At 35.8% G+C, this 56,825-nt stretch carries 66 protein-coding genes (1 of these 66 running past the window's edge); 57 read left to right on the top strand and 9 right to left on the bottom strand.

The genetic code is table 11. From position 1 onward, the window contains the following. Positions 1–3 precede the first annotated feature (3 nt). Positions 4–927: a LacI family DNA-binding transcriptional regulator gene (locus LDP15_RS10000; protein WP_225513486.1), complete on the bottom strand. Its 924-nt coding sequence runs from the start codon at positions 925–927 to the stop codon at positions 4–6. Beyond that, positions 927–1,736: a Cof-type HAD-IIB family hydrolase gene (locus tag LDP15_RS10005; protein ID WP_042230649.1), complete on the bottom strand. Its 810-nt coding sequence runs from the start codon at positions 1,734–1,736 to the stop codon at positions 927–929. Before LDP15_RS10005 ends, LDP15_RS10000 begins: the two co-directional genes overlap by 1 nt. 238 nt (positions 1,737–1,974) lie before the next feature. Here LDP15_RS10005 and polA point away from each other — a divergent pair, with 238 nt between their 5' ends. Together polA and LDP15_RS10015 are read left to right on the top strand one after the other, a co-directional pair. After that, positions 1,975–4,608: a DNA polymerase I gene (polA, locus tag LDP15_RS10010; RefSeq protein ID WP_042230647.1), complete on the top strand. Its 2,634-nt coding sequence runs from the start codon at positions 1,975–1,977 to the stop codon at positions 4,606–4,608. A 355-nt stretch (positions 4,609–4,963) separates the two neighbouring features. Further along, a complete protein-coding gene (locus tag LDP15_RS10015; RefSeq protein WP_225513487.1) occupies positions 4,964–5,716 on the top strand; it encodes a tRNA1(Val) (adenine(37)-N6)-methyltransferase in 753 nt (250 codons plus the stop codon). A gap of 40 nt (positions 5,717–5,756) precedes the next feature. Here the strand turns inward: LDP15_RS10015 and LDP15_RS10020 are convergent, their stop codons facing one another. The 5 genes from LDP15_RS10020 to LDP15_RS10040 all read right to left on the bottom strand — a co-directional run bounded on the left by LDP15_RS10020 (position 5,757) and on the right by LDP15_RS10040 (position 11,050). Beyond that, positions 5,757–6,761: a hypothetical protein gene (locus tag LDP15_RS10020; protein ID WP_015427178.1), complete on the bottom strand. Its 1,005-nt coding sequence runs from the start codon at positions 6,759–6,761 to the stop codon at positions 5,757–5,759. Positions 6,762–6,901: 140 nt separating this feature from the next. Then, positions 6,902–7,126, bottom strand: a complete 225-nt coding sequence (locus LDP15_RS10025) for a YkuJ family protein (protein WP_003130579.1) — start codon at positions 7,124–7,126, stop codon at positions 6,902–6,904. Between the two features lie 107 nt (positions 7,127–7,233). Then, positions 7,234–8,574, bottom strand: coding sequence for a glycosyltransferase family 4 protein (locus tag LDP15_RS10030; protein ID WP_012898632.1), 1,341 nt, complete (start codon positions 8,572–8,574; stop codon positions 7,234–7,236). Positions 8,575–8,699: 125 nt separating this feature from the next. Beyond that, positions 8,700–9,698 (bottom strand): glycosyltransferase family 4 protein, encoded by a 999-nt coding sequence (locus LDP15_RS10035; protein WP_015427177.1) that lies wholly within the window; start codon positions 9,696–9,698, stop codon positions 8,700–8,702. A 125-nt stretch (positions 9,699–9,823) separates the two neighbouring features. After that, positions 9,824–11,050: a S1C family serine protease gene (locus tag LDP15_RS10040; RefSeq protein ID WP_225513488.1), complete on the bottom strand. Its 1,227-nt coding sequence runs from the start codon at positions 11,048–11,050 to the stop codon at positions 9,824–9,826. Positions 11,051–11,425: 375 nt separating this feature from the next. Between LDP15_RS10040 and rlmH the strand changes: the two genes are divergently transcribed. From rlmH to LDP15_RS10150, 22 genes are all read left to right on the top strand, one after another. Beyond that, entirely contained in the window at positions 11,426–11,905 is a 480-nt protein-coding gene (rlmH, locus tag LDP15_RS10045; protein WP_015427176.1) for a 23S rRNA (pseudouridine(1915)-N(3))-methyltransferase RlmH, read from the top strand. Between the two features lie 18 nt (positions 11,906–11,923). Then, positions 11,924–12,622, top strand: a complete 699-nt coding sequence (locus tag LDP15_RS10050) for a DNA alkylation repair protein (RefSeq protein ID WP_015427175.1) — start codon at positions 11,924–11,926, stop codon at positions 12,620–12,622. Between the two features lie 94 nt (positions 12,623–12,716). Then, positions 12,717–13,049, top strand: a complete 333-nt coding sequence (gene yajC / locus LDP15_RS10055) for a preprotein translocase subunit YajC (protein WP_003130588.1) — start codon at positions 12,717–12,719, stop codon at positions 13,047–13,049. 372 nt (positions 13,050–13,421) lie between these two features. Next, positions 13,422–14,156, top strand: a complete 735-nt coding sequence (locus LDP15_RS10060) for an isoprenyl transferase (protein ID WP_015427174.1) — start codon at positions 13,422–13,424, stop codon at positions 14,154–14,156. Then, on the top strand, positions 14,156–14,959 hold the full coding sequence (locus LDP15_RS10065) for a phosphatidate cytidylyltransferase (RefSeq protein WP_003130590.1): 804 nt from the start codon (positions 14,156–14,158) through the stop codon (positions 14,957–14,959). The genes LDP15_RS10060 and LDP15_RS10065 overlap by 1 nt, the downstream gene beginning before the upstream one ends. 18 nt (positions 14,960–14,977) lie before the next feature. Then, positions 14,978–16,264, top strand: coding sequence for an RIP metalloprotease RseP (rseP, locus tag LDP15_RS10070; RefSeq protein ID WP_033900700.1), 1,287 nt, complete (start codon positions 14,978–14,980; stop codon positions 16,262–16,264). A 69-nt stretch (positions 16,265–16,333) separates the two neighbouring features. Beyond that, positions 16,334–18,184 (top strand): proline--tRNA ligase, encoded by a 1,851-nt coding sequence (locus LDP15_RS10075; protein WP_015427172.1) that lies wholly within the window; start codon positions 16,334–16,336, stop codon positions 18,182–18,184. Positions 18,185–18,199: 15 nt separating this feature from the next. Then, entirely contained in the window at positions 18,200–19,531 is a 1,332-nt protein-coding gene (locus LDP15_RS10080) for an FAD/NAD(P)-binding oxidoreductase (RefSeq protein ID WP_225513489.1), read from the top strand. 5 nt (positions 19,532–19,536) lie between these two features. Then, positions 19,537–20,073, top strand: coding sequence for a hypothetical protein (locus LDP15_RS10085; RefSeq protein WP_015427170.1), 537 nt, complete (start codon positions 19,537–19,539; stop codon positions 20,071–20,073). 171 nt (positions 20,074–20,244) lie between these two features. After that, positions 20,245–25,161 (top strand): PolC-type DNA polymerase III, encoded by a 4,917-nt coding sequence (locus LDP15_RS10090; protein WP_015427169.1) that lies wholly within the window; start codon positions 20,245–20,247, stop codon positions 25,159–25,161. 460 nt (positions 25,162–25,621) lie between these two features. Then, complete coding sequence (locus tag LDP15_RS10095) at positions 25,622–26,383, top strand: hypothetical protein (protein ID WP_373442488.1); 762 nt, start codon at positions 25,622–25,624, stop codon at positions 26,381–26,383. Between the two features lie 269 nt (positions 26,384–26,652). Beyond that, positions 26,653–27,591 carry a competence type IV pilus ATPase ComGA gene (comGA, locus tag LDP15_RS10100; RefSeq protein WP_015427168.1) on the top strand — a complete coding sequence of 313 codons (939 nt, stop codon included), beginning with the start codon at positions 26,653–26,655 and terminating at the stop codon, positions 27,589–27,591. Then, entirely contained in the window at positions 27,485–28,558 is a 1,074-nt protein-coding gene (gene comGB, locus LDP15_RS10105; protein ID WP_080619357.1) for a competence type IV pilus assembly protein ComGB, read from the top strand. The genes comGA and comGB overlap by 107 nt, the downstream gene beginning before the upstream one ends. A 13-nt stretch (positions 28,559–28,571) precedes the next feature. Beyond that, on the top strand, positions 28,572–28,955 hold the full coding sequence (gene comGC, locus LDP15_RS10110) for a competence type IV pilus major pilin ComGC (RefSeq protein ID WP_015427166.1): 384 nt from the start codon (positions 28,572–28,574) through the stop codon (positions 28,953–28,955). Continuing rightward, positions 28,915–29,346, top strand: coding sequence for a competence type IV pilus minor pilin ComGD (comGD, locus tag LDP15_RS10115; protein ID WP_015427165.1), 432 nt, complete (start codon positions 28,915–28,917; stop codon positions 29,344–29,346). The genes comGC and comGD overlap by 41 nt, the downstream gene beginning before the upstream one ends. Next, positions 29,318–29,614, top strand: coding sequence for a competence type IV pilus minor pilin ComGE (gene comGE / locus LDP15_RS10120; RefSeq protein ID WP_015427164.1), 297 nt, complete (start codon positions 29,318–29,320; stop codon positions 29,612–29,614). Before comGD ends, comGE begins: the two co-directional genes overlap by 29 nt. Beyond that, positions 29,577–30,023: a competence type IV pilus minor pilin ComGF gene (comGF, locus tag LDP15_RS10125; protein WP_042230641.1), complete on the top strand. Its 447-nt coding sequence runs from the start codon at positions 29,577–29,579 to the stop codon at positions 30,021–30,023. Before comGE ends, comGF begins: the two co-directional genes overlap by 38 nt. Positions 30,024–30,061: 38 nt before the next feature. Continuing rightward, a complete protein-coding gene (gene comGG, locus LDP15_RS10130; RefSeq protein ID WP_015427162.1) occupies positions 30,062–30,346 on the top strand; it encodes a competence type IV pilus minor pilin ComGG in 285 nt (94 codons plus the stop codon). A gap of 81 nt (positions 30,347–30,427) precedes the next feature. Then, the gene (locus tag LDP15_RS10135; RefSeq protein WP_136122555.1) at positions 30,428–30,865 is read left to right on the top strand and encodes a zinc-dependent MarR family transcriptional regulator; all 438 of its coding nucleotides are present in this window, start codon (positions 30,428–30,430) and stop codon (positions 30,863–30,865) included. Further along, positions 30,862–31,704, top strand: coding sequence for a metal ABC transporter substrate-binding protein (locus LDP15_RS10140; RefSeq protein ID WP_015427160.1), 843 nt, complete (start codon positions 30,862–30,864; stop codon positions 31,702–31,704). The genes LDP15_RS10135 and LDP15_RS10140 overlap by 4 nt, the downstream gene beginning before the upstream one ends. Before the next feature lie 176 nt (positions 31,705–31,880). Then, positions 31,881–32,618, top strand: a complete 738-nt coding sequence (locus tag LDP15_RS10145; protein ID WP_225513491.1) for a metal ABC transporter ATP-binding protein — start codon at positions 31,881–31,883, stop codon at positions 32,616–32,618. Next, positions 32,611–33,420 (top strand): metal ABC transporter permease, encoded by an 810-nt coding sequence (locus tag LDP15_RS10150; RefSeq protein WP_015427158.1) that lies wholly within the window; start codon positions 32,611–32,613, stop codon positions 33,418–33,420. Before LDP15_RS10145 ends, LDP15_RS10150 begins: the two co-directional genes overlap by 8 nt. A 37-nt stretch (positions 33,421–33,457) precedes the next feature. Here LDP15_RS10150 and LDP15_RS10155 read toward each other — a convergent pair whose 3' ends face one another. Continuing rightward, positions 33,458–34,324, bottom strand: coding sequence for an RluA family pseudouridine synthase (locus tag LDP15_RS10155; RefSeq protein WP_042230639.1), 867 nt, complete (start codon positions 34,322–34,324; stop codon positions 33,458–33,460). Between the two features lie 204 nt (positions 34,325–34,528). On the opposite strand from LDP15_RS10155, the gene LDP15_RS10160 reads away from it, so the two are divergent. The 10 genes from LDP15_RS10160 (at position 34,529) to LDP15_RS10205 (ending at position 44,691) form a co-directional block, all read left to right on the top strand. Next, positions 34,529–34,906, top strand: coding sequence for a pyridoxamine 5'-phosphate oxidase family protein (locus LDP15_RS10160; protein WP_003129983.1), 378 nt, complete (start codon positions 34,529–34,531; stop codon positions 34,904–34,906). Between the two features lie 113 nt (positions 34,907–35,019). Then, positions 35,020–35,451: a DUF3290 domain-containing protein gene (locus LDP15_RS10165; protein WP_010906308.1), complete on the top strand. Its 432-nt coding sequence runs from the start codon at positions 35,020–35,022 to the stop codon at positions 35,449–35,451. 16 nt (positions 35,452–35,467) lie between these two features. Beyond that, positions 35,468–36,103, top strand: a complete 636-nt coding sequence (locus LDP15_RS10170; RefSeq protein WP_012898614.1) for a DUF421 domain-containing protein — start codon at positions 35,468–35,470, stop codon at positions 36,101–36,103. 308 nt (positions 36,104–36,411) lie between these two features. Further along, on the top strand, positions 36,412–38,643 hold the full coding sequence (locus LDP15_RS10175; RefSeq protein ID WP_015427156.1) for a PBP1A family penicillin-binding protein: 2,232 nt from the start codon (positions 36,412–36,414) through the stop codon (positions 38,641–38,643). A 101-nt stretch (positions 38,644–38,744) separates the two neighbouring features. Further along, entirely contained in the window at positions 38,745–40,562 is a 1,818-nt protein-coding gene (locus LDP15_RS10180) for an acyltransferase family protein (protein ID WP_015427155.1), read from the top strand. A 40-nt stretch (positions 40,563–40,602) separates the two neighbouring features. Continuing rightward, positions 40,603–40,752 (top strand): 50S ribosomal protein L33, encoded by a 150-nt coding sequence (rpmG, locus tag LDP15_RS10185; protein ID WP_010906305.1) that lies wholly within the window; start codon positions 40,603–40,605, stop codon positions 40,750–40,752. A 110-nt stretch (positions 40,753–40,862) separates the two neighbouring features. Further along, positions 40,863–41,057 (top strand): preprotein translocase subunit SecE, encoded by a 195-nt coding sequence (secE, locus tag LDP15_RS10190; protein ID WP_015427154.1) that lies wholly within the window; start codon positions 40,863–40,865, stop codon positions 41,055–41,057. A gap of 198 nt (positions 41,058–41,255) precedes the next feature. Beyond that, positions 41,256–41,813, top strand: coding sequence for a transcription termination/antitermination protein NusG (gene nusG, locus LDP15_RS10195; protein WP_003129977.1), 558 nt, complete (start codon positions 41,256–41,258; stop codon positions 41,811–41,813). 101 nt (positions 41,814–41,914) lie between these two features. Continuing rightward, complete coding sequence (thrC, locus tag LDP15_RS10200) at positions 41,915–43,405, top strand: threonine synthase (protein WP_225513492.1); 1,491 nt, start codon at positions 41,915–41,917, stop codon at positions 43,403–43,405. Next, the gene (locus LDP15_RS10205; protein WP_042230637.1) at positions 43,402–44,691 is read left to right on the top strand and encodes an MATE family efflux transporter; all 1,290 of its coding nucleotides are present in this window, start codon (positions 43,402–43,404) and stop codon (positions 44,689–44,691) included. Before thrC ends, LDP15_RS10205 begins: the two co-directional genes overlap by 4 nt. 39 nt (positions 44,692–44,730) lie before the next feature. Here LDP15_RS10205 and mscL read toward each other — a convergent pair whose 3' ends face one another. Continuing rightward, the gene (mscL, locus tag LDP15_RS10210; protein WP_010906303.1) at positions 44,731–45,099 is read right to left on the bottom strand and encodes a large-conductance mechanosensitive channel protein MscL; all 369 of its coding nucleotides are present in this window, start codon (positions 45,097–45,099) and stop codon (positions 44,731–44,733) included. A 313-nt stretch (positions 45,100–45,412) separates the two neighbouring features. Between mscL and rpsJ the strand changes: the two genes are divergently transcribed. The 23 genes from rpsJ to secY all read left to right on the top strand — a co-directional run. Next, the gene (rpsJ, locus tag LDP15_RS10215) at positions 45,413–45,721 is read left to right on the top strand and encodes a 30S ribosomal protein S10 (RefSeq protein WP_003129973.1); all 309 of its coding nucleotides are present in this window, start codon (positions 45,413–45,415) and stop codon (positions 45,719–45,721) included. Positions 45,722–45,739: 18 nt separating this feature from the next. Beyond that, a complete protein-coding gene (gene rplC, locus LDP15_RS10220) occupies positions 45,740–46,363 on the top strand; it encodes a 50S ribosomal protein L3 (protein ID WP_003129970.1) in 624 nt (207 codons plus the stop codon). Between the two features lie 25 nt (positions 46,364–46,388). Beyond that, positions 46,389–47,015: a 50S ribosomal protein L4 gene (gene rplD / locus LDP15_RS10225; protein ID WP_003129968.1), complete on the top strand. Its 627-nt coding sequence runs from the start codon at positions 46,389–46,391 to the stop codon at positions 47,013–47,015. Continuing rightward, positions 47,015–47,308, top strand: coding sequence for a 50S ribosomal protein L23 (locus tag LDP15_RS10230; RefSeq protein ID WP_003129966.1), 294 nt, complete (start codon positions 47,015–47,017; stop codon positions 47,306–47,308). The genes rplD and LDP15_RS10230 overlap by 1 nt, the downstream gene beginning before the upstream one ends. Before the next feature lie 15 nt (positions 47,309–47,323). Then, entirely contained in the window at positions 47,324–48,154 is an 831-nt protein-coding gene (gene rplB / locus LDP15_RS10235; protein WP_003129965.1) for a 50S ribosomal protein L2, read from the top strand. A gap of 159 nt (positions 48,155–48,313) precedes the next feature. Further along, a complete protein-coding gene (rpsS, locus tag LDP15_RS10240) occupies positions 48,314–48,592 on the top strand; it encodes a 30S ribosomal protein S19 (protein ID WP_003129963.1) in 279 nt (92 codons plus the stop codon). Between the two features lie 15 nt (positions 48,593–48,607). Then, complete coding sequence (rplV, locus tag LDP15_RS10245) at positions 48,608–48,955, top strand: 50S ribosomal protein L22 (RefSeq protein ID WP_010906302.1); 348 nt, start codon at positions 48,608–48,610, stop codon at positions 48,953–48,955. Positions 48,956–48,967: 12 nt separating this feature from the next. Continuing rightward, complete coding sequence (gene rpsC / locus LDP15_RS10250) at positions 48,968–49,621, top strand: 30S ribosomal protein S3 (protein ID WP_003129960.1); 654 nt, start codon at positions 48,968–48,970, stop codon at positions 49,619–49,621. Positions 49,622–49,624: 3 nt separating this feature from the next. Next, positions 49,625–50,038 carry a 50S ribosomal protein L16 gene (gene rplP / locus LDP15_RS10255; RefSeq protein WP_003129958.1) on the top strand — a complete coding sequence of 138 codons (414 nt, stop codon included), beginning with the start codon at positions 49,625–49,627 and terminating at the stop codon, positions 50,036–50,038. Continuing rightward, a complete protein-coding gene (gene rpmC, locus LDP15_RS10260; RefSeq protein ID WP_003129957.1) occupies positions 50,038–50,247 on the top strand; it encodes a 50S ribosomal protein L29 in 210 nt (69 codons plus the stop codon). Before rplP ends, rpmC begins: the two co-directional genes overlap by 1 nt. A gap of 20 nt (positions 50,248–50,267) precedes the next feature. Then, the gene (gene rpsQ, locus LDP15_RS10265) at positions 50,268–50,528 is read left to right on the top strand and encodes a 30S ribosomal protein S17 (protein WP_003129955.1); all 261 of its coding nucleotides are present in this window, start codon (positions 50,268–50,270) and stop codon (positions 50,526–50,528) included. A 22-nt stretch (positions 50,529–50,550) separates the two neighbouring features. Continuing rightward, positions 50,551–50,919 (top strand): 50S ribosomal protein L14, encoded by a 369-nt coding sequence (gene rplN / locus LDP15_RS10270; protein WP_003129953.1) that lies wholly within the window; start codon positions 50,551–50,553, stop codon positions 50,917–50,919. A 133-nt stretch (positions 50,920–51,052) separates the two neighbouring features. Then, positions 51,053–51,358, top strand: coding sequence for a 50S ribosomal protein L24 (gene rplX / locus LDP15_RS10275; RefSeq protein WP_003129951.1), 306 nt, complete (start codon positions 51,053–51,055; stop codon positions 51,356–51,358). 19 nt (positions 51,359–51,377) lie between these two features. Further along, the gene (gene rplE / locus LDP15_RS10280; protein ID WP_003129948.1) at positions 51,378–51,920 is read left to right on the top strand and encodes a 50S ribosomal protein L5; all 543 of its coding nucleotides are present in this window, start codon (positions 51,378–51,380) and stop codon (positions 51,918–51,920) included. Between the two features lie 18 nt (positions 51,921–51,938). Continuing rightward, positions 51,939–52,124, top strand: a complete 186-nt coding sequence (locus LDP15_RS10285; RefSeq protein ID WP_003129946.1) for a type Z 30S ribosomal protein S14 — start codon at positions 51,939–51,941, stop codon at positions 52,122–52,124. A 154-nt stretch (positions 52,125–52,278) separates the two neighbouring features. After that, a complete protein-coding gene (locus LDP15_RS10290; RefSeq protein WP_012898609.1) occupies positions 52,279–52,902 on the top strand; it encodes a DUF6287 domain-containing protein in 624 nt (207 codons plus the stop codon). Between the two features lie 208 nt (positions 52,903–53,110). Then, positions 53,111–53,509, top strand: coding sequence for a 30S ribosomal protein S8 (rpsH, locus tag LDP15_RS10295; protein WP_003129932.1), 399 nt, complete (start codon positions 53,111–53,113; stop codon positions 53,507–53,509). Between the two features lie 217 nt (positions 53,510–53,726). After that, entirely contained in the window at positions 53,727–54,263 is a 537-nt protein-coding gene (gene rplF / locus LDP15_RS10300; protein WP_003129925.1) for a 50S ribosomal protein L6, read from the top strand. Between the two features lie 215 nt (positions 54,264–54,478). Beyond that, positions 54,479–54,826, top strand: coding sequence for a 50S ribosomal protein L18 (rplR, locus tag LDP15_RS10305; protein WP_003129924.1), 348 nt, complete (start codon positions 54,479–54,481; stop codon positions 54,824–54,826). A gap of 18 nt (positions 54,827–54,844) precedes the next feature. Continuing rightward, a complete protein-coding gene (rpsE, locus tag LDP15_RS10310) occupies positions 54,845–55,351 on the top strand; it encodes a 30S ribosomal protein S5 (RefSeq protein WP_003129922.1) in 507 nt (168 codons plus the stop codon). Between the two features lie 10 nt (positions 55,352–55,361). Beyond that, positions 55,362–55,541, top strand: a complete 180-nt coding sequence (gene rpmD, locus LDP15_RS10315) for a 50S ribosomal protein L30 (protein ID WP_003129921.1) — start codon at positions 55,362–55,364, stop codon at positions 55,539–55,541. Between the two features lie 274 nt (positions 55,542–55,815). Then, positions 55,816–56,259, top strand: coding sequence for a 50S ribosomal protein L15 (gene rplO / locus LDP15_RS10320; RefSeq protein WP_003129920.1), 444 nt, complete (start codon positions 55,816–55,818; stop codon positions 56,257–56,259). A gap of 77 nt (positions 56,260–56,336) precedes the next feature. Then, on the top strand, positions 56,337–56,825 hold the start of the coding sequence (gene secY / locus LDP15_RS10325) for a preprotein translocase subunit SecY (RefSeq protein ID WP_003129919.1). Its footprint extends 831 nt past the window's final position; 489 of the gene's 1,320 nt are visible here — the first part of the coding sequence; its start codon is at positions 56,337–56,339; its stop codon lies beyond the right edge, outside the window.

Here is a 56,825-nt window from a genome sequence, read left to right on the forward strand (position 1 = left end):
TATTTAACGATTTAGAATAAACTCTGATTTAATTGCTAGTTGCTGAATTTCTTTAGAAATAGCCAATTCAAATGCGCAACGTCCTACTTGTTGAAAGTGATTATTTACGGTTGGAATACTGAGAATCTGACCAGATATTAATGATTCTTGGCCAATAATAACAGGTTTAGGTATTTTTTGTTGTTCAAACCAACGCCAAACATTAGCAGCAATATCATCAGAATTTGCAAATATTGCATCAAATTGTGTAAGTTGGGGCCCCAATTTGTAACCGTCTGCTGAAGATACTGCACCCGTTTTTATTTGTTCATCTCTTACTTTTTCTTCGTATATTTCTTTATAGGTTTGGAGAGTAACAGATGTAGTTGGACTTTTATAACGTGCAAAGAGAAACCCAATATTATTACAATTTTGTTCTTGAAGCCATTCTAGAGCTTTTCGATATCCAATTTTTCTTTCTGCATAACTGGCGGCTATTTTTTTACTTTTAGGTTTATGGCATAAAATAATTGGACCATATTTTTGGTATTTATGAACGGTTTGTTCAGAAACTTCCCTTGAGGTAAAAATTAATGCTTCAAATGCTTTTTTTCGGAGTTGTTCTAAGTATTGAATTTCTAGATTTTGGTCATAATTTGAAGGGAGGATGACGATTTTATAACCGGTTTCAAAACTTTTATCCAGAATTCCTTCTAATATTTGCCCAAAAAACGGATGCTTGACGTAGGGGAGGACAACTCCGATATTTTTTGTTGTACCAGCCGATAAATCCTGTGCGATTGCATTGGGAGTATAGTCAAGTTCTTTAGCTAAGTCCAAAATAATTTTACGTGTTTCTTTTGAAACATAGCCATTCCCAGAAAGGGCACGAGAGATGGTAGCTTTTGAATAGCCGCTAAGTTTCGATAAATCGGATAAAGAGGTCATTATATCACCTGTTCGTTAATGGTATTAATAGCTGATATTGCTTCAGCAACACCATGTTCAGTATTTTTTGCTACAACCATTTTAACATGTTTTTTGACCTCGGAGTTAGCATTATCTACGGCGATAGATAGTCCAGCTGATTGGAGAAGTGGAATATCATTATGACCATCACCAATAGCGGCAATTTCCTGAAAGTCTAAATTTTTATTATCAAGTATTGATTGTACAGCGTCGGCTTTTGTTTTATTATTAGATGTAATTTCTAAATACCATTGTCCGCTTTGTTGAACTGAAATATTGGGGATGTTTAGATTATTTAGTTGAGCTTGAAGTTGTAAGAGTTCTTGAGAATCAAAGACAATCATCATTATTTTATATATTTCTGATTGACCATCAAAGGCTTTGATTTTAGGTTCTATACCTGTTATTGCTTTTTGGATAAAGGTTCCTTTGTCTTGTTTGTTAATGTACCAGTGAGCAAGACTGTACCAATTTAAGCTGACATTGGGAAATTCTGTTGAGATGTAATTTAATAGTTGTGAGACGGTTTCTGAAGCTAGGGGATTTTTATCAATAATTTGTAGTCCAAATTGATTTTGGGTGAAGGTTAGGTTCCCGTTAAATGCGATTTGAGGCGTTGTTAGTTGTAATTTTTCTACAATATTGCTCATTTCCAAGGGACTACGGGCTGAAACTAATGTGATTGGAAGGTCACTGTAATAAATAGACCAGTGGTTCGTGTCTGATACACTTCCGTGTGAGTCAAGTAATGTTCCATCCATATCTGTAAAAATGTGTTTAATTTTCATGTGATTAAGCTCCTTTGTTTGATTAAGTCTATTTTAAATTATGGAACGCGTTCCATGTCAAGGATTATTGATTATTTATTTTTAAAATAATTGAATGACTATGCTTAAAGTTGAGCAGTTCCAAAAGAAGTGGTGAAAATGTTATAATTTAGTAAAGCTCGTTTTTATGTGTTTTAAGATAATATTTACTTAGATGAATGGATAAAAGTATAGAAATATGGAAGAGATAGGAAATAAAATGGAGAACAAGGACAGACTTTTACTAATTGATGGGTCATCGGTTGCCTTTCGGGCCTTTTTTGCGCTATATAATCAGATAGATCGCTTTAAAGCGCCAAATGGGTTACATACTAATGCTATTTTTGCATTTCATACAATGCTTTCTTCTTTGATGGAACGGATTGAGCCCACACATGTTTTGATTGCATTTGATGCAGGAAAAACAACTTTTCGTACGGAAATGTTTGCTGACTATAAAGGCGGACGTTCAAAAACACCAGATGAATTTCGTGAGCAATTACCTTTTATCAAGGAAATGATTGAGAAATTGGGAATTCGCCATTATGAGTTAGCTAACTATGAGGCTGATGATATTATTGGGACTTTGGACAAAATGGCGGAAGCCCCAGATGTTAATTTTGATGTTACTATTGTGACGGGTGATAAGGATATGATTCAGCTTGTGGATGGAAATACGCGAGTTGAAATTTCTAAGAAGGGGGTTGCTGAGTTTGAGGAGTTTACACCTGATTATCTTTTAGAAAAAATGGGATTGACTCCAGCTCAATTTATTGATTTAAAAGCATTAATGGGCGATTCTTCTGATAATTACCCTGGCGTGACAAAAGTTGGCGAAAAAACTGGTCTTAAACTTTTGCAAGAGTTTGGGTCACTTGAAAATCTCTATGAAAATGTTGATTCTTTGAAAGCCAGCAAAATGAAAGAAAATCTAATTGCTGACAAAGAAATGGCTTTTTTGTCACAACAATTGGCAACGATAAATACGAAAGCTCCAATTGAAATTGGCTTAGATGATACGCTTTTAAAAGATAAAAAGGTTGATGAACTTAGTCAATTTTATGATGAAATGGGCTTTGCTCAATTCAAAAGTAAATTATTGACTGAGGCTGGTGGAGAAGTTACTGACGAAAAAGTTGTTGACGAAATTGATTTTGAAATAGTTACTGATGGCTCTATCAGTGAAAAGGTAAATGCTGATGATTTCTTCTATTTGGAAACTTTAGGGGAAAATTATCATCGTGAGCAAATTGTGGCTTTTGCCTGGGGAAATGCTGAGAAAATTTATGTTTCTAAAAATATAGATTTACTGACAAAAATGAAGTTCCCCGAAAATACTTATGATTTCAAGAAAAATCGGGTACTTTTGAGTCACTTGGATATCGAATTACCTTTGGTCAAATTTGATGCAATGCTTGCAAAATATCTAATTTCAACAACAGAAGATAATAAAATTTCGACGATTGCAAGACTTTTCAATAGCGGACATTTGGCAACGGATGAAGAAGTTTTTGGCAAAGGGACAAAAATTGCTTTACCTGATGATGCGGTTTTATTTGAACATTTAGCTCGTAAAATTAAAGTGCTTGCCTTGGCCAAAGAAAAAATGATGGCTGAATTGCTTGAAAATGAACAAGAACACCTTTTGGCTGATATGGAATTACCATTAGCAGAAGTTTTAGCAAAAATGGAAATTACAGGGATTGCTGTCAGCCAAAATACGCTGGAAGAAATTGGTGCGGAAAATGAAGAAAAATTGGCTTCTTTGACGCGCGAAATTTATGATTTGGCTGGTGAAGAATTTAATATTAATTCACCAAAACAGTTGGGTGTGATTTTATTTGAAAAATTACAGCTACCGGTTGGAAAGAAAACAAAAACAGGCTATTCAACGGCAGTGGATGTTTTAGAAGATTTAGCTGCTTTATCTCCCGTTGTAGCAAAAATTTTGGAATATCGTCAAATCAATAAAGTACAATCAACTTATGTGAAAGGTCTGATTCCTCAAATTGCTGATGATGGAAAAATTCATACACGTTATGTTCAAGATTTGACTCAAACTGGACGTTTGAGCTCAGTTGACCCGAATTTACAAAATATTCCTGTTCGACTTGAGGAGGGACGAAAAATTCGTAAAGCTTTTGTCCCAAGCAAAGATTCGCTTTTATTGAGTTCTGACTATTCACAAATTGAATTGCGGGTTTTGGCACATATTTCTGGGGATGAACATTTAATTGATGCCTTTAAACATGGAGCTGATATCCATACTTCAACGGCTATGCGTGTTTTCGGCATTGAAAAAGCAGAAGATGTGACTGCTAATGATCGTAGAAATGCTAAAGCAGTCAATTTTGGAGTAGTCTATGGAATTTCCGATTTTGGTTTAGCAAGAAATCTTGGAATTACAAGAAAAGATGCTAAAAATTACATTGAAACTTATTTTGAACGTTATCCTGGGATTAAAACCTATATGGAAAATATTGTTCGTGAGGCACGAGACAAAGGTTTTGTTGAAACAATGAGTCACCGTCGTCGTAAGATTCCAGATATTAATGCTCGTAATTTTAATGTTCGTGGTTTTGCAGAACGGACGGCTATTAACTCACCAATTCAAGGTTCGGCAGCTGATATCTTAAAAATTGCGATGATTAATTTGGATAAAGCTTTGAGTGCTCGTGATTTTAAATCAAAATTATTATTGCAAGTACACGATGAAATTATCCTTGATGTTCCTTTAGAGGAATTAGATGAAATTAAGGCCTTGGTAAAACAAACGATGGAAGAAGCGATTGAACTTGCTGTCCCATTAAAAGTGGATGAAAATACTGGTAAGACTTGGTATGAAGCTAAATAATAAAGATTATTGATAGAATTAAACTGCTCACTTCTTCACGTTTATTGACAAAATAAATAAAAACGATAATTAGCTGGGGCTGATTATCGTTTTTTAACGGGTACTGTTAGAAGGTGGGTTAGGGGCTATGTTATAACACTCATTGCTCATATCTTCGCTGGCTGTGCCCTTTTTCGGATTAGTCGAAAGGCAACCCGCTAAGCCCGAAGGGACTTGATTGCCACTAGAACTTGGCAGTTTACTGCCGTAGAGAGTATGGACAATTCAGCTGACGAAGGGAGCGAAATAGTAATTAGACGGAGAGTCAACAGCACGAAATTTTGTTTCGCCTTACTGGCTGTGTTATAATAAAATTATGGAAAATATCGAATTGAACATGGATGAGAGAATTGATGAAATCGCCAGCAGTGGGGTAAAAATTATTCAAAGCCGAGAGGTTTTTTCTTTTAGCATTGATGCGATTTTGTTAGCTCGTTTTCCGCGCTTACCAAAACGGGGTAAAATTGTAGATTTATGTGCGGGAAATGGAGCTGTCGGACTTTTTGCGAGTTCTAAAACAAATGCTCAAATTATTGAATTAGAGATTCAAGAACGTTTGGCTGATATGGCAACTCGCTCAATTGAACTCAATGGACTTAATGACAGAATGTCTGTCATTAATGATAATCTTAATCGGGCGCTTGACCATCTTCATACTTCAAGTGCAGATTTGATTTTTTGTAATCCACCTTATTTTAAAGTGGATTCAGATGAAAGTCATTTTAATGAAAGTAAGCATTATACTTTGGCCCGTCATGAATTGACGACAAATCTGGATGAAATTTTTTCTGTCAGTAAAAAATTACTCAAAACAAACGGACACATTGCCATGGTTCATAGACCAGAGCGTTTTTTAGAAATTGTAGACAAAATGCGTTCTAATAATTTGCAACCTAAATGGATTCAATTTGTTTATCCTAAGGCAAATCAACCAGCAAATATTTTATTGATTGATGCGATTAAAGACGGCAAAGAAGGGGGCGAAATTTTCTTACCGCCTTTGATTGTTCATAATGATGACGGAACTTACACTGATGAAATTGATGAAATTTATTATGGAAAACATTAAAAAAAGTTACTGACAGAAATTTCTGTCAGTAACTTTTTTATTAAATCGCACTTGCTTGCGCCATTAACTTTTCAATGGCTGCATTTTGCACTTCTTCGAGTGTATTAGTGTCTGTAGCAGCGGGCTCTTTAAGGGTTTCTTTTAGTTTGCCACGCGTTGAGGCTAAAGAAATGTCAAGATCAGCATTTGTTTTTTCTTTTGTATTAGAAATACTACCAGTCAGTTTTCCAGTCATTTCATGAGATTTTTTATCTACAGTTAATTTAATAGAAAGTTTGCTGATATCAATATTTTTACTTTCTTTGATTAATCGCTCTGTTTGTTCTTTAGGAATAGAATAAGTAGCACTCAAATTATTGATTAAATCATTGAGATCAATATCTTTACCAGAAAATTCCATAGTCACTTTATTTCCAGATTTGGTGAAATCAGAATTGGGAATCTCTTTATATTGCTTCTCTAAATCAGCTTCACTCATTTTTGAATTTGATTCAAAAAGTTGCTTAAGCGTTGATTCCCAGTTATCTTTAGAAGATTGAACATTTGAATCAAGCGTTTGCGAATCAATCAGCAAATATGATTTATTGAGACTATCAATCATAGCTCCGTAAATTGTAGCCGTATCTTCGGCAGAACTTGGAATTAAATCTTTATTGTTATCATAAAGTGATTTAATGTCTGAACTACTAATATAAAGCCCTTTTTGTGACATCATAAATCCTAAATCATAATCTTTTTTAGCGACTGTCAATTTTCCATCAAGAACTGCAAGTTGGTTAGTCTTATCAAGTCCAATATTAAAATCGAGTCCAGCACCCTTGTTAAAAATCTTGTTGAATTCAGAATTATCTCCACCACCATGAATTTTGAATTCATTAACATCAACTTTTACTTTTTGAGCATTATAGTCTTTAGAATTATTCAAGGCAACTGTATCTGAAATAAAGGCCTTTTTGGCCTCATCAGAGTTTTTAGTTGAGCAAGCAGAAAGGGAAAAAACTGCAAGTGCAGCAAGTCCCAAGGACATCCAAATTTTCTTTTTCATAAACCTCTCCAATTGTATTTTATTGATATTCTACTATAAAAAATGTAAAAGTTCAACAACATTTAAGAAATGTTAGATTAGGATAAAAAAATACTGATGAAAGTTCTTAGGTTTATCCTAATCTTTTCATCAGTAACTTTTTAATAAATCATATCATAAATTTCAATGGCAACAAGGTCGATATCATCGAACAATGAAGCATCTTTTTGTTTAGGATAACGCAAAGCAAAAGCTTCATCTTCTGGACTGTAACTTACAGTAAGCATTACTTCGCCTTCACGTTCAAAATTATAAGTTTCTTTTGGGTCACCACCTTCAACCAAACGGTTTAAGCGATTCATAATTGCTAACAAATGTGATTTCATTTCTTAAAAATTCCTTTCGGTGTTCTGCAAAGCAAAACTCTGTTTTTATAAAATTGTTTTTTACTTCCAATTGTTTTTCAAAGGGACAGTTCTTAGGATTGACCCCATTAGTCCTGTTCTTTGTCCTTATCTATTTTAACATAACTTTGTAGATTTTTGGCAAGTTTACTGGCTTTTCTGGCAAAATATTTTGCTCGAATTTGTTCTCTTTTAAGTGAACGTTTAACAGTAACTGGCATTTGACGAATGGTATCTTCCATTTTCATTGGAAAACGTTCCGCCTCAATAGACTTAAGGTTATTGTATTCAATAATGGTGTCAATATAGAAGAGATAAACTTTTTTAGCAAAATTTTCCGCTGAAATTTCATAAAGTTTCTTTTCAAATTTATCTTTATCAATGGGATGTAAATCACGAATTGCCTTTTTGGTAACTTCAGCTAAATCATCATCACCAATGAAGAGTTGTCCGAATTCATCGTCATTAATTAATTCAGACAAATAAGGATTTTTAGCAGCTAGGACTCTTGTCCCTGCTGCCATTGCTTCAAGATAAGTCAAGCCTTGGGTTTCTGAAGTAGAAGCAGAAATGAAGAAGTCAGCAGCTTTATAATAATAGGCTGTTTTCTCATTTTCAACTGGGCCTGTGAAGACAACTTTATCAGTAAGTTCAAGTTCTTTAACTAATTCTTTAAGATTTTCGGCATATGGGCCATGACCAACGATTACAAGTTTCACGGGAAACTCTTCTAAAATATCTGGTAATGCATGAATCACTGCTTGGATATTTTTTTCAGCCGCAATCCGTGAGAGACTGAGCAACATGATTTCATTTTCTGCAAGACCAAGCTCGACTCTTAATTTTGCTGTTTCTTCAGGTTTAATGTCATCACGTTTAAAACGGTCAATTTCAATTCCTGTTGGAATGACACGTTTAGGAAGAGTGACACCATAACTATTGACAGTTTCCAAAACCATTTCGCTTGGACAAATAATCGCTTCAGTTCCACGCAGGAAATTACGAATAATGTATTTAACCATACTTGGACGGATTAAGCGTCCTTTGGCGATGTAGTAAACATAATCTTCATACTTAGTATGTAAGGTATGAATGACAGGGATGCGTAATTGAGCAGCAACCATTTTACCTAAAATTCCCATTCCAAATTCAGTTTGCGTATGGATGATATCTAAATCATATTCTTTAGCAATTAAATAAGCAGCAAAAACACCTTTGAGGACAATTTTACGTTCTGCTAAGCTCACAAAAGGAATGGATTGCAGCCGAATAATATTTCGTTCGTGGTCCACATCAGCATTTGGATCTGTTGTTGTAAAAATGAAAACCTCATGCCCTAATTTTTCAAGCTCTAGGGCCAAAGTGCGAATACTTGTTGCTACTCCACTGATTTGTGGAAAGTAACTATCTGTAAAAAGTCCAACTCTCATAAATAAATTCCCGTTTATATTTCTGTAAATTTTTTATTTTTTTACTGACAAAAATTTTAGTAAGAAAATTTTACTGACAGCTTGGTCAGCAACTACTTTTTCTTTCTGTCAGTAATTTTTAAAAATTAAAGTTCTAAAGTTTGCTGATAAGCATCAGCTAATTGTTGGGCAACTTTTTCAATTGTCCGACTTTCAGCTACTTGATAAGCCTCTTTTGTCTTGTCAACCTTTCCATCTAAAACATCCTGAAGTTGATTGACAAAACCTTCAACATCTGTTGCCATACTTACACAAGTTGAATCAAGCCAGCCATGATAAACTGGGATGTCTCGAACGACAGTTTTTTGGTGACTAGCAAGTGCTTCAAGAACAACGATTCCTTCAGTTTCTTCTCGAGAAGGGAAAAAGAAGGCATCTGCAGAAGACATAGCTCCTTCAAAAATATCTCCCTTGATATAACCTGGGAAAAGAACATTTTTCGGATGATTTTTCTTAACAATTCGACGAATCCAACCAGGAATAGTCCAAAGATTTTGATAACCAAACCAAATGAAAGTCACATCGGGCATTCTTTCAGCCACTTTAATAAAATCATCTATCCCTTTACGTTTAAAATAAAGGGCAGCTGTCACGACAACTTTTTGGTCAGCTGTTAGTGAAAAATACTCACGGAAGGCTTTCTCTTTGGCTTCACTTCGAGAATATTTAGTCAAATCAATTCCGTTTGAAATAGGTAAGATTGGACATTTAATTCCGTAAGAACGGAGCAAACTAGCAGAATAATCAGTTGGTGTAATGACTAAATCAGCAGCACGATAAAAGTGCATTAAATATTGTTTAAAGAAAGGAGCAGCAATATTTGAGCCAATAAAGGAATTTTGAAAATCTTCTTTGGTCGAATGACCATGAAAGATTACTTTTTTTCCAGCTTTTTTTGCTTTCTTTAACATTTTCCAACTGCTAAAGCCATAAGTATTTAAATGGAGGATATCATAATCATCCTCAGGATTTTTTGTCCAGTCAATGCCCATTAAATCAAGGGCGCGTTGTTGATGTTTCATTGCACGACCAATTCCTGAATGACTCAAAAATTGTTCGGCTTCTAAGTAAAGTAAAATTTTCATGCTTAACTTTATTTTACCATAAATCAATAAAAGAAAAATGGAAATTTATTATTTTTAAAAATTTCAGACTTTAGTATGAAAAAAGCCTTCTATTTACAGAAGACTTTCATTAAATTATTAAGTTATTAATTAGAAGAAGATGAACTGCTTGTTTCTAAGTCACTGGTTGATTTAGAAAGTTTAACATCTGCTGTATTTGATTTACCATCACGATAATAAGTAACTTTTACTGTATCATTGATATTGTGTGAGTAAAGAGCACTTTGCAAGTCTGTTGAAGAAGTTACTGCTGTATCGCCAACCTTTGTAATTACATCTCCAGCTTTCAAACCAGCTGAGGCAGCAGGAAGTCCAGATTGGACGGAGTAAACAACAACCCCACCTGTTACACTGCTTGGTAATTTCAATTGAGAACTGTCATTTGTTGATAATTGTGAAAGGTCAACCATTCGGATACCTAAAGCAGGGCGTGAAATTTTACCATTCGCTTCAAGTTTATTAATGATATTTACGACATCATTAGAAGGAATCGCAAATCCTAAACCTTCGACAGAAGTAGAACCGTCTTCAGTTGTTGTAATTTTACTTTGAGTAATTCCAATAACTTGCCCTTCAATATTAATCAAAGCCCCTCCAGAGTTACCAGGGTTAATGGCAGCATCTGTTTGAATTGCATTGATATTAGTTGTTTGACCATTTTCTTGGGTCAAAGTCACTTGACGGCTTGTTGCAGATAAAATTCCTTCAGTTGCGGTGTTTGCAAATTGACTACCTAAAGGTGAGCCAACGGCAATGGCAGGTTCACCAATTGTTAATTTACTAGAATCAGCGAATGTCGCCACATCTTTGACATGTTCAGAACTGATTTTAAGAACAGCAAGGTCTGTGTATTCATCATACCCAACCACAGAAGCTTTGACTTTTTGTCCACCAGAAAGCAGAACATCAAGTGAGCTATTACCAGCAATAACGTGGTAGTTAGTTACAACGTAGGCATCACCACCAGATTTTTTGTAGATGACACCAGAGCCTTCACTAGAAAGCTGTAAGCCATCAGTCGATGAACTTGAACCGCTATTTCCACCAAAAATTGAACTGAAGTCACTACTTTGTGAGTTATCTTTTTGATAATTCATAACAGAAACGACAGAATTTGAAACTTTTTTAATTGCAGAGGTAACATCGGTATTGACATTTACCGAAACGTTACTAACCTTTGTACTAGTTGTATTTGAACGACTATTATTTGCCGATTGATTTGTAGTGCTTTGATAGATTGCACTTCCTCCAAGTGCGATGGCTCCGCCCACGACACCTGTTAATAGCAATTTTCCTATATTAGCTTTTGCCATAAATAATTCCTTTCAATTATTACTCTTTATAGCATTTCTATGATGTAATTATATCTACTCTCACTTAATAATACCTTAATAGTAACAAAAATCAAACTAATATAGTTTCTCCACATTTTTGTGGATAATCTAAAAATTAATGAGGATAAGTGGATATTTTAATAAAGTTTTCCACAGAAAAGTGGAAAAAAGTAAAAAAATGTTGATAAATCATGTTTTCATCTTGTTTTCAATGGGGGAAAAGGGTAAAATTATAAAATAAATTTAAGAATTTATAAATGTTTTTATTCCTGAAAGTGTAAAAGTAATCAAAAAACTGGGGAAAAGTTGTTAATTTTTAAGTAATAAAGTTTTAATTTAGAGAGAAAAATAAAAATGAAGATTAAATTAGTAGTTGTTGGAAAACTTAAAGAAAAGTATTTAAAAGATGGAATTGCTGAATATGTTAAACGAATGGGAACGATGCTGCCACTTGAAATTATTGAGCTAGCAGATGAAAAAATTCCAGATAATGCTTCCGAAAAAGAAGCAGAGGCGTTGAAAAAACGTGAAGGTGAGAAAATTTTATCACGGATTCAAGCAGGAGATAAGTTAGCGATTTTAGCCATTCAAGGAAAATTAATGTCATCAGAGGAAGTGGCTGATTTTGTGAAGAAAGCTGAAGTTTACGGAACAGGAAATCTTGTTTTTGTAATTGGAGGTTCTTTAGGACTTTCAAAGGAAGTTTATCAACGAAGTGATTTGCAAATTTCTTTTGGGCGAATGACACTCCCTCATCAACTGATGCGTCTGGTTTTAGTAGAACAAATTTATCGGGCACAAATGATTAATCGAGGTTCGGCTTATCATAAGTAAAAATTTGAAAGGAATGAAATGATTAATATTATAGAAGAGTTTCGCCAACATAAGAATGAAGAAAATGCTGAAAAACAAGCAGCATATTTGCGTCACCAGTTTGAATTTATTGGTTTAAAAACGCCAGAAAGACGTCTTTTGGCAAAAGATTTTCTAAAGGAAAAAAAGGAAGATAAGAAAATTGATTGGAAGCTTGTTTTTGAATTTTGGAATTTGCCTGAGCGTGAATTTCAATATCTGGCTTTAGATTATCTTCATCAAATGAAGAAATGGCTTATTTTTGATGACATGGAAAAGATAAAAAAATTGACTGTCAGTAAATCATGGTGGGATACGGTTGACGCTTTAGATGAATTGGTTGGTCAGCTTTTACTGACAGGTCGTAAACAAGCGACCGAGGATGACTCAACTGCTTATGAACAGGTCAAGTCTCTCGTAAAAGAATGGGCTCAAGCCGAAAATTTTTGGATTCGACGTATTGCAATTGACTGTCAATTAAGCTTTAAAAATCAAACAGATTTAGAATTACTTTCATATAATATTGAAAAAAATCTTTTAGGTAGTTCTTTTGCTGATGAATTTTTTATTACGAAAGCAATAGGTTGGGCTTTGCGAGATTTGGCAAAAACAAATTCTGCTTGGGTCATAAAATTTATTGAAGAACATGAAAATAAAATGGCGAAACTTTCAATTCGAGAAGCAAGTAAACATCTCTAAAGCTTGATTTGACAGAGTTTTCAAACTATGATAGAATAAGAAGAATGTTCGAAAATGAACTTAAATTTGAATAAAACTTATAAAGGAGACAGAAATGTCAGGCTTATCTCTTATTTTTATCGTTGTTGTTATGGGTGGGATGATGTTCTTCATGAACCGTCAACAAAAGAAACAACAATCTAAACGCCAAGAACAATTGGATGCAATGCAACCAGGTTCAGAAATCGTAACAATTGGTGGATTGCACGGAATTCTTTCAAGCATTGATTCAGCAAAAGGAACAATTGAACTTGATTGTGAAGGTGTGATTTTGACTTTCGACCGTGCAGCCGTAAAAACTGTAAAAAGTGGTGTAACACCAGAAACAACTGTTGTTGAAGAAACACCGGCCGAAACAAAAGTGGAAAGCCCAATTGAAGAAAACTAATCTCTTTTCTACATTTAATGAGAAAATAGATTTAATTTATTTTCCTGTCAGTTACTGACAGGATTTTTTTATAAAATATTTTACTGACAGATTTATCTGTCAGTTGATTTTAGCAAATAGAATAACTTATGATTACTGACCAATAAAATTTGAGATACAAATCTATATTAAAATATGGTAAAATGGAAAAGTAATACTGTCTTTTTTGAAAAAACAGTAGAGAAAGTTTTTGAATAAATTGATAAAGAAAAAAATAAGAAGAAGAGAATTTCTTTCTTAGAGTCTTTGGGTAAATAAAACTTTAATAACCAAAGAGCATAATGGTGAATTTATGATAAATATTTTTTGCATAAAATTCTCATGTGAGGTACTATGTTTAATAACTTAAAAAATAAAGAGCAAGAAAAATTACTTCCAGAGCATATCGGAATTATCATGGATGGTAATGGACGATGGGCTAAGCAGAAAGGGAAACCACGAATCTTTGGACACAAAGCAGGAATGGATTCGTTAAAAGATGTTGCTGTTCATGGTGCGAGACGTGGCATAAAAGTGATGACTGTTTATGCTTTTTCCACAGAAAATTGGACAAGACCAGTTGATGAAGTGAAATTCATCATGAGTTTACCTATCGATTTTTATAGCAAATATGTTCCAGTTTTAAAAGAAGAAAATATACAGATTCGGATGATTGGTGAACGCGAAGGTTTGCCAAAAGCAACGTTAGATTCAATTGACCGTGCGGCTCAAGAAACTTCTGAAAATGACGGAATGATTTTGAATTTTGCAATGAATTATGGTGGCCGTCGTGATATTATTTTAGCCATTCAAGAGCTTGCTAAAAGTGGTCAGGATTTAAGTTTACTGACAGAAGAAGAGTTGTCAAAACATCTACAAACTGCTGTTTTGCCTGAAAATCTTCGGGATCCAGACTTGATTATCAGAACATCTGGTGAACAAAGAATGTCTAATTTCTTGACTTGGCAGTCAGCTTATAGTGAATTATATTTTGCGCAAACTGCTTGGCCAGATTTCGATGATAAAGAATTGGACAAAGCTATTTCTGCTTTTCAAAAGCGTGACCGCAGATATGGAGGAGTCAAATAATGATGCAACGAATTATCACAGGAGTGGTTGCGGGAGGAATCTTTTTAGCCCTCTTGCTTCTTGGAGGAGCTTACTTTCAAATTTTAGTTGCTTTGCTTGTTATTATTGCAATGCAAGAGCTATTTAGAATGTATAAATTACAAGTTTTTTCATTTGAAGGAATTTTAGCGACTTTAGCTGCTTTGTCACTTGCTTTGCCAGTCGGTAAACATTGGTTAGGTCTAAATGCTGACGGGGGAGTGATGCTCTTTACACTCTTTTTATTCATGATGTTAACAGGAATGGTCCTTTCAAACGGGAAATATTCTTTTGTTGATGTTGGTTTTCCTTTTCTTTCGGCTTTCTATGTAGGGATTGGTTTTCAAAATTTACTGACAGCACGTCAAACAAGTGTTTATATTGTCTTTTTAGCTCTATTTATCGTTTGGGCGACAGATATCGGGGCCTATGCTTTTGGCCGCTCGCTTAAAGACCGCTTTCCACAAAAACTTTTGCCATCTGTTTCACCAAATAAAACAGTGGTCGGTTCAGTTGGAGGAATTGTTTCAGCCGTTGTTGTTGCCTTAGTCATGTATTTCTTATTTACTAAGGAATTGCCGCAAATTGGCTTTGTGAAACTTGTTATCTTTACAATTATCTTTTCAGTGGTTGGTCAGATTGGTGACCTTGTGGAATCAAGTATTAAACGTCATTTTGGCGTAAAAGATTCAGGTAAAATTTTACCAGGTCATGGTGGAATTCTTGACCGCTTTGACAATTTAATTTTTGTTTTCCCGATTATGCATCTACTTGGACTATTCTAATTTTAAGGAGGAAGTCGATTGATAGAAACACTGATTACTTTTATTATTATCTTTGGTATTATTGTCGCTATCCATGAATATGGCCATCTTTGGTGGGCAAAACGTTCAGGAATTTTAGTGCGTGAATATGCCGTTGGGATGGGCCCGAAAATTTTTGCTCACCAAGCAAAAGATGGGACACTTTACACGATAAGAATTCTTCCACTCGGTGGCTATGTTCGTTTGGCTGGTTGGGGTGATGACAAGACTGAAATCAAAAAAGGACAAGCTGCAAGTCTTGTTGTCAGTAAATCTGAAGTAGTAAATCCAGAAGCTGAAAATTCTGTCAGTAATATCGTCAGAAGAATTAATCTGTCAGAACATGTTGAATTAGAAGAAGCAATTCCGATGTTGATTACTGAATATGATTTTGAAAAAGAACTTTTCATTGAAGGAGAAGTTTTTGGGGAAATCAAACGTTATTCTGTTGATCATGATGCAACAATCATTGAAGAAGATGGAACAGAAGTTCGGATTGCACCACTCGATGTTCAATATCAATCAGCCGGTGTCTTTCATAAAATGTTGACAAACTTCGGTGGTCCTTTGAATAACTTTATTTTAGGAATCATCGCTTTTATCGTTCTAACCTTTGTGCAAGGAGGCGTTCCTTCAACTACTAATGCTATTGGCCAAGTTGAAAAAGGAACACCCGCTTACAATGCAGGCTTAAAAGCTGGTGATAAAATTGAAGCAGTCAATGGAACTAAAACGGCAGATTGGAACAATGTTGTTACTGAAATTTCAGGTTCTAAAGGAAAAGAATTAAAACTTGAAGTTAGCCGTTCAGGCAAATCGGAAACCTTATCAGTTACACCTAAAAAAATGGACGGAAGTTACCGTGTTGGCATTATGCAATCAATGAAAACAGGTTTCTTTGATAAGATTACAGGTGGCTTTGTTCAAGCAGGCCAATCAGCTACAGCAATCTTTAAAGCTTTAGGAAGTTTGATTGCACGACCGAGTCTTGATAAACTTGGTGGTCCAGTTGCTATTTATCAACTCAGTGGCCAAGCCGCGAGAGCAGGTTTGCCGACGATTATTAATCTTTTAGCTATGCTTTCAATTAATTTAGGGATTGTCAATCTTTTTCCTATTCCAGTACTTGATGGTGGAAAAATTGTCCTAAATATTATTGAAGCAATTCGTGGCAAAGCACTCTCACAAGAAAAGGAATCAATCATCACAATGGTAGGAGTTGTCTTCATGCTTGTGCTCTTTGTAGCAGTAACATGGAATGATATTCTCCGAGCCTTTGTAAATTAATATATCTATTCGTCTTCTATTTCAAAAGGAAAGAAGCTGAACCAAACTCATAAAGGAAATTTTAAAATTATGAAACAATCAAAAATGCTTATACCAACCCTTCGGGAAATGCCTTCTGATGCCCAGGTTATCAGCCATGCTTTACTTATGCGCGCAGGATATGTTCGTCAAGTTTCAGCAGGAATTTATGCTTACTTGCCATTAGCAAACCGCGTACTTGAAAAGTTGAAAAATATCATGCGTGAAGAGTTTGACGAAATTGGTGCAGTAGAACTTCTTGCTCCAAGTCTTTTGACAGCTGACCTTTGGCGTGAATCTGGCCGTTATGACACATATGGTGAGGATTTATATAAATTAAAAAACCGTGATAATTCTGATTTTATTTTAGGACCAACACATGAAGAAACAATGACTTCTCTTGTCCGTGATGAAATTACTTCTTATAAAAAATTACCACTTAATGTTTACCAAATTGCTCCAAAATTCCGTGATGAAAAACGTCCACGTTATGGACTATTGCGCGGTCGTGAGTTCTTGATGAAAGATGGTTATAGCTACCATGCTGACCAAGATTCATTGGACGAGACTTATAATGATTACAAAAAAGCCTACGAAAAAATCTTTGAACGTGCTGGCTTAAATTTTAAACCAATTATTGCTGATGCTGGTGCAATGGGTGGTAAAGATAGCCAAGAATTTATTGCTATTACAGATGATAGAATCAATCTTGAAAAATGGCTCGTTTTGAGTAAAAATATTACATCAATCGAAGAAATTCCAGAATCTGTCCTTTCAGAAATCAAAGAAGAACTTGGCAAATGGTTGATTGCCGGTGAAGATACGATTGTCTACGCTGAAGGTGGCGATTATGCGGCAAATATTGAAATGGCCAGCAGTCAATTTGAACCAAATGTAGCTTATACTGAAGAACTTGAACTTGAAAAAGTAGCAACACCAAGTGCTAAAACAATTGATGAAGTTTCAAAATTCCTTGAAATTGATGAAGAACAAACAGTTAAAACATTGGTTTATCACGCAGATGATGAATTAGTGGTTATTTTGTTAAATGGTAATGACCAACTCAACGAAGTCAAATTGACCAATTATCTTGGAGCATCATTTATTGAAGCTGCCAGTGAAGCAGAAGTTGAAGAAAAATTTGGAGCGCATTTTGGTTCACTTGGACCAATCGGACTTGAAAATGTCAAGATTATTGCTGACCGCAAAGTTGAACAAATTAAAAATGCTGTAGTTGGAGCTAACGTTGATGGTTTCCATTATAAAAATGCTAACTTTGGCCGTGATTTTGAAGTTGAAGAGTTTGTTGATTTACGTACAGTTAATGAAGGTGAAATTTCACCAGATGGCCGTGGAACTTTGAAATTTGCGCGTGGTATCGAAATTGGACATATCTTTAAATTAGGAACTCGCTATACAGAAGCGATGAATGCCAATATTCTTGATGCGAATGGTCGTTCAATTCCAATGCTCATGGGTTGTTACGGAATCGGTGTAAGTCGTTTGCTTTCAGCTATTTTGGAACAATTTGCTCGTATCTATGTTGAAAAAACGCCAAGAGAAGAATTTAAATTTAGCTGGTCAATTAATTTCCCTAAAGAATTAGCACCATTTGATATTCACCTTGTTCCAGTTAATGTTAAAGATGAAGCAGCAATGGAATTGACTTCTGAACTTGAAGAAAAATTGCGTGGCAAAGGTTATCAAGTCTTAGTAGATGACCGCAATGAACGTGCAGGTGTTAAATTTGCTGACAGCGATTTGATTGGTTTGCCAGTTCGTGTGACAATCGGTAAAAAAGCTGCTGAGGGTGTTGTTGAAGTTAAAATTCGTGCGACAGGTGAAGTTGTTGAAATTAATAAAGATGAACTTGTCAATACCATTGAAATTTTAAGTAAATAATAAAAGAGATTTACTATGAAAATTGTTATTGTTGGAAGCTCCCACGCCGGAATTTGTGCTGGATTACGGGCGCTTGAAGAATACCCAGAAGCCGAAATTACACTTTATGATAAGCGTAATCAGGTTTCTTTTGTTTCTCAAGGAATTATTTCTTATCTGGCGGGTCAAAAATCTGTCCTTAATCAATCTAGTTATTCTTCGGTAGAAGAACTAAAAGCTGCTGGTTTAAACATGCAAATGGAAACGGTGGTTGAAGAGATTGATACCAAAAATAAACGGCTATTTTATCGGAGAGTCAATTCCAAAAAGAAGAAACTCGCTCTCTATGATAAATTGATTTTTGCTACGGGTTCTTATCCGGCAATGACCTCTGTTCCTTTTGATAAAAAAAGCAAACTTTACTTTTTAAAAAGTATGGATGATGCAATAAAAACAGATGAATTTCTGAAAACAGCCAAAAATATTGCAGTAATTGGTGGTGGAATGACCGGAGTTGAAGTTGCTCGGATTGCCCAAGAAAGAGGAATTCAGACAACACTCATTCATCGCAATAAAAATCTTTTAAACGATTATCTTGATGAACCAGCAAGTCATTTATTGGAAAGTTGGATGAATGCAGAGGGAACGCGTCTTCTATTAAATACAGAAGTGACAGAAATTGGGTTTGACGAAGAAAATACAATCATTCAAACAGCAAATGGTCAGAAAATTCCTGTTGATGGAGTAATCTTTACGATTGGTTTTCGGCCTAATTCTTATCTTCTGAATCAACAAGTTGAGTTAGGAGATAGCGGAGCGGTTATTGTTGATGAATACATGCAAACCTCTTGTCCAGATGTTTTTGCTGTCGGAGATGTTTCAACGACTTATGTTAATTTGTTGGAAAAAAGCTATTATCTGCCACATGCTTCGGATGCTGTTCGCGATGGTGAAATTGCGGCGATTAATTTACTTGCTCCTCGCAAAAAAATTAATAGTAGTCAGGGAACTTATCATGTTCCAATGAATAATTTAGTGATGGCTATGACTGGGATTACAATAAGACAGGCAGTTGATGCTGGTTATGATGCAGATGCGGTTCATTTACTAAATGAACACTTAGACGGACATTCACCAAGTAATATTTGGATGATTTATGAGAGACGTACTCATCAAATTCTTGGTTTACAATGTATTGGAAAAACGAGCGATATGGCAGAGTACGTCAATATTTTCTCACTTGCTATTCAACAAGAATTAAAAATTGAGGATATTGAGTTCACAGACTTTTATTTTGAACATGGTTACAAAGATCCTCGTGGTCTCAATCGCATATTAGCTCGACTAGTAAGGGAGAATGAAAGGTAGATTGTGTGGAAACGACTAATAAAGAGATAGTTTATTGTCAAAAAGTGCTTCACTTACTTGAGGATTTGCAGAAAGTTCAACAAAGCATTGAATCTTTTGCTGAACACTCTGATAAGCAAAAAATTCATACTCATCAAACTCTATCATTGATTTTAAAATTAGCAGTTCTTCTTATTATTTTAGGAGTAGGAATATTTTTAAAGTTGTCATTAGTTCTTTTGTTGGTGATTTCAGTTGTCTATTTATTCATTTTTTGTCTTTTGTTCAGATATGATTCCAAAAAATTTAAAGAAAAATTAGCTTTAGAGGGTGAAAGTTCTCTAAAAATGAAATCTTTAAATGCTGATTTGAACAAACTTAAAGAAGATGAAGAAAAAATTCAGACAGAATTAAATCATTTTCGACGAATTCCCACACAATTTAAAACAATAGAAGCTGTCAGTCATATGATTCGCTATATGAAACGTGGCGAAGCACAGACAGTAGAAGAAGCACTCTATTTTTGGGAAATGGATGAAGAAAATCGCTCAACTGGTAAATAGTTTTACTGACAGCTCTGTCAGTAACTATTAATTTTAAAATAAAATAACTGACAGTTTTGTCAGTTATTTTATTCTTAAAAAAGTATGAAAAGCAACATTTTTTTATGCTATAATGAGAAATGAAATTCTATTTGCTAAGGATAGAAAAAATAAGATAAAGGGTCAAAAAACATGGAAAATCTGTTTGAAAAATTGATGGAACAAATCAAAATGCCACCAAATTTGCGTCGTTCTAGCCAATTTGAGCATGCTGATATTGAAAATGTTGAAGTGCACACGGCAAGTAAGCTCTGGCACTTTCAGTTAATTTTTGATGAGATTTTACCAATTGATACATATAAATTACTGACAGAACTGACGGAAACTGCTTTTTCGACAATTGCTCGTACAGAAATTTCTGTCAGCAGTCGAAATCAAAATATTGATGAGCAAAATCTTAATGATTATTATCAATTTGCACTTACACTTCCAGAATTATGCGATTCTGCTTTTTCAAGTATTTTTAAGAAATATCATCTTGAAAAGGAAGAAGAAAAAATTCACTTAATGGTGGAAGATAATCCGCAAATGGATTTTTTTGTGGAAAAATATTTTCCAATTCTAGAGGAAAAATTTAAGTCTTTCGGTTTTGGAGAATTAAGAATAACCCCTCTAGTTGACCAGGAGCTGACAGAAACGCAAGCAGCTGCTCACGCTGAAAAAGTTGCGGCTCGCTTGGCGGCTCAAACTGCAGAACAAGCCCAAATTTCTGAAATCAAAAAACAACGTTCAGAAGAACGGGAAAGCAAAAATACCAGAGAAGCAAAACCAGAATTTGTGGAAACAGCACTTTCTGACGGTATTTTCTTTGGCCGAAAAATCAGCGGACAAAGTCCAATTACCAGCATGTCTTTTATTGCTGGAGAAGGTTTTGGCGTTATTTTTGAGGGGCTTGTTTTTGAAGCCGCACACCGTGAGTTTACGGGAAAAGAATCAGGCAAAGTCAACCATATTTTAGAATTAAAAATGGCTGATGAAACTTCAACTTTTATGATTTCAAAATGGGGGCGTAAGGATGAAGAAATTGCCCAATTTGATCAAATTGTCAATACTGTCAAAGCTATGAATGAAAAAATTATAGCTGACCGTACTGATGGAGAAGATAATTTTACTGACAGCTTATCTGATGCTCTTTGGTTGCGTGTACAAGGAAATATTGAACATGACAAATACAAAGATGATTTGGTGATGACCGCTAATGCGGTTGTGGAAATTAAACCTAAACCAACCATTGACCGTGTTGCTCTTCAAATCAAAGCTGTAAAATCAGATAAAATTCAATTAGGTCGCGAAATCAAAAATAATGAACCCGTCACTCCGATGCGTTCTGTCAGTGAATTTTCGACTAACGGACCAGTTGTTTTTGAAGGATATGTCTTTAAAGGCGAACTCCGTGAAATTAAATCACGTAAAACAGGAAATATTAGTTACCTTCTTGAATTTGAGATGACTGATTACACTTCAAGTTTTTATGTTCAGAAATGGCTACGTGGCGAAGAAGAAATTCAGCTAGCCAAACAAATTAAAGCGGGACTATGGTGTCGCGTCCGCGGGAATGTTCAACGGGACAATTTCAAAAATGATTTAGTCCTACAATTGACCGATTTGATTGAAATTCCGACACAAAATGTTCGTGAAGACAAATCAGATGAAAAACGTGTTGAATTTCACGCGCATACTAATATGAGTCAAATGGATGCCATTCCTTCTGCTTCTAGTTTGGTTGCTCAGGCTGCTAAATGGGGACATAAAGCTATTGCAATTACTGACCATGGTGGTTTGCAATCTTTCCCTGAGGCTCACTCGGCTGGAAAGAAGAATGGCATCAAGATTATCTATGGCGTCGAAGCCAATCTTGTTGAAGATAAAATTCCGATTGTTTACAATGAAACTGACGTTGATATGTATGAATCAACTTATGTTGTATTCGACGTAGAAACAACAGGACTTTCAGCAGTTCATAATGATTTGATTCAGATTGCGGCAACAAAAATGCACAAAGGAAATCCAATTGATGAATTTGATGAATTTATCAATCCAGGATATCGTTTGAGCGAATTTACAACAGAATTAACCGGAATTACAGATGACCATGTCAAAAATGCCAAACCATTATATGAAGTTCTAACAAAATTCCAAAAGTTTTGTGAAGGAACAATTCTTGTTGCCCACAATGCAACATTTGACGTGGGCTTCATGAATATGAATTATTCACGAAATGGTCTTCCGATTATCACGCAACCAGTGGTTGATACCCTTGAATTTGCCCGTAATCTCTACCCAGAAATGAAACGTTTTGGTTTGGGTCAATTGACTAAGAAATTCCAAATCGGACTTGAACATCACCATATGGCCAACTTTGATGCGGAAGCAACCGGACGTTTGCTCTTTGTATTTTTGGAAGAATTGCGTACTAGAAATACAGGATGGACAAGTCTTTTAGAACTTAATGACAAATTGGTCAGTGAAGATTCTTATAAAAAAGTTCGTCCAAAACACGTGACTTTATATGCTAAGACACAAGAAGGTTTAAAAAATCTCTTTAAAATTGTTAGTTTTGGGAATGTTAAATATTATGCTGGTCTTCCTCGGGTTCCACGTTCGGTTTTAGAAGCCAACCGCGAAGGATTGTTGGTCGGTTCGGCCTGCGAAATTGGTGAAGTTTTTGATGCAGCAATCAATAAAACATTTGAAGAAACGCTTGAAATCGCCAAGTTTTATGATTTTATCGAAGTATTTCCACCAGCTCTTTATCGTTCACTTGTTGTTGGTGGTTCTTTCAAATCAGAAAAAGAATTGGAACAAACGCTTAAAGATTTGATAAAAATTGGTAAGACTTTAGGCAAGCCAGTTCTGGCCACAGGTAATTTACATTATTTGAACCCAGAAGATGCTATTTATCGAGAAATTATTGTTCGCTCACTTGGTCTTGGAGCTGAAATTAACTGGACTCAAGGACATGGGGAACATGCCAAACCTCTTCCATTACCCGAAGCTCATTTTAGAACAACTGATGAAATGCTTGAAGCCTTTAGTTTTCTTGATGAGAAGACCGCGCGTGAAATTGTCATTGACAATACGCAAAAATTGGCCGATGAATTTGATGTATTGACTCCAGTTCGGGATGATTTATATACACCTAAGATGGTTTTTGATGGAGGAGAGACCTCCGAAGAACGGATTGTTCGCTTAACTTATGAAAAAGCACATGAGTGGTATGGTAATCCATTGCCAGATATTATTGACGCACGACTTGAAAAAGAACTTCGATCGATTTTAGGAAATGGTTTCTCAGTTGTTTATATTATTTCACAAGAACTTGTAAAACGTTCTAATGACCGAGGCTATATCGTTGGTTCACGGGGTTCTGTTGGTTCATCACTTGTTGCGACAATGATTGGGATTACCGAAGTAAATCCTTTGGCTCCACATTATCGTTGCCCAGAATGTCAATATTTTGAATGCTATGATGATGGATCTTTCGGTTCTGGTTATGACATGCCAGATAAAAATTGCCCTAAATGTGATCATAAACTCATCAAAGATGGGCATGATATTCCTTTTGAAACTTTCTTAGGTTTCAAGGGAGACAAAGTTCCCGATATCGATTTGAACTTCTCTGGGGATGATCAACCCCTTGCTCACTTGGACGTTCGAGATATCTTTGGTGAAGATTATGCCTTTCGAGCAGGAACAATTGGTACGGTTGCTGAAAAAACAGCCTTTGGTTTTGTCAAAGGATATGAACGTGATTATGATCAATTTTATGGAAATGCAGAAATTGACCGCTTAGCTGCTGGCTCAACTGGTGTTAAACGAACAACAGGACAGCACCCAGGTGGGATTATCGTTATTCCAAATTATATGGATGTTTATGATTTTTCTCCTGTTCAATTTCCGGCCGATGATGTTAATGCCGAATGGCAAACGACTCACTTTGACTTCCATGCGATTCATGACAATATCTTAAAACTTGACATCCTTGGACATGATGACCCCACGATGATTCGAAAATTACAAAGTCTCTCTGGTATTGTTCCTCAAGATATTCCAATGGATGACCCAGGAGTGATGAAGCTTTTCACTGGGACAGAATCTTTGGGCTTGACCGAAGAACAGTTAGGGGTAAAATTAGGAACTTTGGGAATCCCTGAAATGGGAACTTTCACCTCGATGAACATGATTGCCGAAGCCAAACCTAAAAACTTCGCAGATCTACTCCAAATTTCTGGACTTTCACACGGGACGGACGTTTGGTCAGGAAATGCTCAAGATTTAATTCGTTCAGGGATTGCCGACTTATCAAGCGTTATTGGCTGTCGGGATGATATCATGGTTTATCTTATTCATAAGGGGCTAGAAAACGGTCTTGCTTTTACAATTATGGAACGGGTGCGTAAGGGAATGTGGAATAAAATTCCCGCCGAAGAACGTGAAAAATATGTAGAAGCTATGCGAGAACATGATGTTCCTGAATGGTACATTGAGTCTTGTTCAAAGATTAAATACATGTTCCCTAAAGCCCATGCGGCAGCCTATATTATGATGGCTTTACGGGTAGCTTATTTCAAAGTTCATCATCCAATATTGTATTATTGTGCATGGTTCTCTATTAGAGCAACTGCCTTTGATATTGGGGTAATGGGAGCAGGTCTTGAAGCAGTCAAAGCCAAAATGAAAGAAATTAAAGATAAAGGTTTTGATGCAACAAATGTTGAAACTAACCTTTATACGACTTTAGAGCTTTGTAATGAAATGTTAGAGCGTGGTTTTACTTTTGGTAAAATTGACCTTTATCGCTCAGAGGCTACTGAGTTTGTTATTGATGGTGATACTTTAATTCCGCCATTTGTAACAATGGACGGATTAGGTGAAAACGTAGCAAAACAAATCGTTGCAGCGCGTGCTGAAGGTGAATTTTTAAGTAAAATGGAACTTCGTAAGCGTGGTGGTGTTTCACAAACAATTATTGAAAACATGACCAATATGGGTGTTCTTGAAGGAATGCCTGATGATAATCAATTAAGTCTATTTGATGATTTCTTTTGATAAATCTAATATTAAAAATAGAGAAAAGGAGGCTTTAAGCCTCCTTTTTTTTATTATTAATAAAAATAAAAAAATTTTTTCCGAGATTTCGGAAAAGGCCTTTTTGGGTATTTTGATTTGATATAATCAGTTTAGAAAACAAGAAATGATTCATGAATCATGAGTGTCGCTCACTCAGAATGATATAAGGAGGATTAAAAATCTTGGAAGAAAAAACTTCGCTATAACAGCGATGCAAACTCTCTACTGACTTGCATCGCATTTCAAAAAGGAGAGCAAAATTATGTCAAATTTTAAAAAAATCTGATCCTTTCAAGTCTAGCAATTCTACTTGTGCGGGTGGAGGTTTTGGACTTGGCCAATCTATACACAATAATATTTCATCGCAAAAAGTTGAAGCAAAGAATATAAGTCAAAGAATATAAGTCAAAGAATAAGTTATTCTGGCGATATTGATTTGATGGCTGTAAGTCAACCGGCTAAGCCGGTAACAGCTACTGGTCAGATTTGTCAAACCTTTATTAATCGCTTTAATAATGATATTGTTTTAGATTCAAAAACTGGTCAATTTGTGATTAATCAAAAATTATTACCAGTAAATGCAACAAATATTGAATTAGGGACACTCAATACATTAGTTGCACAATCTAATTCTCAGTTGAAACAAATCGTGCAAAAATCTCCAAAATCTCATACTGTCCAAGTTGGAAATTCTGTTGTTGTGGCTAATAGTATCACAGATGCTCAACGGGCTTCTCAACAAAACGATTTAACGACTACATCGAGCTATCATTATGGTTCAACTTACCTGCACGTTTACTGGTATGGATTTAGAATAGGGCTGAATAGGTCAGATGTCCAATTGGCTGTGGGAGCAGGCTTGGTTATTGCTGGGGTTTATGTTCCTGTTAGAGCTGCACAAGCAGCTTTAGGAGTTCTTGGACTAACTGTAGGTAGATTTATACCAGGTGGTGTTGTCTTTAATTCATCACCACAGTTTGCACCACTTATGGGGTCTAGAGCAGTAGTATGGGGTACAATGGCAATGAAAATAAATGGCTACAAAATTATAATGACTTCTATGGTAGTCGTAGCGGTTATTTTGCAAATATTTTTTCACTTAAATCCTATTGCCAGCATCATAATCAAAGTGCTTCTCGGAGTTGTGATTTTTAGTGCAATTAGTAGAATCATTTTAGATAATAAAAATAAAGATAAATAAGGATGATAAATAATTTAATAAAAATAATAGGTGTTTCATCTTTCTTATTGCTTTTGACACTGATACTGTTGATTATAGGTCTCGTAATGTTTATTCGTTTAAAAAAGGATAAAAGAGGGAGTTGAGGTCGGTTTGGTATCGGAAAAAGGTATAAAACATTTGATTTTAATAAGAGGTTAAAGGTTGAATTATGATAATCCTAAGAAATAAAAGTCGAAAGATTTTCGGCTTTTTTGTTACATTAACTGATTATTTGCGTATAGTCTAGTATGATACCAAAAATGGCAAAAGAATTAATTCAAAGAGCAATTGATAGAGGTGCATCAGATATTTATCTGATTGCTTCAAAAGAAAAGTATAAACTTTATTTTCGACAAATGACAGCGCGTGTTCTGATAGAAGAAATTGGGTTAGAAGTTGGCTTAGCACTACTTACTCACTTTAAGTTTCTAGCTGGGATGAATACAGGAGAACGCAGACGAGTTCAATTGGGAGCTTGTTGGTATGAAATAGAGGAAAGTAATGCAAAACGTTTGCGTCTTTCAACAGTGGGGGATTTCGAGGGTAATGAATCCTTAGTAATACGTCTCTTGCATGATCAAAACAAAGAACTTGATTTTTGGTTTGATGAAGAGCTAGAGAATTATGATTGTAAAAGAGGATTGCATCTCTTTGCCGGTCCAGTAGGCTCGGGCAAAACATCTTTAATGTTTGATTTAGCTCGTCGTCATTTTACAGATTTACAAGTTATCACTATTGAAGAACCCGTTGAGTTGATTGATTCCGATTTTATTCAGTTACAAGTCAACGAAGTCATTGGTAATAGTTATGATGAATTAATTAAATTATCACTGAGGCATCGCCCAGATTTGTTAATCGTTGGTGAAATTCGTGATAAATTGACCGCTCAAGCAGTTTTACGGGCTAGTTTGACAGGTTATACAGTGTTTTCAACCGTTCATGCCGCTTCTGTTAGAGGTGTCATTCAGAGATTATCAGAGCTGGGTTTAAGTCATTGGGAAATAAAAAATGCTTTATCAAGTGTTGTTTATCAGCGTTTAATAGCTGGGAAAGGAGTATTAGACATTGCCAAAAACGAATTTGAGTCTTGGTCATCAGAAAATTGGAATAAAAAAATTGATCAGCTACTTACAAATGGATATCTCACACCTACTGAAGCCAAGAGGGAAAAAATTAAGACTGATTAAACAAGCCAAACTTATCCAACTGATGGGAAATCTTTTGAATAGTGGATTTAATTTAGGAGAAGTGATAAATTTCTTATCTTTATCAAAACTTGTGGAAAAAGAATTTACATTGAAAATGAAAGAAGGTCTCGCTTCTGGTCAAGCTTTATCAGAGCTTTTAGAAAGTCTTTCATTTTCTAAAAATGTGGTGACACAACTTGCTTTGGTAGAAGTGCATGGTAACTTGTCAGGGACGATGCAATTGGTTGAACTTCATCTAAAAAAACAGCTTAAAGTTAAAAATAAATTAGTGGAAGTTGCTACTTATCCAATATTGTTATTAATTTTTCTGGTTGGAATTATGTGGGGCTTAAAAAATTATTTACTACCACAACTCAATAGTGGCAGTAACTTTGCTACTCTATTGATTAATCATTTACCCTTAGTATTTTTTTCGTTTGGAGCTTTTATATTTTTACTGACAGCTTTGTCAGTAACTCTTTTTAAACGAAAATCAGCAATAATGAATTTTACATTTCTTGTTAAATTACCTCTGGTTCATTCTTTTATCCGTTTATATTTAACAGCTTACTTTGCAAGAGAATGGGGAAATCTAATTGCTCAAGGTGTCGAATTACGTCAAATTATTAACTTGATGAAAAAACAAAAAAGTCGAATTTTTTCAGAAGTTGGCAAGAATCTTGATTTAGAATTGAATGCTGGTCGGTCTTTTGAACAAGCTGTCAGTAAACTTGCGCTTTTTTTACCCGAGCTCTCATTAATGATTGAATATGGAGCTATTAAAGATAAATTAGGCTTAGAGCTTTCGCTTTATGCGGATGAATGTTGGGAACAATTTTTTACAAAGATAGATCGTTTAATGCAATTAATCCAACCTCTTGTTTTTATTTTTGTAGCATTGATGATTATTTTGCTATATGCAGCCATGTTACTCCCCATCTATTCAAATATGGGTTCGGGAATATAGAAAGGATGAAAAAATGGAAAGAACAAAGAAGTTTATTTTAAAGAAAATACAAAAAATATTTTTATTCGTTAAAATTTGTGAAAAAAAATACCGTCAGAAAGAGCTAAAAGCTTTTACTTTGATAGAGATGTTAATTGTACTAGCTATTATTAGTATTTTGATATTACTATTTGTTCCAAATTTAATTAAAGAAAAATCACAAGTTCAAAAAACTGGAGAAGCGGCAGTTGTGAAAGTAGTAGAAAATCAAGCCCAACTTTATGAATTAGATCATGATGATGAGAAGCCGACTCTGTCAGAATTGCTCAGCGCTGGGATGATTACTCAAAAACAAATTTCTGCTTACGATAATTACTATGATCAGAATAAAAATGAAGAACGAAATTTTAATGACTAGAGCATTTACTTTACTAGAGTCTCTTCTAGTTTTGTTGATTATTTCTTTTATCACAACTCTTTTTTCTTCAGAAATAATACAAACAGTCCATCTTTTTAAGGGAGAATTGTTTGTTCTTCAATTTGAAAATTTCTATAAAAGGAGTCAAGAAGAGGCTGCACTGCTTCAAAAATCTGAAAGTTTAGTTGCTAAAAATCAAGAATTAATCTGTGAAGATAGAAGTATCACAATTCCAAAGGAGGTAGCAGTTAAAGATTTTACAGTTAAATTTGATGATAAGGGAGAGAATTCTAGCTTACAAAAACTCACAATTTTTTTACCTTACGAAAAAAAGTTCATCACTTATCAATTGGAGATAGGCAGTGGAAAATTTAAAAAGAAAATCAGTTAAGGCATATTTGCTTTTGGAAAGTTTAATTAGTATAGCTCTACTCGCTTTTCTAGTCAGCTTTATCTTAAGTTCTCTTGTGCAAGTAAGACAAAAAGATACGGAAGAAAATCAAAAGATTGAAGCTTTAAACGTGGCACAAATGGCGATTGAAAGTCACTTAACAGAATTATCAATCAACGGTTCAGATATAAAGATAAAAGAAAACCAAAATTTACTGATTATTAGTAATCATGGAAAGGAAATTATGCGACTTGAACTTCAAAGTTAAAGCATTTACCTTGTTGGAGTGTTTGGTGGCACTTCTTGCAATTTCTGGTTCAGTCCTTGTTATCTCAGGTTTAACAAAGATGTTGAAAGAACAAGTGGAGATTAGTCAAAGTGATAGCATAAAAGATTGGCAAATTTTCTGTCAGCAAATGCGTTTTGAACTCTCAGGAACAAAATTAGATAGGGTAGAACAGAATTTTCTGTATGTAACTAAAGATAAAAAACTAAGGTTTGGTTTTATGAGTGATGATTTCCGGAAGACTGATGACAAAGGTCAGGGTTATCAGCCAATGCTTTATGATATAAAAGCGGCTAAGATTCAAGCTACTAAAAATTTAATAACCATAAGAATTGATTTTAATCAAGGAGGTGAAAGAACATTTATCTATCAATTTCCAGAAGATACGTAAGAGGAGGAATACTTCTATATACGCTAGTCTTATTATTGATGTTTTCAATGTTTCTTCAGTTCTATTTGGAAAGGCAAATAGATGATGCTCGACAATTAAGAAGTGAAAAGGAGCAGTTAACAGCTGAATTAATGGTGTCAGTAGCTTTAAAGACTGATTTAAAATCTCAAGGTCAAATTCATTTTGATTCAGGGGATTTGTCCTACAATTTACTGACAGACTCGTCAGCTAGTTCAAAAATTACTGACCATTCAAGTGATGAAAATACCTATCAATTTAGTATCCATCTAAAAGATGGCACAAGCTTTCAAATAAAAAATTAAAAAAATAACGTTAACTGGTTGACATTATTTTTTCTTTGCTATATAATTAACCAGTAAACTAATTATGGAGGACGAAATACGATGAGTTTAGCAAATCAAATCGACCAGTTTCTTGGGACAATCATGCAATTTGCAGAAAATAAGCATGAAATATTACTTGGTAAGTGTGAAAGTGATGTGAAACTAACGAGCACACAAGAACATATTTTAATGCTTTTGGCAGAACAAATATCGACAAATGCTAAAATTGCCGAAAAACTAAAGATTTCTCCAGCAGCAGTAACTAAAGCTCTAAAGAAATTACAAGGGCAAGAACTAATTAAATCAAGTCGAGCCACAAATGACGAACGCGTGGTCCTTTGGAGCTTGACTGAAAAAGCGGTTCCGGTTGCTAAGGAGCATGCTACTCATCACGAGAAAACTCTGAGTACTTACCAGGAATTAGGGAACAAATTTACTGACGAAGAACAAGAAGTGATAAGTAAATTCTTATCAGCACTTACGGAGGAATTTCAATGAAAAAGATATTGATGTTACTTGCTATTCCAGCAGTTTTACTCTTGGCAGGTTGTCAAAAATCAGCCAGTAAGCCAGAAGTTGTCACGACTTTTGAGCCAATGTATGAGTTTACGAAGGCAATTGTTGGTGACAAAGTCGATGTCGAAAATATCGTCCCTGCTAATCAGGAAGTTCATGAATTTGAACCAAGTGCAAAGCAAGTTGCGACAATGACAAATGCTGAAGCTATTGTTTACAATTCTAATGATCTTGAAAAATGGGCCAAAAAAGTAAATAATAAAGGGATTAAAATCGAAGCCAGCAAGGATGTTGATAAGATATCTGGTGACCCTCATACTTGGATTAGTCCAAAGCAAGCAATTATTGAAGTTAATACCATTGCCTCTGAGCTTGGGAAAAAATTCCCAGATGATAAAGCAACTTTTGAAAAAAATGCAGCGAGTTATGTCGCTAAATTGAAGAAGCTAGACAGTGAATTTGATACTTTGAAAGATGCTAAACAAAAAACATTTATTACACAACATGAAGCTTTTGCTTATCTAAGTCGTGATTATGGTTTGAAAGAAATTGCGATTGCTGGATTGGATCCAGAAGTAGAACCTTCAGCATCAACGCTAGCTAATTTAAAAGTTGAAATGGAAAAAGCAGGACTAAAAAATGTTTATTTTGAAGGAAATGCTAACAGTAAAATTGCTGAGACTTTAGCAAAATCAGTAGGGGCGAACCTTATTGGTATCAATACTGTTGAAGGATTATCTGACGAGCAGAAAAAAAATGGTGACAATTATCTCACACTGATGCAAGATAATTTGACTGCTTTAAAGAAAACTATCAAGTGAGTTTAAGGAAAAATTAAGATGAAGGATTTATAATGAATTTCTTCCAAAAAATCTTTTCATAAAACTCCTTGAAACTCTCGTTCTCATGAACGGGAGTTTCGTGTTTTTGAAATAAAAATAGATTAGTAAGAAAAACATCGAAATAAGAATTACTATTAGAGATATAAAGAGAAAAAATGAGATATATCAATGTTGAAAACTTGACTTTCTATTATGATAGAGAGCCAGTTTTAGAAAATATCAGCTATCATGTTGATTCCGGTGAATTTGTCACATTAACAGGTGAGAATGGTGCTGCCAAATCAACTCTTATAAAAACAACTTTGGGAATTTTAAAACCTAAAAAAGGTAAAATAAAAATTTCTCCCAAAAATAACCGAGGAGAAAAATTAAGAATTGCTTATCTTCCTCAGCAAGTTGCAAGTTTTAATGCTGGTTTTCCAAGTTCGGTTCATGAATTTGTTATGAGCGGACGCTATCCGAGACAAGGTTGGTTTAAAAAAATGACAGCTCACGACTCAGAACACGTTAAGGCAGCCCTTGACTCAGTAGGAATGTGGGACTACAGAAATAAGCGAATTGGTGAACTTTCTGGAGGGCAAAAGCAAAGAATTGCTATTGCAAGAATGTTTGCTAGTGATCCTGACTTATTTATTCTTGATGAGCCAACAACAGGAATGGATGATGTATCAAGTAGTGACTTTTATGAATTGATGCACCATGCGGCTCATAAACATGGAAAATCTGTTTTAATGGTCACTCATGATCCGGAAGAAGTGAAAGATTATGCTGACCGAAATATCCATTTATTGAAAGATAAAAATGGGAAATTTGCTTGCTTTGATTTGCATACAGAGCGCGATAGAGTAGCTCAAGAAAACCAACAAGAATTAAAGGAGGAAGCTGATGTTTGAATTATTTCAGTATGATTTTATGCGAAACGCTCTTTTAGCAGCAACCGCTATTTCAATATTTTCTCCTTTGCTTGGTGTATTTCTTGTACTACGTAGACAGAGTTTAATGTCAGATACATTATCACATGTATCATTAGCCGGTGTCGCTTTTGGGGTTCTCTTAAGTTGGAATCCAACGATTACAACTTTAATTACAGTTGTAATTGCGGCTGTTTTTCTAGAGTATTTAAGAACAATTTATCATAACTATATGGAAATTGCGACGGCCATTTTGATGTCAGCAGGACTTGCCATTGCCCTTTTGATTTTGAATTCCTCAAAAGGAGCAACAAGTGTTAGTTTGGAGCAATATTTATTTGGCTCAATTATCACAATTTCCTTATCGCAAGTGATTATGCTTTTTGTTTTAGCAGCAGTTGTTTTACTTGGATTTATTTTCTTTTTACGTCCGCTTTACGTGATGACTTTTGATGAAGATACAGCTTTTGTTGATGGACTTCCTGTTCGATGGATTTCGATTGCTTTTAATATTGTCACGGGGGTTGCTATTGCCTTGATGATTCCTGCAGCGGGGGCTTTACTTGTTTCGGCAATTATGGTTTTACCTGCTTCAATTGCGATGCGTCTAGGCAAATCTTTTAAAGCTGTGTTGTTTATCTCGGTTATTGTAAGTTTTATTGGTTTAAATGCTGGCTTGATTGCCTCTTACTATATGGATGCTCCAGCATCTGCCGCAATTACTTTAATTTTCATCGTCCTTTTCTTGGTAACTTCAAGTTTAAAACGATTGATTCGAGCCTAAGAAATAAATAAAAAGAAGTGGTAAAAATCACTTCTTTTTATTTTGTTTTATTAAAAATGTCAAGGAAGCTAGTACTAATTGCTGAAATTTCTAAAATATTATTTTCAAATGGATGAGGAATAATAATTTTATCAGCATGAAGCATCATTCTCTCCTGTGATTTTTGACCATACAAAGCATCACCAATGATAGGATGATTTAATGAAGATAAATGGACACGTATTTGGTGAGTTCTTCCAGTATCTAAGGTACATTTAACAAGAGTTTTGTCAGTAAATTTTTTGATAATCTCAACATGAGTCACTGCTTTTTGACCCTTTGTAGAAAGGATTCGTTTATTTTTATCATGGCGATTTTGACCAATGGCCCGATCAATGGTAAATTGATTTTCTGGGAAATGACCTTTGACTAGTGCCAAGTATTCACGATGAATTTTATTTTCTTCAAACATTTTACCAAGAATAGGGAGAACAAATTGATTTTTTGCAAATAAAACAGCACCAGATGTTGCTTGGTCCAGGCGATGGACAACAAAAACTTCTTGATTGATTGCCGCTGCAACATGATTTTGTAAGGCTAATTCATCAGCCGTATTTCCGTGGGTCTTCATTCCTTCAGGTTTATTAACAACAATCAAATGTTCGTCTTCATAAAGGATGTCAGCTAAATTTGCTGAACCGAATTTTAGAGATAAATTAGAGAAATCCTCATTATCAAAAATAAGAGTGATTTTATCTCCAGCATGGACGAGCTGATTTTCGTTAATAAGCTTGTTATTGACTAAGCAATGTTTTTTCATTCTTAGAAAGTGTCTTTGTTTACGAGGAATGAACCAAGTTTTTTCGAGTAAATCAGAGACAGACTGTTCTATAAAATTTTCGGGTAAAATGAAGTTATATTCCATATTCACATTATACTATAAGTTTTTATTTGGCCCAAAAATATAAGAAACTGAAAGGGTGACAGCATCGGGATTATCAAGAGAATTACTTTTCAATTAACTCTAGGTTTGTTATAATCAAAGTATCTTCTTAAAAATACGTAATAAAGATAACTCAAAATGTAAAAAATAATAAATATTATGAGTGAATTATAGAAAGAGAAAAAAATGCTAACAAAAAAATTTAAAGAAACATTAAAATATGAAGGTTCAGTTTCCCTCACTTCATGGGGAGCAGAGAAAAGTCCTCATGTTACAGGAACATGGATTTCTTATTTACAGCTTACCAGTGATGAACGAATATTGGCACCAGCAGCAGGGATGCATTATTTAGAAGAAGATATTAAAGTGAATGATACAATTTATCTGATGCTTGGGGTTAGAGAAGTCGAAGGTAAAAATGGCTATCAAGGGATTGGCTTTAGGGTGAGTGCTAAAGCAAAACTTATTTCAAATGGTCCAGAATTTGAAATGATGAAAGAAAAGTATCCATTTTTGCGAGCAGTTCTTGAACTTACTCCGGTGGAAGTAGAACAACTATTATAAAGATAATATTTCATCTTAGAAGGTTTATTTATAAAATTAAATGAGGTTTGAATAATTATAAAATGATTTATTAATCATTTTTTTAATATAATAGTTATTAAGGGGTGAAAAATATGAAATTTTATGATATTGAATTTTTAAAATCGCAAGCTGGACTTAGTGATTATCTTCGATATATCTTTATTTTTGGGAGTCTTGTAGTTCTTGTTATTGTATTTGCTATATATATTAAGCATAGAATTAAAACGAAATATAGAGATCTTAGTATTATTTTATTATTATTTATTATTTTAGAGATTGGTATACAATATTCAAATTATCAAATTAATCAATCTAAGCATACTCAATCTTCACAGATGGTTGGATTTATTGAAAGAGTCGCTAAAAACGAAAGAACGAATAAAAATAATATTTTTGTTAATTCCACGCAATTAGCTGATGGTGTGATTGTAAAGATAAAAGGTGATTATTATAAAGTTAACCTTAGTGCTGATCAACAGTCATACACCCTTACTAAAAGTTACTTGATTAATCCCGAAAAATAAAAAATTAGGAGTTAAAATGCAATTATACAGCCCAATAATACTAAAATTTGCTTTAGGTATTATTTGTTTAATTATTCAAATAAATTTAATGGGGAAAGGTAATCTTGCCCCCTCATCAGCAATGGATCAAGTTCAAAATTATGTTTTAGGGGGAATTATTGGTGGAGTCATCTATAATGATTCTATTACGGTTTTACAATTTGTCTTGGTTCTAATCATATGGACACTGTTAGTATTAATTTTAAAATTTGCAAAGGAGCACAATCGCTATGTAAAATTAATCGTTGATGGTAAACCATTGACTCTGATTCAAGATGGAAAAGTGAGAGTAAATGAATGTCTCAGAAATGGAATCTCTGCTAATGAATTAATGTTTAAATTACGTTCCAATGGTATCTATGAGATACATAATGTTAAAAGAGCTATTTTAGAACAAAATGGTCAATTGACATTGATTGAATTTGGTGGTGAAAATATTAAATATCCAATTATTGTTGATGGACAAGCTAATTTTGATGTTCTCGAATTAATTGATAAAGATGAAAATTGGCTTGAACAACAAATTAATCTGCAAGGATATAACCAAATTAAGGAAATATATTTAGGAGAATACTTATCAGGTGAACTTAAACTTTACGGATATACAAAATAATATTAGAAAGCGAATACTCTTGTTTTAATTTAGAGTTAGTTAGCTAAATTATAAATAGAATTTTGGTGCTAGAAGTGAAACAATTGAAAAATCTAGAGAAACCTTTATAATAAAACATAAATCCCTTTCGTTTTACAAACTTACATTGTAAGCCAAAGGGATTTTTGGTAAAATAATCAGAACTGAAAAAATGAAATCTAAATACCTTACAAAGATGTAAGGCAAAAAAAGCAGAAAAGTATTAAAATAAGGTATTGCTGTATTCATTTGAGTAAGTAAAGAAATAAAAAGCATCTGAGGAACGATATATGTCTGAAAATAATAATTTCAGTCGGCGTAATAAAAAGGAATCTAAAAAAAATAGTTTAAAAATTCCTAATTTACGCCCTAAAAAACAAAAAAAGCTTGAAGAAGAAATAGAAAAACCGGCTAAAACGAAGTTCGGTAAATTCATGAAACCAATTAAACGGTTCTGGAAACGTTATAATCTGACAAAAATCACAATTATTTTTGTCTTAGTAGCCATTGTTTCGACAGGTTCATATCTTTTTTACTTAGCTAAAACAGCTAATGTTAAAGTACTGCAAAGTTCTATTTCGGCACAAACAGTCATTTATGACAAAGATAATAATGAAGCTGGAAATCTTTATGGTCAAAAAGGAACACCGGTCAAGATTGACCAAATTTCCAAAAACATTACAAATGCTGTTGTGGCAACTGAAGATAGAACTTTCTATAAAAATCATGGTGTCAATTTGAAACGTTTTGCTCTAGCAGCCGTTACTCTTGGGCGTTTTGGTGGTGGTTCAACAATCACTCAGCAATTGGCCAAAAATGCTTATTTGACTCAAGAACAAACGATTGACCGTAAAGCGCGTGAGTTTTTCTTGGCACTTGAAATCAATAAACATTATAGTAAAGATGAGATTCTTGATATGTATCTGAATAATTCTTACTTTGGTAATGGTGTTTGGGGAATTCAGGATGCAGCTTTGAAATACTTTGGTGTTCCAGCAAGCGAAGTAACTGTTGATGAAGCAGCAAGTCTTGCGGGAATGTTAAAAGGGCCAGAAATTTATAATCCTCTTTACGAAAAAGGAAAATATGCGACTGACCGACGTAATACAGTTTTGCAAAATATGGTTAATGCTGGCTATTTGGAGCAGTCACAGGCAGATACTTTTATGAAAGTTGACTTACAAGCTCAATTGCAAGACAATTATCAATCTAAAAGTAGTCAATATAAATATCCAAGCTATTATAATGCTGTAATTTCTGAAGCGGAACGCAAGTATGGTCTGACATTACAAGAAATCATGAATAATGGTTACAAGATATATACGGGCATGGACCAAAATATGCAATCCGGCTTGCAAAAGACTTATTCTGACCCAAGTTTCTTCCCACAAGCATCTGATGGAACTTATGCCCAATCTGCTTCGATTGCTATTGACCCTAAAACGGGAGCTGTCAATGCTCTTGTCGGAAATGTTAATACAGAAGGTTCAAATAGCTTTACTGATTATAACTATGCTACAATGTCTAAACGTTCTCCTGGTTCAGTTATTAAACCTCTTATTGTTTACGCTCCAGCAATTGAAGCGGGGTGGTCAATTGATAAAACGGTTGATGATTCACCAGCAGATTATAATGGCTGGAAACCAACCGATTTTGATAATCAATGGCGTGGACAAATCCCAATGTATACTGCTTTAGCAAATTCATATAATATTCCAGCTATTAATACATATCAAGCGATTGGACCAAAAGTCGGAAATGCTTTAGGGCGTGAGTTTGGTTTAGATTTAAGTAGTAAAAATGATGTTTTACCGACGGCACTCGGAGCTGGAGTTGAAACGAATCCATGGCAAATTGCTCAGGCTTATCAAGTTTTCGCAAATGGTGGAGTGATGAATGATGCGCATTTGATTACTAAAATTGAAAATGCTGCAGGACAAGTTGTAAAAACAGCAAAGGTAACCAAAAAACGGGTTATTAGTAAAGATACAGCTGACAAAATGACTCAAATGATGCTGGGGACTTATACTAATGGTTCTGCTTGGAAAGCTTCACCTAAGTCTTATACACTTGCTGGTAAGACAGGAACCAATGAAGACCAAGACCAATGGGTAGTAGGTTATACACCGGATGTGGTTATGGCTCTCTGGGTTGGTTATGCGGATGGGAAATATAAACTGACAGGTTCATCAGAAGGCCAAACCTCAGTCATTTTCCGTCAGGAAGCTAGTTATATGTTGCCTTATACTAAAGGAACGGCATTTACAGTTGAAAATCCTTATGCGGAAGCAGGTGTTGCCGCACAAGAACCTTATTGGACTCAACAAAGACAATATCAAGATGATATTGTGGACCAAGAACAAGCAGAAGCACACACGACTGGAAATACACCAGAAAGCTCTAGTTCTAGCTCTTCATCGTCTTCAGATTCTGGTGGTTTGGACCTTGGAAAAGTAGGTAAAGATATTGGAGATGCAGCTAAAAATGCTTGGGATAAAGTTAAAGGGATTTTTGGCAACTAAAACTGAAAAAAGAGGTAGAAATATGGTAGAATTAGAGGTAAAGCGTAGTAGTTTTAAGACAAGAAAATTTTAAAGAATAAAGATAGAAATCGAGAAGAAAAATGAAGCGTTACGTCACAGGTTTTAATGGATTACGGACGATTGGTGTTTTAACAGTTATTCTATATCACCTCTGGCCAAACCATGTTCAGGGTGGTTTTCTTGGTGTTGTTTTATTCTTTGTTCTCTCGGGCTATTTGGTGACGGATTCGCTCCTTCGCGAGTATGAAAAAAATAAGAAGATTAATATTTGGAAGTTTTGGGGAAGAAGATTAAAGCGTCTCTATCCATTACTAGTTGCAATTTTTCTTCTTGTGACACCTTATATCATCATTTTTCAACCTAATTTGTGGGCGGGATTACGTTCTAATTTCCTTTCTGCTGTATTTTCGGTTCAAAACTGGTGGCAAATTTCGCAAGGAAGTTCATATTTTGCTGATATTGCGGGTGCTTCACCTTTCAAACATATTTATTATTTATCAATCGAGGGGCAATTCTTCATCCTTTGGCCTTTGCTGTTGATTGTTTTGCTAAAATTTGTTAAAAAAAGAGGTCGGATTTTTGTCATTGCGAATGTTTTGGCCTTGATTTCGGCAATTTGGATGGCAATTCTTTTCGTTCCTGGGGCAGACCCAACGCGGGTTTATTATGGAACGGATACGCGTTTCTTTAGCTTGATGATGGGGGCTAGTCTTGCTTTCATTTGGCCTTTGAATAAACTTTCACATAAGGTTAATAAACGAGCGGTTAAAATTGCTTGGCAGTTGACTATTGGATTATCTTTGCTTTTGCTGCTTGCTTATATCTTTATGCCTGCTCAAGGGACATTTACTTATTATGGCGGAATGTGGCTAGCAAGTTTGGCCAGTGTGATAATGGTTGCTTTGGTGGCACATCCAAGTCTTCCGACTAACAAGCTATTTTCAAATCCTGTTTTTGAATATATTGGTTCACGTTCTTACGGAATTTACTTGTGGCAACTTCCTGTTTTTGCTTTCGCTGAAGCTAAGGTACTTGCTCCTACCGCTTGGTATAATTTAATTTGGCAATTGGCGCTCATTCTTATTCTGACGGAACTTTCATATCGTTTGATTGAGCTGCCAACGCAGCGCTTTGATTATAGTAATATTTTAGGAATCCTTCAAAATTTTGTTCGAGAAAAAGGTTGGAAACTTAAAAAGAATATTTTACCGATGCTCATTTCAGGGCTTGCTCTGATAAGTTTAGGTTTCATTATTTTTTCACCGCCTTCACCCCATGACCAACGAGTGATTGAAGAAAAAATAATGGCCCAACAGGTTGCACTACAAAAGAAACAATTGGCTGAGGCAAACAACAAAGTGCCGATGTCCTTAAAGGCGGTAGCAGAAAAGTATAAGGTTCAACCTGTAGTTGCTGAAAAAGCTTCTCAAATGAATGTTCTAGCCCTTGGAGATTCGGTTATGGTTGCTGCTTCTACAAATCTTCAAGAAGTTTTTCCACATATGTATATTGATGCAGCAGTTGGAAGACAAGCAGAGTCACTGGCGACAGACTTAACGAATGCTAAATCAAAAATGCCTAATCCTGATGCTTACTTAATTGGTCTAGGAACAAACGGAACAATTAAAGAAGCAGAAATTGACGCAGCGATGAAAGTTGCTGGAGATAAACCTGTTTATTGGTTGAATGTTCACGCAGACCGTGTTTGGGCAAAACCTAATAATAATTTGCTGACGAAAATGGCAAAGAAATATAAAAATTTGAAAATTATTGATTGGAATAAAAAAGCATCTGGTCAAAGTTCATGGTTCTACAGTGATAATATTCATCCTAAAGGAACAGGGGCCGAAAAATACGCCGCTTTAGTAGCTAATAGTCTGACCAATATGGAAAAATAGTTTGCGCTTCTAAATAATTTTTGATAGAATAAGAGATAATATGTTAAGAAAAGCTGGATTAGCGTGCACCATATGTGGTTCACGAAATTATACCCTCAATCTTTCGTCAGTTGCGAAAGAAAAACGAGTTGAAGTTAAAAAGTTTTGTCGTACTTGTGGCAAACACACATTACACAAAGAAACGCGTTAAATCGTATTTACTTTAATAGGGTTTAAACACGTCGAACTGGCATTCTGTCAGTAAACTTTTATAAGAAATGGACTCTGTCAGTAAATTTGTGGCAGTGATAGGAAAAGATTATGTTTAAATTTATTGGTAGCATTATTGAAGAAATGAAATTAACCACTTGGCCAAGCAGAAAACAATCTGTTCGTGATTTTTTTATGGTCATTGAATATACAGCTTTCTTCTTGGTGTTCATCATAATTTTCGATTGGGTAACTCAACATGGAATTACATTTAGTGTTGACCATTTGGTACCATTTCTTAAATAATCTATAAATCTGTCATTTATGACAGATTTTTCTTTTCTAATTTTATTAAAAGTCCTTTTAATTCAAGATAAATATGATATAATAATATTATCTGATAAGGGCTTGGCCCTTTTTCTTGTACCCAAATTACTGACAGAATTTCTGTTAGCTGGGATTTTAACTGATTAAGTAAAAAAAATAAATACAGAGGTATTTCAAATGGAAGATAATAATTTAGTAAGTTTTGACCAAGGTTGGTTCGTTATTCAAACCTATGCAGGGTATGAACGTAAAGTTAAAGAAGATTTGCTTGAGCGTGCTGAACTTTATAACATGGCTGACAAAATTTTGCGTGTCGAAATTCCAACTGAGACAATTCGTACAGAAGTTAACGGCAAAATGAAAGAAGTTGAAGAAAACTTATTCCCAGGTTATGTTTTGGTTGAAATGAATATGACTGATGAAGCATGGTTTATTGTCCGTAATACACCAAATGTTACTGGATTCGTTGGTTCACACGGGAATAGGTCAAAACCTACACCACTTTTTGAACAAGAAATTCAAGATATTTTGGTTGGCATGGGCAAAGTTGTTCGTGAAATTGACTTTGATGTTTTTGTTGGAAAACGTGTTCGTATTGTTGATGGTGCCTTTTCAGGATTTGAAGCTCCAATCACAGAAATCAATGGCGACAAATTGACTCTGACTGTTGATATGTTTGGTCGTGCAACTCCAGTTGAATTGGACATGCACCAAATTGAAGATATTCAAGCTTAATTAAGTATTATAATAAAAAAAGCCACGAGAATTCGTGGCTTTTTGCGAGTTTACAGAATATTTGTTATAATTATAAAAAATGTGATTGGGGAATAAATATCATGGTAACTTTTTATCAGTCAACACGTGATAAATCAAATAAAAAAACAGCGTCGCAAGCTATTTTACAAGGTTTGGCAGAAGATGGTGGACTTTTTGTTCCCGTTGACTTTCCAAAAGTTGATTTAGACTTTGAAAAATTAAAAAACGCTTCGTATCAAGAAATTGCTGAACTTGTTTTGAAAGCATTTTTTGATGATTTTTCTGCTGACGAAATTAAATCAATGGTGACAAAAGCATACGGAGAAAAATTCGATAGTCCGGAAATTGCACCGCTTAAAAGACTTGGGAATCACTATATTCTTGAACTTTTTCATGGTGAAACGATTGCTTTTAAAGACATGGCACTCTCTATCTTACCTCATTTAATGACCCAAGCGGCTAAGAAAAATGGTGTGACTAATGAAATTGTTATCTTGACTGCAACTTCTGGGGATACAGGAAAAGCCGCAATGGCTGGTTTTGCTGATGTGCCCCAAACAAAAATTATTGTTTTTTATCCCAAAGGTGGTGTCAGCCATATTCAAGAGCAACAAATGCTGACTCAAAAAGGGGAAAATGTTCATGTTGTTGGAATTGATGGAAACTTTGACCAAGCTCAAACAGCAGTAAAAGAAATGTTTAATAACAAAGTTTTACATGATCAACTTTTGAAAAATAATAAACAATTTTCGTCAGCAAATTCAATGAATATTGGACGTTTGATTCCACAAGTTGCTTATTATATTTATGCTTACGCACAACTTGTCAAAACTGGTCAAATTACTGACGGAGAAGAAATTAATTTTTCAGTTCCAACAGGGAATTTTGGAAATATCTTAGCGGCTTATTATGCTAAAAAATTGGGCTTGCCCGTTCATCAGCTCATCTGCGCTTCAAATAAAAATAATGTGCTGACAGACTTTTTCAAAACAGGACTTTATGATAAAAATCGTGAGTTTTATGTGACAAGTTCACCTTCAATGGATATTTTGGTCTCTTCAAATCTTGAACGTTTAATTTTTGAATTAACTGACGAAAATGATAAAGTAACTTCAGATTTACTGATAGCCTTATCAGTAGAAGGGCATTATCAAATTTCTAAAGAAATGATTACTAAACTTCAGGGATTTGTGGCCGACTGGGCATCAGAAGATGAAATTTCAAAAGAAATTCAAGAAACTTTTGAAAATGAAAAATATGTTCTGGACCCTCATACAGCAGTAGCAAATTATGTCTATCATCAAATTCAACCCAAAGAAAAAACAGTTGTGGTCAGCACGGCAAGTCCTTATAAGTTTCCAAAAGTTGTTTTAGAGGGGCTTGAAGATGATAAAACAAAGCTGTCAGTAAATAGAGACGATTTTGCTGCTGTTAAATCACTTGAAAAATTGAGTGGGATTCCATTACCAAAAGCAGTCATCGGACTTGAAGAAGCAGAAGTTCTACATCATACCGTTATTCCAGCCGCTGAAATGCAAAAAGAAGTAGAAAAATATCTTGGCTTAAAATGAAAACAAATAGAGAAATATTAAAATTCGCATTTCCAGCGATTATTGAAAATTTCTTACAAATGCTTGTAGGGGTGAGTGACACAATGATTGTCGCTCACCTTAGTCTTTCTGCCGTAGCAGCTGTTTCTTTGGCTAATAATCTCATCACGGTCTATCAGGCGATTTTTATCGCTTTGGGAACAATTGTTTCAAGTTTATTTGCCAAAGTGCTTATTGCAAAGAAGGTAGAGGAAAATCCAAAAAGATTAATTAATTCTGCTACCAAACTGACTTTTTTAATTGGTCTCGCCTTGGGGATTGTTTCAGTTGTGGGAGCACGACCTATTCTCTATTTACTTGGTGCTCGTCAGCGGGTTTTAGAGCTTTCCATTATTTATCTTAGTTTAGTAGGTGGCTTGATTGTCCTTTTGGCTTTAATGACGACTTTTGGAGCCTTTCTACGGGCTGATGGAAATACCAAGACACCGATGTGGGCAAGTTTTTTTGCCAGTCTTCTAAATTTGATACTGTCAGTTGTCTTTATTTTTGTTTTCCATTTAGGAGTGTTGGGAACAGCACTTGGAGCGGTTATTGCTAGATTTATTGGGGTGCTTTTCCTCTATTATAAGTTAAAAGATAAGCGACCCGATTTTCAATTTTATAAAGAAAAATTGGACCATCAATTGATTAAATTAAGTTTACCAGCAACTGGAGAGCGTTTGTCAATGCGTTTGGGCGATTTGCTCATCATGATGATTATTGTCAGATTAGGCGAACGTGTATTTGCAGGAAATGCAATTGGTGAAAGCATTACACAATTTAATTATATGCCCGTTTTCGGAATGGCAACCGTAACAGTGATTTTGGTAGCACAAGCAGCAGCTGAAAATAGTATTGAAAATGTTAAAGCTTATATCAAAAAGACCTACTGGTTAGCGACGATTATGATGTTTGTGATTGGTTTGGCCCTTTTACTGACAGCCAATATTCTAAATCAATTTTTCACTACCGACAGAATTGCCATGAATGCAAGTACCACTGTTATTTTGTTTTCATTTTTAGCGACTTTTTTCGTCACAGGAGCAACAACTTATACAGCAGCTTTTCAGGGAATAGGAAACACAAAACTTCCTTTTTATGCCACAACGCTAGGGATGTTTGGCATTCGCTTGCTTTTAGGAGCATTTTTAGCCTTAGGATTAAAATTAGGGCTAGAGGGAGTTTGGTTAGCAGTTTTACTTGATAATCTCTTTAGATTTATTTTTCTCAAAATCAAGTTTAATCGAAGCCTCACAAGCAAAATTTAAAATAAAAAAATACTGACAGCTTTTCTGTCAGTAATTTTTTTATTGTTTTTTCAATAAATCGCGAATTTCTTGGAGAGTTTCCAATTCTTCGTTTTTTTGTTCTTCGACAGTTTCTTCTTTTTTAGGGAAGAGTTTGTTGATGAATTTGATAAGAATGAAAATAACAAAGGCTGTAATGATGAAATTAATGACATCATTTAAGAAAGCACCGTAAGTGAATTTTGTTTTTCCAACAGTTACTGACAAATGAGCAAGAGCAGTACTTTGAACAAACATTCCGATTAACGGATTAATCAAGTTATCAACTAAAGATTTAACTAAAGCAGTAAAAGCTGCCCCGATGATAACCCCAACGGCTAAGTCCAATACGTTCCCACGTAAAATAAAGTTTTTAAATTCCTTTAACATAAATCCTCCTATATAATAGATTATAAATCCTTTAAACAAATTATATCAAAAAGTTTAAAGATGACAAAGTAAGCTTTCTTGTCATTTTTAGTAAATTCCTTCATTCCCCAAAAAAGATTTAGAAAGAATGAAAAAAAGTCTAAAAAGTCCTTGACAAGCCACATCTCCTTTGATAGAATAGACAAGTGCTGTTAAAAACAGTATGTAGCGACGAAACGAGAGGTTGCGACACACCCGAAGGTATTGCCATACCTAACGTGTCGGTTTTCCCGTGGAGCTAGCCTATTGAATACAATAGACGAGAGGAGAAAAAATGGCAACTAAAAAAATTCGCATTCGCTTAAAAGCATACGAACATCGTATCCTTGATGCAGCTGCAGAAAAAATCGTAGAAACTGCTAAACGTACAAACGCAGAAGTAAGTGGTCCAATTCCACTTCCAACTGACCGTAGCGTCTACACTGTTATCCGCGCGACTCACAAATACAAAGACTCACGCGAACAATTCGAAATGCGTACACACAAACGCTTGATCGACATCATCGAACCAACACAAAAAACTGTTGATTCACTTATGAAACTCGATTTGCCAAGTGGTGTAAACATCGAAATTAAACTCTAATTAAGAAAGGTAATTCTCATGTCAAAAGGAATCTTAGGGAAAAAAGTGGGAATGACTCAAATCTTCACAGAAAACGGTGAATTAATTCCTGTTACTGTGATCGAAGCGACTCCTAACACAGTTCTTCAAGTAAAATCTGTTGAAACAGATGGTTACGAAGCAACTCAAGTTGGTTTCGATACACTTCGTGAAGTTTTGACCAACAAACCTGCCAAAGGTCATGCTGCTAAAGCTAATACGACTCCTAAGCGCTTCGTTCGTGAATTCAAAGGACTCGAAGGCGCTGAAGTAGGAGCAGAAATCACTGTTGATACATTTGCAGCCGGAGATGTTGTTGATGTTACCGGAACTTCTAAAGGTAAAGGTTTCCAAGGCCCAATCAAACGTCATGGTCAATCACGTGGTCCTATGGCCCACGGTTCACGTTACCACCGTCGTCCTGGTTCAATGGGTCCTGTTGCAGCTAACAAAGTTCCAAAAGGTAAAAAACTTGCTGGACGTATGGGTAACAAACGCGTTACTGTACAAAACCTTGTTATCGCACAAGTGCTTCCTGAAAAGAACGTTATCCTTGTAAAAGGTAATGTCCCAGGTGCTAAGAAATCATTGATTGTTGTTAAATCAGCAATCAAAGCTAAATAAGAAGGAAAGGAGATAGAAATCTATAATGGCAAAAGTATCATTATTTAAACAAGATGGTTCACAAGCTGGTGAAGTTACACTTAACGACTCAGTATTTGGTATCGAACCAAACGAATCAGTCGTATTCGACGTTGTAATCTCACAACGCGCTAGCCTTCGCCAAGGAACACACGCACACAAAAATCGTTCTGCTGTGTCTGGTGGTGGTAAAAAACCATGGCGTCAAAAAGGTACAGGTCGTGCTCGTCAAGGTTCTACCCGCTCTCCACAATGGCGTGGTGGTGGTACTGTCTTCGGTCCAAACCCACGTAGCTACGCTTACAAACTTCCACAAAAAGTTCGTCAATTGGCGCTTAAATCAGTTTACTCAACAAAAGTTGCTGATGGTAAATTAATCGCTGTTGACACACTTGACTTTACAGCTCCAAAAACTGCTGAATTTGCAAAAGTAATCTCAGCACTTTCAATCGAACGTAAAGTTCTTGTGGTTCTTCCAAACGAAGGTAACGAATTTGCAGAACTCTCTGCACGTAATCTTGCAAACGTGAAAGTTACAACTGCTAATTCAGCATCTGTACTTGACATCGTTTCTGCTGACAAACTCCTTGTGGTTCAATCAGCATTGACACAAATTGAGGAGGTTCTTGCATAATGTCACTTTATGATATCATCCGTAAACCTATCATTACTGAAGCTTCTATGGCTGCAATGGATCAAAAGAAATATACTTTCGAAGTAGATTCACGTGCGCATAAACTTCTCATCAAACAAGCTGTTGAAGCTGTCTTTGGTGTAAAAGTTGCCTCAGTAAATACTATCAGCGTTAAACCAAAATCTAAACGAGTTGGTAAATACACTGGTACTAAATCAGGCTACAAAAAAGCTATCGTTACTTTGACTGAAGATTCTAAAACAATCGAAATCTTCGGCGAAGACGCAGAATAATAGAGGAGGAAAATCGTGGGAATTAAAGTTTACAAACCTACCACAAACGGTCGCCGTAACATGACTGGTAGCGACTTCGCTGAAATCACTACAAGTACTCCTGAAAAGAGCTTGCTTGTAAGCATGAGCAAAACAGCTGGTCGTAATAACACTGGTCGTATCACAGTTCGTCACCACGGTGGTGGTCACAAACGTAAATATCGTGTAATCGACTTCAAACGTACAACTGACAACGTTGTTGCTAAAGTTGCTACAATTGAATACGATCCAAACCGTACTGCAAACATCGCATTGATCGTTTACTCTAACGGTGTTAAATCATACATCTTGGCTCCTAAAGGCCTTGAAGTTGGAATGACAGTTGTATCTGGCCCTGAAGCCGACATCAAAGTTGGTAACGCATTGCCACTTGCTAACATTCCAGTTGGTACATTGATCCACAACATTGAATTGAAACCTGGTAAAGGCGGACAATTGGTTCGTTCAGCTGGTGCTTCAGCTCAAGTACTCGGTTCAGAAGGTAAATATACACTCGTTCGTCTTCAATCAGGCGAAGTTCGTATGATCCTTTCAACTTGCCGTGCTACAATCGGTGTTGTAGGTAATGAACAACAAAGCTTAATCAACCTTGGTAAAGCAGGACGTACACGTCACATGGGTATCCGCCCAACAGTACGTGGTTCTGTAATGAACCCTAACGATCACCCACACGGTGGTGGTGAAGGTCGTCAACCAGTTGGTCGCAAGTCTCCAATGACTCCATGGGGTAAACCAGCTCTTGGTCTCAAGACTCGCAACAAGAAAGCAAAATCAAGCAAACTTATCGTTCGTCGTATCAACGACTAATAAGTCGCTTTATTTTCACAAGAGCCTTCTCGGCGTCTTGTTAAATTTGATAAAACTTATTGTCAAATTTAATGAGATGTCGAAAGTGCATCTATAAATTCCGCCAACTCCGCCTTAGTAGCGGTAGTGGTACAAATATTTAAAGGAGAAACTCGCAAAATGGGTCGTAGTCTTAAAAAAGGACCTTTCGTCGATGAGCATTTGATGAAAAAAGTTGAAGCTCAAGTCAACGCCGAAAGAAAATCTGTGATCAAAACTTGGTCACGCCGTTCTACAATCTTTCCGAACTTTGTAGGACTTACAATTGCTGTTTACGATGGTCGCAAACACGTACCAGTTTACGTTCAAGAAGATATGGTTGGACACAAACTTGGTGAATTCGCACCAACTCGTACTTATCGTGGTCACGCTGCTGACGACAAGAAAACACGTCGCTAATAGGAGGAGAAAAAAATGGCAGAAATTACTTCAGCTAAAGCAACTGCAAAAACAGTTCGCGTTTCACCTCGTAAGACTCGTCTTGTTATCGATCTTATCCGCGGGAAACGTGTTGCAGATGCAATTGCAATCTTGAAATTTACACCGACTAAAGCTGCTGTAGAAGTTGAAAACGTACTTAATAGTGCTATCGCTAATGCAGAAAATAACTTTGGTCTTGAAAAAGCTAACTTGGTAGTAAGCGAAACATTTATTAATGAAGGTCCAACAATGAAACGTTTCCGTCCACGTGCCAAAGGTTCAGCTTCACCAATTAACAAACGCACAGCTCACATCACTGTAGTTGTAGCTGAGAAAGAATAAGGAGGTAAAAACGTGGGTCAAAAAGTACATCCAATAGGAATGCGTGTTGGCGTTATTCGCGATTGGGATGCCAAATGGTATGCTGAAAAAGAATATGCGGATTACCTTCACGAAGACTTGGCAATTCGTCAACTTATCCAAACTAAACTTGCTGATGCTTCAGTATCATTGATTGAAACTGAACGTGCAATTAACAAAGTTATCGTAACTTTGCACACTGCTAAACCAGGTATGGTTATCGGTAAATCAGGAGCTAACGTTGATGCACTCCGTGCAGAACTCAACAAACTTACTGGTAAACAAGTTCACATCAACATCGTTGAAATCAAAAAACCTGATTTGGACGCTCATCTTGTTGGTGAAGGAATTGCTAAACAACTTGAAGCACGTATTGCTTTCCGTCGTGCTCAAAAACAAGCAATCCAACGTGCTATGCGCGCTGGTGCAAAAGGGATCAAAACTCAAGTTTCTGGTCGTTTGAATGGTGCTGATATTGCCCGTGCTGAAGGATATTCAGAAGGTACAGTTCCACTCCACACACTCCGTGCGGACATCGACTATGCTTGGGAAGAAGCAGACACAACTTATGGTAAACTCGGCGTTAAAGTTTGGATCTACCGTGGTGAAGTTCTCCCTACTAAAAAATCTGTGAAAGGAGAAAAATAATCCATGTTAGTACCAAAACGTGTAAAACACCGTCGTGAATTCCGCGGTAAAATGCGTGGTTATGCTAAAGGTGGCGATACTATTTCTTTCGGTGAATATGGTCTTCAAGCGACTACATCTCACTGGATTACTAACCGCCAAATCGAAGCAGCTCGTATTGCTATGACTCGTTACATGAAACGTAACGGTCAAGTTTGGATTAAAATTTTCCCTCACAAATCATACACAGCCAAAGCTATTGGTGTGCGTATGGGTTCAGGGAAAGGTGCTCCTGAAGGTTGGGTTGCTCCAGTTAAACGTGGCGTTGTCATGTTTGAATTGGGCGGCGTTGATGAAGCGACTGCACGCGAAGCGTTGCGTCTTGCTTCACACAAACTTCCTGTTAAAACTAAATTTGTGAAACGAGGTGAAGCGTAATGAAATTGAGCGAAACTAAATCACTTCTTAAAGATTTGCGCGCTTTGTCAGTTGAAGAATTGACAACTCGTGAAGCTGAATTGAAGAAAGAATTGTTTGATCTTCGTTTCCAAGCTGCTGCTGGTCGTCTCGAAAACACAGCTAAGCTTGATGAAGTCAAGAAAACTATTGCACGTGTAAAAACTGTGCAAGCTGAATTGAACAAATAATAGGTCAGGAGAAACTATAAATGGAACGCAAACAACGTAAAGTTTATCAAGGCCGCGTGGTTTCAGACAAAATGGATAAAACTATCACAGTTGTCGTAGAAACTAAGCGTAACCACCCTGTCTATGGTAAACGCATTAACTATTCTAAAAAATATAAAGCTCACGACGAAAACAACTCTGCAAAAACTGGCGACATCGTTCGTATCATGGAAACTCGTCCTTTGTCTAAAGACAAACATTTCCGTCTTGTAGAAATCGTTGAAGAAGCAGTTATTATCTAAGCAAAACTAGGAGGAATATAGCATGATTCAAACAGAATCTCGTTTGAAAGTTGCAGATAACTCAGGTGCTAAAGAACTTTTGACTATCCGTGTTCTCGGTGGTTCATCACGTAAGTTCGCTGGTATCGGTGATATCGTTGTAGCTACAGTTAAATCAGCTGCCCCTGGTGGAGCAGTTAAAAAAGGTGAAGTTGTGAAAGCAGTCATCGTTCGTACTAAATCTGGTGCGAAACGTCCTGACGGTTCATACATCAAATTTGATGAAAATGCAGCAGTGCTCATCCGTGACGATAAAACTCCTCGCGGAACACGTATCTTTGGCCCAGTTGCCCGCGAACTCCGCGAAGGTGGCTACATGAAGATCGTTTCACTTGCTCCAGAAGTACTCTAATCAAGCATTATAGAGATATGGTTTTGTCGGAAAAATTTTTTGACAGAATCATATTTTACTGTTATTATTAACAGAATAGTCCCCTAGTAACAAAATATTAGGGTGCCCATCGGGCGTAAGAAAGGAATTAAACATGTTTGTAAAAACTGGTGATACAGTTAAAGTTATCGCAGGTAAAGACCGCGGTACTACTGGTAAAGTAATCAAAGCTTTGCCAAAAGTAAATAAAGTTGTCGTTGAAGGTGTTGCTATCATGAAGAAACACCAAAAACCAAACTCAGAAAACCCAAGTGGTGCTATTCTTGAAATCGAAGCTCCTATCCACGTTTCTAACGTACAAGTGCTCGACAAAAATGGTGTTGCTGGTCGTGTAGGTTACAAAGTTGTTGACGATAAAAAAGTTCGTTTCAACAAAAAATCTGGCGAAATTTTAGACTAAGGCGGAAAGGAGAAATAATATGACTAATCGTTTGAAAGAAAAATATACTAACGAAGTAGTACCAGCGTTGACTGAACAATTCAACTACACTTCAATCATGGCTGTACCAAAAGTTGATAAAATCGTTATCAACATGGGTGTTGGAGATGCTGTAAACAACTCTAAAAACCTTGATAAAGCTGTTGCTGAATTGGCTTTGATCTCTGGTCAAAAACCATTGATTACTAAAGCTAAAAAATCAGTTGCTGCTTTCCGTCTTCGTGAAGGTATGCCAATCGGTGCGAAAGTAACTCTTCGTGGCGAACGTATGTTCGAATTCTTGGACAAATTGGTTACTGTTTCACTCCCACGTGTACGTGACTTCCACGGTGTTTCAAACAAAGCGTTTGACGGTCGCGGTAACTACACACTTGGTGTGAAAGAACAATTGATTTTCCCAGAAATCAACTATGATGATGTTGATAAAGTTCGTGGTATGGATATTGTTATCGTAACAACTGCTAACACTGACGAAGAATCACGTGAATTGCTTGCTAAACTCGGCATGCCGTTCGCTAAATAAGATAGGGAGAATACATAAATGGCTAAGAAATCTATGGTTGTTAAAAACCAACGCCCTGCAAAATTCTCAACACAAGCTTATACTCGTTGCGAACGTTGCGGACGTCCACATTCAGTTTACCGCAAATTTAAACTTTGCCGTATCTGTCTTCGCGAATTGGCTTACAAAGGTCAATTGCCAGGCGTTAAAAAAGCTTCATGGTAATTTGTTAATTATCGTGTAACGAATAAAAATTACTGACAGAATTTCTGTCAGTAATTTTTTTTGTATCTTAGAATTCTATGATATGGGAGCGTTTTCAAAAATAGTGAAATAAATGTAATAATTTGCTATAATAGCTAAAGAATAGGAGAAATTTATGGAAAAGATATTTGTTAAAATTAAAAGGTATGCAACAGTTTCTGTAATTTTTTTAGGAGCTTTAGCGACTTTAACAGCTTGCGGTAGCGGAAGTAAAGAAAGTGAAAAAGCTGAGCATACTAGTTCGTCACAAAGTATAAAAAATAAGGAAAGTCTCCCAAGCAGTAGTTCACAATCTTCAAGTATAAGTACGAGTTCAAGTTCGGACATAAGTCCAAGTTCAACTAGTCAGTATGAGGCTGCTAATAGTTCACAAATTCTTGCAGGTGACTATTCTTCTTTAAACGGAACATGGCAAACTACTGACGGAGGTGGTAAAGCTGTTCTGAAAAATGGTACCATCATTTTTAGTTCAGAATATCAAAGAGTTATATCTGGACCACAATCAAAGAATGGGATTATTATGGCCGGTGCTGTGAATCTTGGGAAATACATGGGGTTCATGTTTGCTGCGGCTAACAGCTCGCCAACTTTTGCAAACTCTTCACAAACGGATAAAACAGATAGGACAAAAGATAGATTTGCAATAACTTCAAATGATGAGGGTATGGAAATATTTGATACTAACCCAACGTCATTTTTTTACAAGATAAGTAATGATACAACAAGTCCGAATTCGTAAGCCAGGATGAAAGTTGCTGACAGAAATTCTGTCAGTATTTTTTTATAGAAAAATCATGACACACCCGAAAACATTGTAAAGAAAAGTGTTGACATGGTGCGGAACTTCTGCTATACTAATTAAGTTCGGTCTTTTTATGAAAAAGACCTCATTAATTTGAAAGTGGGATTTGAACAAGCCCAAACTACAAATAAGGAGAAATTACACTATGGTAATGACTGACCCAATCGCAGATTTCTTGACTCGTATTCGTAATGGTAACATGCGTAAATTCGATGTTGTTGAAGCACCTGCATCAAAAATCAAACGTCAAATCGCTGAAATCCTCAAAGCTGAAGGTTACGTGAAAGACGTTGAATACGTTGAAGATAACAAACAAGGCGTAATCCGCGTTTTCCTTAAATACGGTAAAAACGGTGAAAAAGTTATCACTAACTTGAAACGTATTTCAAAACCAGGTCTTCGTGTTTACGTGAAATCTGATGATGTTCCTAAAGTTCTTAACGGACTTGGTACAGCAATCATCTCAACATCTACTGGTGTAGTAACTGATAAAGTTGCTCGTGAAACAAATGTTGGTGGTGAAGTAATTGCCTACATCTGGTAATTAGTTCGGAGAGACTTCATTGATGGAGTTGATCTAAATGTTTAATGTCGACTTTTTGATGATATTAAACTGACGAGCGAATTTTTCGTAAGTCAAAATTACTGACAGAAATAATTTTATGGCTGTCAGTAAAATAAAAGTTCTTTTAAATCAAATTTTGATTTAAAACCCGTGAAAACAGATTGAATTAAATCTGATAATTTAACAGGAGAAAAAAATGTCACGTATTGGTAACAAAGTCATCGTTATCCCTGCAGGCGTATCTGTAGAAGTAAACGGTGCAACTGTCACTGTCAAAGGACCTAAAGGTGAACTCGTTCGTTCATTCAACGAAAACATCACACTTGATATCGCTGAAAACGAAATCACTGTAAAACGTCCAAACGACACTAAAGAAATGAAAATGCTCCACGGAACTACTCGTGCCCTTCTTGCTAACATGGTAGAAGGTGTTTCAACTGGTTTCTCTAAAGCACTTGAAATGATCGGGGTTGGGTACCGTGCACAATTACAAGGAACTAAACTTGTATTGTCAGTTGGTAAATCTCACCAAGACGAAGTTGAAGCACCAGAAAACATCAAATTTGTTGTTGCAACTCCAACTTCTATCGTTGTTGAAGGTATCAGCAAAGAAGCCGTTGGTCAAACAGCAGCTTACATCCGTAGCCGTCGTTCTCCAGAACCTTATAAAGGTAAAGGGATCCGTTACGTTGGTGAATACGTTCGTCGTAAAGAAGGTAAAACTGGTAAATAATTTTTGTCAAAATAATGTTCACTTGAACATTTATTTAGCAAAAAATGTTATCCGTAATTGGTGGTTTGACTTGTCAAATTGCCAGTATTTTGTCAATGCTAACTTTGTTAGACAGACAAAAACTCCCCGCTTGCTGACAGCATTCTAGTAATTCTGTCAGTAAGAAAATCGATGGCAAAAACTATCGAAATTTAAAATAATATAGAGGTAGAATTGTGATTTCTAAACCAGATAAAAACAAACTCCGCCAAAAACGTCACACACGTGTACGCGGTAAAATTTCAGGAACATCTGAAACTCCACGTTTGAACGTTTTCCGTTCAAACACAAACATTTATGCACAAGTCATTGATGACGTAACTGGTACAACACTTGCATCAGCTTCATCACTTAAATTGACTGGTACTAAAACTGAACAAGCCGCAGAAGTTGGTAAACTCGTTGCTGAAGCTGCAAAAGCTAAAGGCGTTGAAGAAGTTGTCTTCGACCGCGGTGGTTACCTCTATCACGGACGTGTTGCAGCACTCGCTACAGCAGCTCGTGAAGCTGGATTGAAATTCTAAGGAAAGGGGTAATTAAACATGGCAGAAAACAGAAGAAATGATCGCGAACAAAGCGAATTTGAAGAACGCGTAGTTTCAATTAACCGCGTTACTAAAGTTGTTAAAGGTGGACGTCGTCTTCGCTTTGCAGCACTTGTTGTTGTTGGTGACCGTAACGGTCGCGTAGGTTTCGGTACTGGTAAAGCTCAAGAAGTTCCTGAAGCTATCCGTAAAGCAATCGAAGCAGCTAAGAAAAACCTTATTACAGTTCCTATGGTAGGTACTACACTTCCTCACGAAGCACTTGGTGTCTTCGGTGGTGGTAAAATCCTCCTTAAACCAGCTGTAGAAGGTGCTGGAGTTGCCGCAGGTGGTGCCGTTCGTGCCGTCCTCGAACTCGCTGGTGTTGCTGACGTAACATCAAAATCACTTGGTTCAAACACACCAATCAACGTTGTTCGTGCAACTGTTGATGGATTGAATCAATTGAAACGTGCTGAAGAAGTTGCTGCATTACGCGGTAAATCTGTATCAGATTTCGCCTAAGGAGGAAAAAATGGCTCAAATTAAAATTACATTGGTAAACTCACCAATCGGCCGTATCCCTGCTCAACGCAAAACTGTTAAAGCACTCGGTCTTGGTAAACTCAACAGCTCAGTAGTAAAAGAAGGTTCACCTGCTATTCTTGGTATGGTAAACTCTATTTCTCACTTGGTAAAAGTTGAAGAAGCATAATTAATATTAAAAAAAACAATTCTGTCTTTACTGACAGGATTGTTTTTTTACTGACAGAAATCTAGAGTACTTAAAAAAAGATTATTTGCTATTTTTTAGAATAATAAAATATATTTGCAAACGACGAAATGGCTTGTAATTCCAATCGAAAAATAGTAAAATAATAGAAGTCTGATATCAGGCAAATAAATATATTAACGTATCGGCGAGTTTGTTTTTCACGTTCCTTACATGGAAAATAGGCGACAGCAAGGTACAAAATAAGGAGAAAAAAATGGAACTTCATTCATTGAAAGCTGCTGAAGGCAGTCGTAAAGTACGTAACCGCGTAGGTCGTGGTACATCATCAGGTAACGGTAAAACATCTGGACGTGGACAAAAAGGTCAAAAATCTCGTTCAGGTGGTGGAGTACGTCCTGGTTTTGAAGGTGGACAAACAGAATTGTTCCGTCGCATGCCAAAACGTGGTTTCTTGAATGTTAACCGTAAAGAATACGCTATTGTCAACCTTGAAACTTTGAACCGTCTTGAAGATGGAGCAACTGTTTCAGCTGAAACCCTCGTAGCTGCTAAAATCATCAAGGACGTTAAATCAGGTGTTAAAGTTCTTGCTAACGGTGAATTGACAGCTAAAAAACTTACAGTTAAAGTTGCTAAAGTATCTGCTGCTGCTAAAGCTGCAATCGAAGCTGCTGGTGGTTCTGTAGAAGAAGCTTAATTTTTACACTACAATTGGCGGTTGAATTTTCAACCGCTTATTGTCTATTTACAATTAAAACGCTTTAAGGAGATTTTATGTTTTTTAAGACGCTTAAGGAAGCCTTTAAGGTCAAGGACGTCCGAGCAAGAATTCTCTTTACGATTTTCATCCTTTTTGTTTTCCGCTTAGGTGCTCATATTACGGTACCTGGCGTCAACGTTCAAAACTTGACAGAAGTAAGTAATCTTCCTTTCTTGAACATGATGAACTTGGTTTCTGGTAATGCAATGCAAAACTATTCACTTTTTGCAATGGGGGTTTCGCCTTATATTACTGCTTCAATCATTGTTCAATTGTTGCAAATGGACATTTTACCAAAATTTGTTGAGTGGTCAAAACAAGGGGAAATTGGACGTCGTAAACTGAATCAAGCGACACGTTACATTACCTTAGTGCTTGCTATGGCACAATCTATCGGGATTACTGCTGGTTTCCAAGCTATGAGCTCGTTAAATATTGTGCAAAATCCAAATTGGCAAAGCTATTTGATGATTGGTGCAATTTTGACCACTGGTTCAATGGTT

Origin of the sequence: Lactococcus sp. SK2-659, from assembly GCF_020218185.2 — a bacterium.
In the GTDB taxonomy this organism is placed as follows: Bacteria; Bacillota; Bacilli; order Lactobacillales; family Streptococcaceae; genus Lactococcus; species Lactococcus lactis.

What these genes read in the sequence shown, in the direction of transcription:
- LDP15_RS10080 (WP_225513489.1), top strand. Translation starts at nt 18,200, where the DNA reads ATGAAAATTGTTATTGTTGGAAGCTCCCACGCCGGAATTTGTGCTGGA.
- rplN (WP_003129953.1), top strand. Translation starts at nt 50,551, where the DNA reads ATGATTCAAACAGAATCTCGTTTGAAAGTTGCAGATAACTCAGGTGCT.
- comGG (WP_015427162.1), top strand. Translation starts at nt 30,062, where the DNA reads ATGTTTTCAATGTTTCTTCAGTTCTATTTGGAAAGGCAAATAGATGAT.
- LDP15_RS10060 (WP_015427174.1), top strand. Translation starts at nt 13,422, where the DNA reads ATGTTTAATAACTTAAAAAATAAAGAGCAAGAAAAATTACTTCCAGAG.
- polA (WP_042230647.1), top strand. Translation starts at nt 1,975, where the DNA reads ATGGAGAACAAGGACAGACTTTTACTAATTGATGGGTCATCGGTTGCC.
- rplF (WP_003129925.1), top strand. Translation starts at nt 53,727, where the DNA reads ATGTCACGTATTGGTAACAAAGTCATCGTTATCCCTGCAGGCGTATCT.
- LDP15_RS10290 (WP_012898609.1), top strand. Translation starts at nt 52,279, where the DNA reads ATGGAAAAGATATTTGTTAAAATTAAAAGGTATGCAACAGTTTCTGTA.
- rpsS (WP_003129963.1), top strand. Translation starts at nt 48,314, where the DNA reads ATGGGTCGTAGTCTTAAAAAAGGACCTTTCGTCGATGAGCATTTGATG.
- LDP15_RS10000 (WP_225513486.1), bottom strand. Translation starts at nt 927, where the DNA reads ATGACCTCTTTATCCGATTTATCGAAACTTAGCGGCTATTCAAAAGCT.
- rplD (WP_003129968.1), top strand. Translation starts at nt 46,389, where the DNA reads ATGGCAAAAGTATCATTATTTAAACAAGATGGTTCACAAGCTGGTGAA.
- rplX (WP_003129951.1), top strand. Translation starts at nt 51,053, where the DNA reads ATGTTTGTAAAAACTGGTGATACAGTTAAAGTTATCGCAGGTAAAGAC.
- LDP15_RS10095 (WP_373442488.1), top strand. Translation starts at nt 25,622, where the DNA reads ATGGCTGTAAGTCAACCGGCTAAGCCGGTAACAGCTACTGGTCAGATT.
- rpsQ (WP_003129955.1), top strand. Translation starts at nt 50,268, where the DNA reads ATGGAACGCAAACAACGTAAAGTTTATCAAGGCCGCGTGGTTTCAGAC.
- comGF (WP_042230641.1), top strand. Translation starts at nt 29,577, where the DNA reads ATGGAAAGGAAATTATGCGACTTGAACTTCAAAGTTAAAGCATTTACC.
- LDP15_RS10020 (WP_015427178.1), bottom strand. Translation starts at nt 6,761, where the DNA reads ATGAAAAAGAAAATTTGGATGTCCTTGGGACTTGCTGCACTTGCAGTT.
- LDP15_RS10145 (WP_225513491.1), top strand. Translation starts at nt 31,881, where the DNA reads ATGAGATATATCAATGTTGAAAACTTGACTTTCTATTATGATAGAGAG.
- LDP15_RS10140 (WP_015427160.1), top strand. Translation starts at nt 30,862, where the DNA reads ATGAAAAAGATATTGATGTTACTTGCTATTCCAGCAGTTTTACTCTTG.
- LDP15_RS10040 (WP_225513488.1), bottom strand. Translation starts at nt 11,050, where the DNA reads ATGGCAAAAGCTAATATAGGAAAATTGCTATTAACAGGTGTCGTGGGC.
- rpmG (WP_010906305.1), top strand. Translation starts at nt 40,603, where the DNA reads ATGTTAAGAAAAGCTGGATTAGCGTGCACCATATGTGGTTCACGAAAT.
- mscL (WP_010906303.1), bottom strand. Translation starts at nt 45,099, where the DNA reads ATGTTAAAGGAATTTAAAAACTTTATTTTACGTGGGAACGTATTGGAC.
- rplC (WP_003129970.1), top strand. Translation starts at nt 45,740, where the DNA reads ATGTCAAAAGGAATCTTAGGGAAAAAAGTGGGAATGACTCAAATCTTC.
- LDP15_RS10015 (WP_225513487.1), top strand. Translation starts at nt 4,964, where the DNA reads ATGGAAAATATCGAATTGAACATGGATGAGAGAATTGATGAAATCGCC.
- LDP15_RS10165 (WP_010906308.1), top strand. Translation starts at nt 35,020, where the DNA reads ATGAAATTTTATGATATTGAATTTTTAAAATCGCAAGCTGGACTTAGT.
- rplE (WP_003129948.1), top strand. Translation starts at nt 51,378, where the DNA reads ATGACTAATCGTTTGAAAGAAAAATATACTAACGAAGTAGTACCAGCG.
- LDP15_RS10090 (WP_015427169.1), top strand. Translation starts at nt 20,245, where the DNA reads ATGGAAAATCTGTTTGAAAAATTGATGGAACAAATCAAAATGCCACCA.
- LDP15_RS10175 (WP_015427156.1), top strand. Translation starts at nt 36,412, where the DNA reads ATGTCTGAAAATAATAATTTCAGTCGGCGTAATAAAAAGGAATCTAAA.
- rpsJ (WP_003129973.1), top strand. Translation starts at nt 45,413, where the DNA reads ATGGCAACTAAAAAAATTCGCATTCGCTTAAAAGCATACGAACATCGT.
- LDP15_RS10170 (WP_012898614.1), top strand. Translation starts at nt 35,468, where the DNA reads ATGCAATTATACAGCCCAATAATACTAAAATTTGCTTTAGGTATTATT.
- LDP15_RS10180 (WP_015427155.1), top strand. Translation starts at nt 38,745, where the DNA reads ATGAAGCGTTACGTCACAGGTTTTAATGGATTACGGACGATTGGTGTT.
- LDP15_RS10035 (WP_015427177.1), bottom strand. Translation starts at nt 9,698, where the DNA reads ATGAAAATTTTACTTTACTTAGAAGCCGAACAATTTTTGAGTCATTCA.
- LDP15_RS10155 (WP_042230639.1), bottom strand. Translation starts at nt 34,324, where the DNA reads ATGGAATATAACTTCATTTTACCCGAAAATTTTATAGAACAGTCTGTC.
- LDP15_RS10005 (WP_042230649.1), bottom strand. Translation starts at nt 1,736, where the DNA reads ATGAAAATTAAACACATTTTTACAGATATGGATGGAACATTACTTGAC.
- comGC (WP_015427166.1), top strand. Translation starts at nt 28,572, where the DNA reads ATGGAAAGAACAAAGAAGTTTATTTTAAAGAAAATACAAAAAATATTT.
- comGD (WP_015427165.1), top strand. Translation starts at nt 28,915, where the DNA reads ATGATCAGAATAAAAATGAAGAACGAAATTTTAATGACTAGAGCATTT.
- LDP15_RS10030 (WP_012898632.1), bottom strand. Translation starts at nt 8,574, where the DNA reads ATGAGAGTTGGACTTTTTACAGATAGTTACTTTCCACAAATCAGTGGA.
- rpsH (WP_003129932.1), top strand. Translation starts at nt 53,111, where the DNA reads ATGGTAATGACTGACCCAATCGCAGATTTCTTGACTCGTATTCGTAAT.
- LDP15_RS10285 (WP_003129946.1), top strand. Translation starts at nt 51,939, where the DNA reads ATGGCTAAGAAATCTATGGTTGTTAAAAACCAACGCCCTGCAAAATTC.
- LDP15_RS10230 (WP_003129966.1), top strand. Translation starts at nt 47,015, where the DNA reads ATGTCACTTTATGATATCATCCGTAAACCTATCATTACTGAAGCTTCT.
- comGA (WP_015427168.1), top strand. Translation starts at nt 26,653, where the DNA reads ATGATACCAAAAATGGCAAAAGAATTAATTCAAAGAGCAATTGATAGA.
- LDP15_RS10050 (WP_015427175.1), top strand. Translation starts at nt 11,924, where the DNA reads ATGATTAATATTATAGAAGAGTTTCGCCAACATAAGAATGAAGAAAAT.
- LDP15_RS10205 (WP_042230637.1), top strand. Translation starts at nt 43,402, where the DNA reads ATGAAAACAAATAGAGAAATATTAAAATTCGCATTTCCAGCGATTATT.
- nusG (WP_003129977.1), top strand. Translation starts at nt 41,256, where the DNA reads ATGGAAGATAATAATTTAGTAAGTTTTGACCAAGGTTGGTTCGTTATT.
- LDP15_RS10150 (WP_015427158.1), top strand. Translation starts at nt 32,611, where the DNA reads ATGTTTGAATTATTTCAGTATGATTTTATGCGAAACGCTCTTTTAGCA.
- rpmC (WP_003129957.1), top strand. Translation starts at nt 50,038, where the DNA reads ATGAAATTGAGCGAAACTAAATCACTTCTTAAAGATTTGCGCGCTTTG.
- rlmH (WP_015427176.1), top strand. Translation starts at nt 11,426, where the DNA reads ATGAAGATTAAATTAGTAGTTGTTGGAAAACTTAAAGAAAAGTATTTA.
- thrC (WP_225513492.1), top strand. Translation starts at nt 41,915, where the DNA reads ATGGTAACTTTTTATCAGTCAACACGTGATAAATCAAATAAAAAAACA.
- secE (WP_015427154.1), top strand. Translation starts at nt 40,863, where the DNA reads ATGTTTAAATTTATTGGTAGCATTATTGAAGAAATGAAATTAACCACT.
- rpmD (WP_003129921.1), top strand. Translation starts at nt 55,362, where the DNA reads ATGGCTCAAATTAAAATTACATTGGTAAACTCACCAATCGGCCGTATC.
- rplO (WP_003129920.1), top strand. Translation starts at nt 55,816, where the DNA reads ATGGAACTTCATTCATTGAAAGCTGCTGAAGGCAGTCGTAAAGTACGT.
- LDP15_RS10065 (WP_003130590.1), top strand. Translation starts at nt 14,156, where the DNA reads ATGATGCAACGAATTATCACAGGAGTGGTTGCGGGAGGAATCTTTTTA.
- LDP15_RS10160 (WP_003129983.1), top strand. Translation starts at nt 34,529, where the DNA reads ATGCTAACAAAAAAATTTAAAGAAACATTAAAATATGAAGGTTCAGTT.
- rplP (WP_003129958.1), top strand. Translation starts at nt 49,625, where the DNA reads ATGTTAGTACCAAAACGTGTAAAACACCGTCGTGAATTCCGCGGTAAA.
- LDP15_RS10135 (WP_136122555.1), top strand. Translation starts at nt 30,428, where the DNA reads ATGAGTTTAGCAAATCAAATCGACCAGTTTCTTGGGACAATCATGCAA.
- LDP15_RS10025 (WP_003130579.1), bottom strand. Translation starts at nt 7,126, where the DNA reads ATGAAATCACATTTGTTAGCAATTATGAATCGCTTAAACCGTTTGGTT.
- rpsE (WP_003129922.1), top strand. Translation starts at nt 54,845, where the DNA reads ATGGCAGAAAACAGAAGAAATGATCGCGAACAAAGCGAATTTGAAGAA.
- LDP15_RS10075 (WP_015427172.1), top strand. Translation starts at nt 16,334, where the DNA reads ATGAAACAATCAAAAATGCTTATACCAACCCTTCGGGAAATGCCTTCT.
- rplV (WP_010906302.1), top strand. Translation starts at nt 48,608, where the DNA reads ATGGCAGAAATTACTTCAGCTAAAGCAACTGCAAAAACAGTTCGCGTT.
- yajC (WP_003130588.1), top strand. Translation starts at nt 12,717, where the DNA reads ATGTCAGGCTTATCTCTTATTTTTATCGTTGTTGTTATGGGTGGGATG.